Origin of the sequence: Samsonia erythrinae, from assembly GCF_004342665.1 — a bacterium.
Taxonomy (GTDB): Bacteria; Pseudomonadota; Gammaproteobacteria; order Enterobacterales; family Enterobacteriaceae; genus Samsonia; species Samsonia erythrinae.
In genome coordinates this window covers 1-53,784 of record NZ_SMBY01000011.1, presented here as the reverse complement: position 1 = coordinate 53,784, position 53,784 = coordinate 1, and the positions used below count along the sequence as shown (strand labels likewise).

The 53,784-nt window shown below is 47.1% G+C and carries 69 protein-coding genes and 2 pseudogenes (1 of these 71 only partly in view); 48 read left to right on the top strand and 23 right to left on the bottom strand.

All coding sequences use genetic code 11. The features are described from left to right. The 6 genes from hisS to EDC54_RS14815 all read left to right on the top strand — a co-directional run. Positions 1-2, top strand: a 2-nt sliver of a protein-coding gene (gene hisS, locus EDC54_RS14840) for a histidine--tRNA ligase (protein ID WP_132457940.1). Its footprint begins 1,273 nt before the window's first position; only 2 of the gene's 1,275 nt are visible here; its start codon lies off the left edge, out of view; its stop codon straddles the left edge of the window (only 2 of its three bases are visible, at positions 1-2). A 13-nt stretch (positions 3-15) separates the two neighbouring features. Next, the gene (locus EDC54_RS14835; protein ID WP_132458087.1) at positions 16-636 is read left to right on the top strand and encodes a YfgM family protein; all 621 of its coding nucleotides are present in this window, start codon (positions 16-18) and stop codon (positions 634-636) included. 10 nt (positions 637-646) lie between these two features. Next, positions 647-1,828, top strand: a complete 1,182-nt coding sequence (bamB, locus tag EDC54_RS14830; RefSeq protein ID WP_132457937.1) for an outer membrane protein assembly factor BamB — start codon at positions 647-649, stop codon at positions 1,826-1,828. A gap of 144 nt (positions 1,829-1,972) precedes the next feature. After that, positions 1,973-3,460, top strand: a complete 1,488-nt coding sequence (gene der, locus EDC54_RS14825; protein WP_132457934.1) for a ribosome biogenesis GTPase Der — start codon at positions 1,973-1,975, stop codon at positions 3,458-3,460. A gap of 72 nt (positions 3,461-3,532) precedes the next feature. Continuing rightward, positions 3,533-4,492 carry an AEC family transporter gene (locus EDC54_RS14820; RefSeq protein WP_132457931.1) on the top strand — a complete coding sequence of 320 codons (960 nt, stop codon included), beginning with the start codon at positions 3,533-3,535 and terminating at the stop codon, positions 4,490-4,492. A gap of 48 nt (positions 4,493-4,540) precedes the next feature. Further along, positions 4,541-4,765, top strand: a complete 225-nt coding sequence (locus EDC54_RS14815) for a zinc ribbon domain-containing protein (protein ID WP_132458084.1) — start codon at positions 4,541-4,543, stop codon at positions 4,763-4,765. Positions 4,766-4,773: 8 nt separating this feature from the next. On the opposite strand, the gene EDC54_RS14810 is transcribed toward EDC54_RS14815, so the two are convergent. The 3 genes from EDC54_RS14810 to xseA all read right to left on the bottom strand — a co-directional run bounded on the left by EDC54_RS14810 (position 4,774) and on the right by xseA (position 7,764). After that, positions 4,774-5,118 carry a protealysin inhibitor emfourin gene (locus tag EDC54_RS14810; protein WP_132457928.1) on the bottom strand — a complete coding sequence of 115 codons (345 nt, stop codon included), beginning with the start codon at positions 5,116-5,118 and terminating at the stop codon, positions 4,774-4,776. Further along, positions 5,115-6,158, bottom strand: coding sequence for a M4 family metallopeptidase (locus EDC54_RS14805; RefSeq protein ID WP_132457925.1), 1,044 nt, complete (start codon positions 6,156-6,158; stop codon positions 5,115-5,117). Before EDC54_RS14805 ends, EDC54_RS14810 begins: the two co-directional genes overlap by 4 nt. Positions 6,159-6,375: 217 nt before the next feature. Next, on the bottom strand, positions 6,376-7,764 hold the full coding sequence (gene xseA, locus EDC54_RS14800) for an exodeoxyribonuclease VII large subunit (protein WP_132457922.1): 1,389 nt from the start codon (positions 7,762-7,764) through the stop codon (positions 6,376-6,378). Between the two features lie 172 nt (positions 7,765-7,936). On the opposite strand from xseA, the gene guaB reads away from it, so the two are divergent. The 3 genes from guaB (at position 7,937) to EDC54_RS14785 (ending at position 12,522) form a co-directional block, all read left to right on the top strand. Continuing rightward, positions 7,937-9,403, top strand: a complete 1,467-nt coding sequence (gene guaB, locus EDC54_RS14795; RefSeq protein ID WP_165904327.1) for an IMP dehydrogenase — start codon at positions 7,937-7,939, stop codon at positions 9,401-9,403. A gap of 120 nt (positions 9,404-9,523) precedes the next feature. Then, positions 9,524-11,101 (top strand): glutamine-hydrolyzing GMP synthase, encoded by a 1,578-nt coding sequence (gene guaA, locus EDC54_RS14790; protein WP_132457919.1) that lies wholly within the window; start codon positions 9,524-9,526, stop codon positions 11,099-11,101. Positions 11,102-11,328: 227 nt separating this feature from the next. Then, a complete protein-coding gene (locus tag EDC54_RS14785; RefSeq protein ID WP_132458081.1) occupies positions 11,329-12,522 on the top strand; it encodes a tyrosine-type recombinase/integrase in 1,194 nt (397 codons plus the stop codon). A gap of 5 nt (positions 12,523-12,527) precedes the next feature. On the opposite strand, the gene EDC54_RS14780 is transcribed toward EDC54_RS14785, so the two are convergent. The 6 genes from EDC54_RS14780 to EDC54_RS14755 form a co-directional block, all read right to left on the bottom strand. Beyond that, complete coding sequence (locus EDC54_RS14780) at positions 12,528-12,779, bottom strand: helix-turn-helix transcriptional regulator (RefSeq protein ID WP_132457916.1); 252 nt, start codon at positions 12,777-12,779, stop codon at positions 12,528-12,530. Positions 12,780-12,947: 168 nt separating this feature from the next. Next, positions 12,948-13,937 (bottom strand): recombination protein RecT, encoded by a 990-nt coding sequence (recT, locus tag EDC54_RS14775; protein ID WP_132457913.1) that lies wholly within the window; start codon positions 13,935-13,937, stop codon positions 12,948-12,950. A 14-nt stretch (positions 13,938-13,951) separates the two neighbouring features. Further along, the gene (locus tag EDC54_RS14770; RefSeq protein ID WP_132457910.1) at positions 13,952-14,851 is read right to left on the bottom strand and encodes a YqaJ viral recombinase family nuclease; all 900 of its coding nucleotides are present in this window, start codon (positions 14,849-14,851) and stop codon (positions 13,952-13,954) included. Further along, positions 14,848-15,225 (bottom strand): hypothetical protein, encoded by a 378-nt coding sequence (locus EDC54_RS14765; protein WP_132457907.1) that lies wholly within the window; start codon positions 15,223-15,225, stop codon positions 14,848-14,850. The genes EDC54_RS14770 and EDC54_RS14765 overlap by 4 nt, the downstream gene beginning before the upstream one ends. 2 nt (positions 15,226-15,227) lie before the next feature. Further along, complete coding sequence (locus EDC54_RS14760) at positions 15,228-15,476, bottom strand: hypothetical protein (protein WP_132457904.1); 249 nt, start codon at positions 15,474-15,476, stop codon at positions 15,228-15,230. 458 nt (positions 15,477-15,934) lie between these two features. Next, entirely contained in the window at positions 15,935-16,519 is a 585-nt protein-coding gene (locus tag EDC54_RS14755; RefSeq protein ID WP_132457901.1) for a transcriptional regulator, read from the bottom strand. A 724-nt stretch (positions 16,520-17,243) separates the two neighbouring features. On the opposite strand from EDC54_RS14755, the gene EDC54_RS18095 reads away from it, so the two are divergent. The 14 genes and pseudogenes from EDC54_RS18095 (at position 17,244) to EDC54_RS14690 (ending at position 24,030) form a co-directional block, all read left to right on the top strand. Next, the gene (locus tag EDC54_RS18095; RefSeq protein ID WP_230514533.1) at positions 17,244-18,146 is read left to right on the top strand and encodes a DNA replication domain protein; all 903 of its coding nucleotides are present in this window, start codon (positions 17,244-17,246) and stop codon (positions 18,144-18,146) included. Further along, positions 18,043-18,573, top strand: a complete 531-nt coding sequence (locus EDC54_RS14740; RefSeq protein WP_230514536.1) for a replication protein P — start codon at positions 18,043-18,045, stop codon at positions 18,571-18,573. The genes EDC54_RS18095 and EDC54_RS14740 overlap by 104 nt, the downstream gene beginning before the upstream one ends. A 19-nt stretch (positions 18,574-18,592) precedes the next feature. Next, positions 18,593-18,754 (top strand): hypothetical protein, encoded by a 162-nt coding sequence (locus EDC54_RS17915; protein ID WP_165904326.1) that lies wholly within the window; start codon positions 18,593-18,595, stop codon positions 18,752-18,754. Between the two features lie 243 nt (positions 18,755-18,997). After that, a complete protein-coding gene (locus tag EDC54_RS14735; protein ID WP_132457895.1) occupies positions 18,998-19,348 on the top strand; it encodes a DUF1064 domain-containing protein in 351 nt (116 codons plus the stop codon). A gap of 9 nt (positions 19,349-19,357) precedes the next feature. Further along, complete coding sequence (locus tag EDC54_RS14730; RefSeq protein ID WP_132457892.1) at positions 19,358-19,756, top strand: hypothetical protein; 399 nt, start codon at positions 19,358-19,360, stop codon at positions 19,754-19,756. After that, the gene (locus EDC54_RS14725; RefSeq protein WP_132457889.1) at positions 19,753-20,079 is read left to right on the top strand and encodes a hypothetical protein; all 327 of its coding nucleotides are present in this window, start codon (positions 19,753-19,755) and stop codon (positions 20,077-20,079) included. The genes EDC54_RS14730 and EDC54_RS14725 overlap by 4 nt, the downstream gene beginning before the upstream one ends. After that, positions 20,076-20,600, top strand: a complete 525-nt coding sequence (locus tag EDC54_RS18090; protein WP_230514532.1) for a hypothetical protein — start codon at positions 20,076-20,078, stop codon at positions 20,598-20,600. The genes EDC54_RS14725 and EDC54_RS18090 overlap by 4 nt, the downstream gene beginning before the upstream one ends. Next, positions 20,600-20,833 (top strand): hypothetical protein, encoded by a 234-nt coding sequence (locus tag EDC54_RS14715; RefSeq protein ID WP_132457886.1) that lies wholly within the window; start codon positions 20,600-20,602, stop codon positions 20,831-20,833. The genes EDC54_RS18090 and EDC54_RS14715 overlap by 1 nt, the downstream gene beginning before the upstream one ends. Beyond that, a complete protein-coding gene (locus tag EDC54_RS14710; protein WP_132457883.1) occupies positions 20,826-21,161 on the top strand; it encodes a hypothetical protein in 336 nt (111 codons plus the stop codon). The genes EDC54_RS14715 and EDC54_RS14710 overlap by 8 nt, the downstream gene beginning before the upstream one ends. Positions 21,162-21,231: 70 nt before the next feature. Then, a complete protein-coding gene (locus EDC54_RS14705; protein WP_132457880.1) occupies positions 21,232-21,768 on the top strand; it encodes a terminase small subunit in 537 nt (178 codons plus the stop codon). After that, positions 21,765-22,817: pseudogene (locus EDC54_RS18085) on the top strand (LAGLIDADG family homing endonuclease); the annotation flags it as partial. The gene EDC54_RS14705 and the pseudogene EDC54_RS18085, both read left to right, overlap by 4 nt. Positions 22,818-23,012: 195 nt before the next feature. Next, a pseudogene (locus EDC54_RS18080) lies at positions 23,013-23,360 on the top strand (terminase); the annotation flags it as partial. A gap of 38 nt (positions 23,361-23,398) precedes the next feature. Further along, on the top strand, positions 23,399-23,644 hold the full coding sequence (locus EDC54_RS14695) for a hypothetical protein (RefSeq protein ID WP_230514531.1): 246 nt from the start codon (positions 23,399-23,401) through the stop codon (positions 23,642-23,644). A gap of 2 nt (positions 23,645-23,646) precedes the next feature. After that, complete coding sequence (locus tag EDC54_RS14690) at positions 23,647-24,030, top strand: Rap1a/Tai family immunity protein (protein ID WP_132457876.1); 384 nt, start codon at positions 23,647-23,649, stop codon at positions 24,028-24,030. A gap of 34 nt (positions 24,031-24,064) precedes the next feature. Here the strand turns inward: EDC54_RS14690 and EDC54_RS14685 are convergent, their stop codons facing one another. From EDC54_RS14685 to EDC54_RS14670, 4 genes are all read right to left on the bottom strand, one after another. Continuing rightward, complete coding sequence (locus EDC54_RS14685) at positions 24,065-24,262, bottom strand: type II toxin-antitoxin system HicA family toxin (RefSeq protein WP_132457874.1); 198 nt, start codon at positions 24,260-24,262, stop codon at positions 24,065-24,067. A gap of 3 nt (positions 24,263-24,265) precedes the next feature. Next, positions 24,266-24,511 carry a DUF1902 domain-containing protein gene (locus EDC54_RS14680; RefSeq protein WP_132457872.1) on the bottom strand — a complete coding sequence of 82 codons (246 nt, stop codon included), beginning with the start codon at positions 24,509-24,511 and terminating at the stop codon, positions 24,266-24,268. 134 nt (positions 24,512-24,645) lie between these two features. Then, entirely contained in the window at positions 24,646-25,473 is an 828-nt protein-coding gene (locus EDC54_RS14675) for a BRO-N domain-containing protein (RefSeq protein ID WP_132457870.1), read from the bottom strand. Between the two features lie 361 nt (positions 25,474-25,834). Beyond that, positions 25,835-26,098, bottom strand: coding sequence for a hypothetical protein (locus EDC54_RS14670; protein WP_132457868.1), 264 nt, complete (start codon positions 26,096-26,098; stop codon positions 25,835-25,837). Positions 26,099-26,257: 159 nt separating this feature from the next. Here EDC54_RS14670 and EDC54_RS14665 point away from each other — a divergent pair, with 159 nt between their 5' ends. Further along, positions 26,258-28,468, top strand: a complete 2,211-nt coding sequence (locus EDC54_RS14665) for a right-handed parallel beta-helix repeat-containing protein (protein ID WP_132457866.1) — start codon at positions 26,258-26,260, stop codon at positions 28,466-28,468. 26 nt (positions 28,469-28,494) lie between these two features. Beyond that, on the top strand, positions 28,495-28,716 hold the full coding sequence (locus EDC54_RS14660) for a hypothetical protein (RefSeq protein WP_132457863.1): 222 nt from the start codon (positions 28,495-28,497) through the stop codon (positions 28,714-28,716). A gap of 32 nt (positions 28,717-28,748) precedes the next feature. Here EDC54_RS14660 and EDC54_RS14655 read toward each other — a convergent pair whose 3' ends face one another. Then, positions 28,749-29,021, bottom strand: coding sequence for a hypothetical protein (locus tag EDC54_RS14655; RefSeq protein WP_132457861.1), 273 nt, complete (start codon positions 29,019-29,021; stop codon positions 28,749-28,751). A gap of 129 nt (positions 29,022-29,150) precedes the next feature. Here EDC54_RS14655 and EDC54_RS14650 point away from each other — a divergent pair, with 129 nt between their 5' ends. From EDC54_RS14650 to EDC54_RS14635, 4 genes are read left to right on the top strand one after another with little or no spacing between them, the layout of a single operon-like run. Next, complete coding sequence (locus tag EDC54_RS14650; protein ID WP_380895412.1) at positions 29,151-29,561, top strand: putative holin; 411 nt, start codon at positions 29,151-29,153, stop codon at positions 29,559-29,561. Next, on the top strand, positions 29,548-29,829 hold the full coding sequence (locus EDC54_RS14645; RefSeq protein WP_132458072.1) for a phage holin family protein: 282 nt from the start codon (positions 29,548-29,550) through the stop codon (positions 29,827-29,829). The genes EDC54_RS14650 and EDC54_RS14645 overlap by 14 nt, the downstream gene beginning before the upstream one ends. Further along, positions 29,826-30,437: a glycoside hydrolase family 19 protein gene (locus EDC54_RS14640; protein ID WP_132457859.1), complete on the top strand. Its 612-nt coding sequence runs from the start codon at positions 29,826-29,828 to the stop codon at positions 30,435-30,437. The genes EDC54_RS14645 and EDC54_RS14640 overlap by 4 nt, the downstream gene beginning before the upstream one ends. Beyond that, positions 30,434-31,006: a DUF2514 family protein gene (locus EDC54_RS14635; RefSeq protein ID WP_230514530.1), complete on the top strand. Its 573-nt coding sequence runs from the start codon at positions 30,434-30,436 to the stop codon at positions 31,004-31,006. Before EDC54_RS14640 ends, EDC54_RS14635 begins: the two co-directional genes overlap by 4 nt. A 319-nt stretch (positions 31,007-31,325) precedes the next feature. Here the strand turns inward: EDC54_RS14635 and EDC54_RS14630 are convergent, their stop codons facing one another. Genes EDC54_RS14630 through EDC54_RS14620 form a run of 3 tightly spaced genes read right to left on the bottom strand, consistent with a single transcriptional unit; the run spans position 31,326 to position 34,383 of the window. Next, positions 31,326-33,311, bottom strand: coding sequence for a DUF2075 domain-containing protein (locus EDC54_RS14630; RefSeq protein ID WP_165904325.1), 1,986 nt, complete (start codon positions 33,309-33,311; stop codon positions 31,326-31,328). 32 nt (positions 33,312-33,343) lie between these two features. Further along, on the bottom strand, positions 33,344-33,919 hold the full coding sequence (locus tag EDC54_RS14625; protein WP_132457857.1) for a PIN domain-containing protein: 576 nt from the start codon (positions 33,917-33,919) through the stop codon (positions 33,344-33,346). Further along, positions 33,916-34,383, bottom strand: a complete 468-nt coding sequence (locus EDC54_RS14620) for a helix-turn-helix domain-containing protein (RefSeq protein ID WP_132457855.1) — start codon at positions 34,381-34,383, stop codon at positions 33,916-33,918. The genes EDC54_RS14625 and EDC54_RS14620 overlap by 4 nt, the downstream gene beginning before the upstream one ends. Before the next feature lie 542 nt (positions 34,384-34,925). On the opposite strand from EDC54_RS14620, the gene EDC54_RS14615 reads away from it, so the two are divergent. Together EDC54_RS14615 and EDC54_RS14605 are read left to right on the top strand one after the other, a co-directional pair. Next, on the top strand, positions 34,926-35,885 hold the full coding sequence (locus EDC54_RS14615; protein WP_132457853.1) for a hypothetical protein: 960 nt from the start codon (positions 34,926-34,928) through the stop codon (positions 35,883-35,885). 631 nt (positions 35,886-36,516) lie between these two features. Next, positions 36,517-37,290 (top strand): DUF3750 domain-containing protein, encoded by a 774-nt coding sequence (locus tag EDC54_RS14605; RefSeq protein WP_132457850.1) that lies wholly within the window; start codon positions 36,517-36,519, stop codon positions 37,288-37,290. A 38-nt stretch (positions 37,291-37,328) separates the two neighbouring features. Here EDC54_RS14605 and EDC54_RS14600 read toward each other — a convergent pair whose 3' ends face one another. After that, positions 37,329-38,174, bottom strand: a complete 846-nt coding sequence (locus EDC54_RS14600; RefSeq protein WP_132457847.1) for a DUF3298 and DUF4163 domain-containing protein — start codon at positions 38,172-38,174, stop codon at positions 37,329-37,331. A gap of 231 nt (positions 38,175-38,405) precedes the next feature. Further along, positions 38,406-39,425 carry an NADPH-dependent aldehyde reductase Ahr gene (gene ahr / locus EDC54_RS14595; protein ID WP_132457844.1) on the bottom strand — a complete coding sequence of 340 codons (1,020 nt, stop codon included), beginning with the start codon at positions 39,423-39,425 and terminating at the stop codon, positions 38,406-38,408. Positions 39,426-39,931: 506 nt separating this feature from the next. On the opposite strand from ahr, the gene EDC54_RS14590 reads away from it, so the two are divergent. From EDC54_RS14590 to EDC54_RS14545, 10 genes are all read left to right on the top strand, one after another. Beyond that, complete coding sequence (locus EDC54_RS14590) at positions 39,932-40,810, top strand: DUF6387 family protein (RefSeq protein WP_132457841.1); 879 nt, start codon at positions 39,932-39,934, stop codon at positions 40,808-40,810. A gap of 193 nt (positions 40,811-41,003) precedes the next feature. Beyond that, on the top strand, positions 41,004-41,225 hold the full coding sequence (locus EDC54_RS14585) for a helix-turn-helix transcriptional regulator (protein WP_165904324.1): 222 nt from the start codon (positions 41,004-41,006) through the stop codon (positions 41,223-41,225). A 62-nt stretch (positions 41,226-41,287) separates the two neighbouring features. Further along, positions 41,288-41,602, top strand: a complete 315-nt coding sequence (locus EDC54_RS14580; protein ID WP_132457838.1) for a hypothetical protein — start codon at positions 41,288-41,290, stop codon at positions 41,600-41,602. Positions 41,603-41,680: 78 nt separating this feature from the next. Beyond that, positions 41,681-41,980 (top strand): hypothetical protein, encoded by a 300-nt coding sequence (locus tag EDC54_RS14575; RefSeq protein ID WP_132457835.1) that lies wholly within the window; start codon positions 41,681-41,683, stop codon positions 41,978-41,980. A 50-nt stretch (positions 41,981-42,030) separates the two neighbouring features. Continuing rightward, on the top strand, positions 42,031-42,336 hold the full coding sequence (locus EDC54_RS14570) for a hypothetical protein (RefSeq protein WP_380895409.1): 306 nt from the start codon (positions 42,031-42,033) through the stop codon (positions 42,334-42,336). A gap of 39 nt (positions 42,337-42,375) precedes the next feature. Next, a complete protein-coding gene (locus EDC54_RS14565; protein ID WP_132457832.1) occupies positions 42,376-42,726 on the top strand; it encodes a hypothetical protein in 351 nt (116 codons plus the stop codon). 68 nt (positions 42,727-42,794) lie between these two features. Continuing rightward, positions 42,795-43,037, top strand: coding sequence for an H-NS family histone-like protein (locus EDC54_RS14560; RefSeq protein ID WP_132457829.1), 243 nt, complete (start codon positions 42,795-42,797; stop codon positions 43,035-43,037). 118 nt (positions 43,038-43,155) lie between these two features. Beyond that, positions 43,156-43,479, top strand: a complete 324-nt coding sequence (locus EDC54_RS14555) for an antibiotic biosynthesis monooxygenase family protein (protein ID WP_132457826.1) — start codon at positions 43,156-43,158, stop codon at positions 43,477-43,479. Then, positions 43,472-43,864: an amino acid-binding protein gene (locus EDC54_RS14550; RefSeq protein WP_132457823.1), complete on the top strand. Its 393-nt coding sequence runs from the start codon at positions 43,472-43,474 to the stop codon at positions 43,862-43,864. Before EDC54_RS14555 ends, EDC54_RS14550 begins: the two co-directional genes overlap by 8 nt. A gap of 1 nt (position 43,865) precedes the next feature. Further along, positions 43,866-44,567 carry an ArsR/SmtB family transcription factor gene (locus tag EDC54_RS14545; RefSeq protein ID WP_132457820.1) on the top strand — a complete coding sequence of 234 codons (702 nt, stop codon included), beginning with the start codon at positions 43,866-43,868 and terminating at the stop codon, positions 44,565-44,567. 6 nt (positions 44,568-44,573) lie between these two features. Here the strand turns inward: EDC54_RS14545 and EDC54_RS14540 are convergent, their stop codons facing one another. Beyond that, a complete protein-coding gene (locus tag EDC54_RS14540; protein ID WP_132457817.1) occupies positions 44,574-45,053 on the bottom strand; it encodes a DUF4756 family protein in 480 nt (159 codons plus the stop codon). A 101-nt stretch (positions 45,054-45,154) separates the two neighbouring features. Continuing rightward, positions 45,155-45,859, bottom strand: a complete 705-nt coding sequence (locus EDC54_RS14535) for a hypothetical protein (RefSeq protein ID WP_132457814.1) — start codon at positions 45,857-45,859, stop codon at positions 45,155-45,157. Between the two features lie 1,465 nt (positions 45,860-47,324). Here EDC54_RS14535 and EDC54_RS14525 point away from each other — a divergent pair. The 6 genes from EDC54_RS14525 to EDC54_RS14500 all read left to right on the top strand — a co-directional run bounded on the left by EDC54_RS14525 (position 47,325) and on the right by EDC54_RS14500 (position 51,454). Then, positions 47,325-48,179: a hypothetical protein gene (locus EDC54_RS14525; protein ID WP_230514535.1), complete on the top strand. Its 855-nt coding sequence runs from the start codon at positions 47,325-47,327 to the stop codon at positions 48,177-48,179. Then, the gene (locus tag EDC54_RS14520) at positions 48,179-48,469 is read left to right on the top strand and encodes a hypothetical protein (protein WP_132457811.1); all 291 of its coding nucleotides are present in this window, start codon (positions 48,179-48,181) and stop codon (positions 48,467-48,469) included. Before EDC54_RS14525 ends, EDC54_RS14520 begins: the two co-directional genes overlap by 1 nt. A 294-nt stretch (positions 48,470-48,763) precedes the next feature. Then, complete coding sequence (locus EDC54_RS14515; RefSeq protein ID WP_132457808.1) at positions 48,764-49,306, top strand: hypothetical protein; 543 nt, start codon at positions 48,764-48,766, stop codon at positions 49,304-49,306. A gap of 9 nt (positions 49,307-49,315) precedes the next feature. Further along, positions 49,316-49,732, top strand: coding sequence for a type II toxin-antitoxin system YafO family toxin (locus EDC54_RS14510; RefSeq protein ID WP_132457804.1), 417 nt, complete (start codon positions 49,316-49,318; stop codon positions 49,730-49,732). 487 nt (positions 49,733-50,219) lie between these two features. Beyond that, the gene (locus EDC54_RS14505; protein ID WP_132457801.1) at positions 50,220-50,906 is read left to right on the top strand and encodes a hypothetical protein; all 687 of its coding nucleotides are present in this window, start codon (positions 50,220-50,222) and stop codon (positions 50,904-50,906) included. A gap of 98 nt (positions 50,907-51,004) precedes the next feature. After that, on the top strand, positions 51,005-51,454 hold the full coding sequence (locus tag EDC54_RS14500; RefSeq protein WP_165904323.1) for an NUDIX hydrolase: 450 nt from the start codon (positions 51,005-51,007) through the stop codon (positions 51,452-51,454). A gap of 86 nt (positions 51,455-51,540) precedes the next feature. Here the strand turns inward: EDC54_RS14500 and EDC54_RS14495 are convergent, their stop codons facing one another. Beyond that, positions 51,541-51,918 (bottom strand): hypothetical protein, encoded by a 378-nt coding sequence (locus EDC54_RS14495; protein ID WP_132457795.1) that lies wholly within the window; start codon positions 51,916-51,918, stop codon positions 51,541-51,543. Positions 51,919-51,969: 51 nt separating this feature from the next. Further along, positions 51,970-52,443, bottom strand: a complete 474-nt coding sequence (locus tag EDC54_RS14490; RefSeq protein WP_380895421.1) for a DUF4755 domain-containing protein — start codon at positions 52,441-52,443, stop codon at positions 51,970-51,972. A gap of 457 nt (positions 52,444-52,900) precedes the next feature. On the opposite strand from EDC54_RS14490, the gene EDC54_RS14485 reads away from it, so the two are divergent. Continuing rightward, positions 52,901-53,452, top strand: coding sequence for a membrane lipoprotein lipid attachment site-containing protein (locus tag EDC54_RS14485; RefSeq protein ID WP_132457789.1), 552 nt, complete (start codon positions 52,901-52,903; stop codon positions 53,450-53,452). Positions 53,453-53,784: the final 332 nt, after the last annotated feature.

Below are 53,784 nucleotides of genomic sequence, written 5' to 3'. Positions count from 1 at the left end.
GAGGAGAAAGACACCGTGGAAGTCTATACCACAGAGAATGAGCAGGTTGATGCGCTACGTCGCTTCCTCGCGGAGAACGGAAAGGCGCTGGTTGTCGGCGTTGTGTTAGGCGTCGGCGCACTGGTTGGTTGGCGTTTCTGGCAGAATCATCAGAGTGAGAGCACGCTGGCAGCCTCTGCGTCTTATCAGCAGGTGACTCAGCAACTGGCCGAAGGTAAAGCGGAGGCCGTTGCGGCAACGGAAAAATTTACCGCCGGGAATAACAACACCTACGGTGCGCTGGCTTCTCTGGAACTGGCTCGTCATTACGTTGAGCAGAAGGATTTTGCAAAAGCCGCGCAGCAACTGATTCAGGCACAGTCTCAGACTAAAGATGCCGATCTGCTGGCGGTGGTGAATCTGCGTCTGGCGCGCGTTCAGTTGCAGGAAAACAAAGCGGATGAGGCGCTGAAAACGCTGGATGCCATCAAGTTGGAAGGTTGGGCAGCACAGGCCGCGGAAATTCGTGGCGATGTTTTGGTCAGCAAAGGGGATAATCAGGCTGCACGTGACGCCTACAATAAAGGGTTATCTTCTAATCCATCGCAGGCACAGCAAGCATTACTGCGTATGAAACTGAATAACCTGTCCAGCTAAGAGGAATGCTATGCAATTGCGTAAAACACTGTTGGTAGGTCTGGTTTCTGTTGCCCTGCTGAGCGGATGTTCGCTGTTCAACAGCGAAGAAGATGTTGTCACTATGTCCCCACTGCCGCAGGTGGAAAACCAGTTCACGCCGACCAAGGTGTGGAACAGCTCGGTTGGCAGCGGCATTGGCGAGTTTTATTCCAATCTTCATCCTGCCTGGCAGAATGACCGCGTTTTTGCTGCTGACCGTCATGGCACGGTGAAAGCGATGGATCTCAATGACGGCAAAGAAATTTGGCGTGCCGACCTGTCGGAGAAGACTCACTTTTTCTCCCGAAATAACCCGGCGCTGCTGTCTGGCGGCGTAACGGTTTCCGGCAACCATGTCTATGTCGGCAGCGAAAGAGCGCAGGTTTATGCGCTGAATGCGGAAGATGGCACACCGGCATGGCAAACGACGGTGGCAGGCGAAGCGCTGTCTCGTCCTGTCGTCAGCGATGGCGTGGTGCTGGTTCACACCAGCAACGGCATGTTGCAGGCGCTGAACGAGGCGGACGGTACGATTAAGTGGACCGTCAACCTGGATATGCCGACGTTGTCTCTGCGCGGTGAATCTGCGCCGACAACCGCATTTGGCGCAGCGATTGTCGGCGGCGACAATGGCCGTGTGAATGCCGTGTTGATCGGTCAGGGGCAGCTCATCTGGCAACAGCGTATTTCACAACCGAGCGGCGCGACGGAAATTGACCGTCTGAACGACGTCGACACCACGCCGGTTGTGGCGGGCGAGGTGGTATATGCCTTGGGATACAATGGCAACATGACCGCCCTTGATCTGCGTTCTGGCCAGATTTTGTGGAAGCGTGAGCTGGGTTCCGTGCATGATTTCATTATTGACGGCGACCGTATCTATCTGGTGGATCAGGACGATCGCGTTGTGGCATTGAACACGAATGGCGGCGTGAGCCTGTGGCGCCAAAGCGATTTGCTGCACCGCAACTTAACCGCACCGGTACTGTATAACGGCTATCTGGTGGTGGGTGATGCGGAAGGGTATCTGCACTGGTTGAATACGGCGGATGGTCGCTTTGTGGCACAGCAACAAGTGGATAGCTCAGGCTTCCTGAGCAAGCCTGTGGTTGCCAGCGATAAGCTGTTGATTCAGGCGAAAAACGGCGACGTCTACGCGCTGACTCGCTAAGCAACACCGTATTGATTTGGAGCGCAGCGTTTTTGGCTGCGTTCTCATAACGGCTCCTGAGATTATCAGGGGCCGTTTCGTCTTTTTATCGTCAGCGAGCGTTTCGCTGTAACGTATTGAAATATAAGTAATGAGGTTGTAGCAATGATACCTGTCGTCGCGCTGGTCGGGCGTCCGAATGTGGGAAAGTCCACGCTGTTTAACCGCTTAACGCGTACCCGTGATGCATTAGTGGCGGATTTCCCTGGGCTGACACGTGACCGCAAGTATGGTCGTGCAGAAGTGGAAGGGCATGAGTTTATTATCGTCGATACCGGCGGGATCGACGGTGCGGAAGACGGTGTGGAAACACACATGGCGGGCCAATCGCTGGTGGCGATTGAAGAAGCCGATATCGTGTTGTTCATGGTGGACGCCCGTGCTGGCTTGATGCCGGCGGATGAAGGCATTGCCAAGCATCTACGTAGCCGTGAAAAGACGACGGTTCTGGTCGCCAACAAAACCGATGGCCTTGACCCGGATATGGTTACGGCGGATTTCTATTCGCTGGGCATGGGGGAAGTGTATCCCATCGCCGCTTCTCATGGTCGCGGTGTGACCTCGTTGCTTGAAACGGTTCTGCTGCCGTTTGTACAGGATGACGTCGAGGAGCCGGTTGAACTCACCGAGGAAGAAGAAAACGCGGCTTACTGGGCGGCACAGGAAGCAAAAGAACAGGTTGCTGAAGAAGAGCCGGAAGACGATTTTAACCCTGAGGAATTGCCGATCAAACTGGCGATTGTCGGGCGTCCCAATGTGGGTAAATCCACGCTGACTAACCGCATTTTGGGGGAAGAACGTGTGGTGGTGTACGACATGCCGGGCACGACACGCGACAGCATCTATATCCCTATGGTGCGTGACGAACGTGAATATGTGTTGATCGATACCGCCGGGGTGCGTAAGCGCGGCAAAGTGACGGATACGGTAGAAAAATTTTCCGTCATCAAAACATTACAGGCGATTGAAGATGCCAATGTGGTGCTGCTGGTTATCGATGCACGCGAAGGCATTTCCGATCAGGATCTCTCACTGTTGGGCTTTATCCTCAATAGTGGGCGTTCACTGGTGATTGTGGTGAACAAGTGGGATGGCTTGTCGCAAGACGTGCGTGAACAGGTAAAAGAGACGTTGGATCTGCGCCTCGGTTTTATCGATTTTGCCCGAATTCACTTCATTTCCGCGCTACATGGCAGCGGCGTCGGCAACCTGTTTGAATCCGTCACTGAAGCCTATGCCTGCGCCACGCGGCGCGTCGGTACGGCGATGTTGACGCGCATCATGCAAATGGCGGTTGACGATCATCAGCCGCCGTTGGTGCGCGGCCGTCGAGTGAAGCTGAAATATGCGCACGCCGGCGGTTATAATCCGCCGATTGTGGTGATCCACGGTAATCAGGTGAAAGACCTGCCGGATTCCTACAAACGTTACCTGATGAACTACTATCGCCGTTCGCTGGACGTGATGGGCACGCCAATCCGTATCCAGTTTAAAGAAGGGGAAAACCCTTTTGCGGATAAGCGCAACACGCTGACGCCAAACCAACTGCGTAAACGTAAACGTTTAATGCAGCACCTTAAAAAAAGTAAATAACCCATCATCGGGGCGAATAATATTATTCGCCCCGTTTTGTCTGGATGAGCGGCGTTTGCCATAAGGAAAGTCATGTCCTGGGAAACCTGGAGTTTTGCGTTCAGCGTGACCATGCCGAATTTACTGATGTTGTTGATTGGTATCGCGTTACGCAAACTCAATCTGATTAACGATGCGTTTTGCGATACCGCAATGCGAGTCGTGTTTAATCTTTCTCTTCCTTGCCTGCTATTTTTTAGTATCGCTAATCATCACCAGTCTTTCGCCAACCAGTGGTTACTGGTGGTTTATGGCGTAATTGGTACATTGGCGACATTTCTGTTGCTGGAAATCGCGGCGGTGCGTTTAGTCAAAGATCCAAGGGCGCGTGGCATTTTTGTACAGGGTGGCTTTCGTTCGAATACGGGGGTGATGGGGCTGGCCTTTGCGATGAGCGCGTATGGCGATGAAGGCGTGGCCGTCGGCTCTCTGTATCTGATGGTGACGGTGATTATGTTTAACTCGCTGTCTGTGATTACGCTGACGCGCAGTTTGCAGCGGCAGTCGCCTGAACAGAAGATCCCGGTAAGCCTGTTACTGCGAGGCATTGTGACGAACCCGCTGATTATTGGTTTGTTGCTTGGGGCGGCGTATGGACAAAGCCAACTGCCGATGCCGGGCGTGATCAAGCAAACTGGCGGTTTTATCTCCTCGATGGCGTTGCCGTTAGCGCTGCTGTGCGCGGGCGCCAGTCTGGAGTGGCGCAGTATGTTTCGCTCATCCAATGTCGCGGTATTGTCTTCCGTGGCGAAGATATTCGTCGTGCCGGGACTGCTTACTGCGGGAGGATGGCTCATGGGGTTTCGTGGCGTTGAATTGGGTATCATCTTCCTGTTTTCTTCAACGCCAACCGCAGCAGGCAGTTACGCGATGACGCGTGCGATGGGGGGCGATGCCACGCTGGCGGCGAATATCATTGGATTGACGACGGTGGGGGCTTTTTTCATGATTGCCATTGGTCTTTCTGTGTTGCGTGCCCTCAATATTATTTAATCTCTGATAACCGTTGCGTTCGCGTCGAGAGCTGAAATGGAGGAGAAGATGGAGGCGTGTTGTCCTGATTGCCATCATGTGATGGTGTGGCAGAGCGAGAGCGTGTACCTGTGCACGCTGTGCCAGATACGCTATAAACGAGAAGAGCGTTGTCCTGAGTGTAATCACTTACTTCAGGAACTGAAAGCCTGCGGAGCGGTGGATTACTTCTGTCAGCAGCACGGGATGATTTCCAAACGGCGCGTAGTGTTGCGTTATGCGCCGGCCAACTAAGCCTGCTGTTACTCCTGTACGCCATTGCGCCACAGCTCGCTGAGTTCCGGCGGCGCACTGTCTTCGGGGATGAGCAGGATGATGTCGGCATACTCATTTTTCTGGGGGTGACGGTAGCTGATGTGGATGCGGTAGTAGAATTGGTCGCCACGGCCCGGCCCGTCGGGTTCTCCGGGCTCGCGCGCCAGAGGAAAGGCGTTACGGATGGCGTTGCAAATACGCTCCCGTTCGGATGACGGCATACTGGCGAGAGCAAAACGTCGTGGCCCGGAAAGGGCAGGGATCCAGGCGAACCCGCCTTCGCGAGCCAATTCGACGATGGCATCTTCGTTGAGCTCCGGCAACGTCTTCATAAGAACTCCTGTCTTACCTCTATGCCCACGGTTTCCCACGACTGTTTGATCATATCGGCAACGGTAGGGTTAAAGCGTTTTGCGGCATGCCGGATGGTGTAACGTGCGAAAACTTCAAAATCCGCGTTTTGTGGTAGCGTCTCATCGCACAGGGTGTCGTACCAGATCGGGCCGGCTTTCTCCCAGGAATGGCCGCCCAGCGCGGTGGCCGCCAGATAAAACGCGCGGTTGGGAATGCCAGAGTTTAAATGTACGCCGCCGTTGTCTTCGCGGGTGTTCACATACTCATTCATGTGAGCAGGTTGCGGATCAACGCCGAGCAGCAGGTCGTCATAGGCCGTGCCTGGATTTGACATCGAGCGCAGACCCAGACCGTGAATGCCATCAGCCAGCAGCCCGGCGCCGATAATCCAGTCGGCCTGTTCGGCGGTTTGCCCCAGATGGTACTGCTTAACCATCGAGCCAAAGACGTCCGACAGCGATTCATTGAGCGCCCCTGACTGACGGAAATAAATCAATCCTGCTTCATGTTCGGTAATGCCGTGAGTCAGCTCGTGCGCGATCACATCAAGCGCAATCGTGAAGCGGTTGAAGATTTTACCGTCGCCATCACCGAATACCATCTGCTGTCCATTCCAGAACGCGTTCTGATAGTCCTGACCATAGTGCACCGTACCGGTGAGCATCAGCCCTTTCGCATCCAGTGAATTACGCTGGAAAACCTTCCAGAAGAAATCATAGGTTGCGCCAAGGTAGTCATAGGCTTCATCCACGGCAATATCACCATTGCTGGGCTGTCCTTCAGCCCGTACCTGCTTGCCGGGCAGCTGTTGCTGATGTTCCGCATCGTGAATGCTGCGATGCGCCTGTCCTGCGGGCACGGTCTCATGGGGTTCCGGGCGGGGGCTGTGACTGGCCATTAATGACTGTACGTGCATCAGGGTTTGTTGTGCGCAGTGACGCTGATCGTCTGTGCCATTCGCAATGATTCGGTGCAGAATATAAGGGGGGATCACGCTACAAATCGGTCTGGATTTCATACCTTATCTCCTTGAAGGGCGCTCATCAGGGTAACGCAGACGATCAACAGCACTTACCGTCTTTCTGGTCAATCCCGTTCGTTATGCAGAGACTGGCAAGATGTCAGTTAAAGACGGCGAATATAATTTAGTGACCTGGAAATGAGTATAGTTCAGATGTCGGTGGCGATAGTGGGGGGATCGCTGCCGTTTTAGGAAAAATCCTTTGCGGAACTTTTTATGACGAGGGCGTGACGTTACGCCGCTTTTTGGCGCGATTAGCATGGGGAACCAGCGTTGTCACCTGACTTTCCACCCAGCCCGTCTGCAAGCGGGTTTTCAGCGTGTCGCCGGGTGCAATTTGGCTGATGTCTTTCAGCACTTTTCCGTCCGGGGCGGTGGTCACGTTATAGCCGCGCGCCAGCGTCGCCAGCGGGCTGACGCCTTCCAGATGCGAGCAGGCCATGCCCAGCTTTTGCTTATGCTGATTCAACTGGCGCTCTACTGCGCTCTGCATTTGATAGCGAAGTTGCTGTAACCGCTGCTGCGCACGATGGATCCGCGTCTGTGGCTGCTGTTGCATCAGGCGCTGTTGTAAGCGTTCACTCCGGCGTGAGATCTGCCGAAGCTGCTGCTGCATGGCGTCATCCAGACGTTGGCGCAGTTTGACCAACTGTGCCTGCTGGCGCGCCAACCGTAGTTGCGGGTGCTGCTGTTGCAGTCGATGATGCAGACGGACAAATTCCCGGTTGCGCTGGGCGAGGTAATAATCCATCGCCATTTCCAACCGCTGACGCTGGGACTGTATCTGGCGCAACAGCTCCAGTTGGTTACGGCTCACTAACTCGGCAGCGGCGGACGGTGTGGGCGCGCGCAGGTCGCCGACGAAATCGGCTATGGTGACATCGGTTTCATGGCCGACGGCGCTGACGATGGGAATGTGGCTGGCGAAGATGGCGCGGGCGACCCGTTCATCATTAAAGCTCCACAGATCTTCCAACGAGCCGCCGCCGCGCCCGACGATGAGCGCATCACACTCGTCCCGCTGGTTGGCCAGTTCAATGGCGCGAGCAATCTGTAGCGGCGCTTCTGCGCCTTGCACCGACGTCGGGTACACGATGACCGGCAGCGACGGATCGCGGCGCTGCAATACCTGCAAGATATCGTGCAAGGCGGCGCCGCTGGCTGACGTAATCACGCCGATCTGTCTGGCGGGCGAAGGGAGCGCCTGCTTAAACTGCTGGTCGAACAACCCTTCGGCGGCAAGTTTCTGTTTAAGTTCTTCAAACTGTTGCTGCAACAGGCCGTCGCCGGCGGGCTGCATACTTTCCGCCAGCAGCTGGTAATCACCGCGAGGTTCATACAACGTAATAGCCGCACGGATCAGCACCTGCTGACCGTTTTGCGGGCGGAACGTCACTCTGCGGTTGCTGTTGCGGAACATCGCGCAGCGCACCTGAGCACGTTCATCCTTCAACGTGAAATACCAGTGGCCGGATGAGGGCTGAGAAAAGTTGGAGATCTCGCCGGAGAGCCAGATCTGGCCCATTTCCATTTCCAACAGTTGCCTGACCGTCTGATTCAGACGGCTGACGGTAAAAATTGCAGAAGAGGGGAAGTGAGACATTGTGAGCCAGATCAAATTTTAAAACAGCGACTTAATTAACTGATACTACCCGGCTGGAACAGGTAATCAAGCATTTTAATAAAATAATGCTGGAGGCAACCGATTACGCTCTGTATAATGCCACGGCAATATTTTATCTATTCTCCACATCCACCTTGGTGAGATATTGCCCATGCTACGTATCGCTAAAGAAGCACTAACGTTTGATGACGTCCTCCTGGTTCCCGCACACTCCACTGTTCTGCCGAATACTGCTGACCTGTCCACGCAGTTGACGAAAAACATTCGCCTCAACATTCCTATGCTGTCCGCCGCGATGGACACCGTGACTGAATCTGGTCTGGCTATTGCGCTGGCGCAGGAAGGGGGGCTGGGCTTTATTCACAAAAACATGTCCATTGAGCGTCAGGCTGAAGAAGTCAGCCGCGTGAAAAAACACGAAAGCGGCGTGGTGGTTGATCCGCAAACGGTTACTCCGGAAACCACGCTGCGTGAAGTGAAAGCGCTGACCGAGCGTAATGGCTTCGCAGGTTATCCGGTGGTTGCTAAAGACAACGAGCTGGTGGGGATTATCACCGGTCGCGACGTGCGTTTTGTGACCGATCTGGAAAAACCGGTCAGCGCGTTCATGACGCCGAAAGCGCGTCTGGTCACCGTTAAAGAAGGCGAAGCGCGTGACGTTGTGCTGCAAAAAATGCATGAAAAACGCGTCGAGAAAGCGCTGGTCGTTGACGAGCAATTTCACCTGCTCGGCATGATCACGGTAAAAGATTTCCAGAAAGCCGAGCGTAAACCAAACGCCTGCAAAGACGAACACGGTCGCCTGCGCGTCGGGGCGGCGGTTGGTGCCGGCGCGGGTAACGAAGAGCGCGTTGATGCGCTGGTTGCCGCAGGCGTTGACGTCCTGTTGATTGACTCCTCACATGGCCATTCCGAAGGCGTATTGCAGCGTATTCGTGAAACACGCGCGAAATACCCGAACCTCGAAATTATCGGCGGCAACGTTGCAACGGGCGCAGGCGCGAAGGCGCTCGCCGATGCCGGAGTCAGTGCGGTGAAAGTGGGTATCGGCCCGGGTTCTATCTGCACGACGCGTATCGTGACTGGGGTCGGCGTACCGCAGATTACGGCGATCTCCGATGCGGTCGAAGCGCTGGAAGGCACCGGCATTCCGGTCATTGCGGACGGCGGCATCCGTTTCTCCGGCGACATCGCGAAAGCCATCGCCGCAGGCGCGGCCTGTGTCATGGTCGGTTCGATGCTGGCGGGGACGGAAGAATCCCCGGGAGAAATCGAACTGTATCAGGGGCGTGCATTCAAATCTTACCGCGGTATGGGGTCACTGGGCGCGATGTCCAAAGGCTCATCTGACCGCTACTTCCAGAGCGACAACGCCGCCGACAAACTGGTGCCGGAAGGTATCGAAGGGCGCGTTGCCTATAAAGGCCGCCTGAAAGAGATCGTTCATCAGCAGATGGGCGGTTTGCGCTCTTGTATGGGACTGACAGGTTGCGGCACTATCGACGCGCTGCGCACGCAGGCGGAGTTTGTTCGCATCAGCGGCGCGGGCATTCAGGAAAGCCACGTTCACGACGTCACCATTACGAAAGAGTCACCGAACTACCGTATGGGTTCATAAGGTGATTTAACGCCATAAACCTTGTACTATTTTGCGCCGCTCCGCCTGTGTGTCAGGCCGAGCGGCCAGACGGGTTTACTTTTTCGCTTTTGTCTTTTGTTTTTTGGAACATTGCGCCTCATGACTCAAAACATTCATCAACACCGCATTCTTATTCTGGATTTCGGCTCGCAGTACACGCAGCTGGTTGCACGTCGCGTGCGTGAACTGGGCGTTTACTGTGAACTGTGGGCATGGGATGTCACGGAAGCACAGATTCGCGGGTTTAATCCGAACGGGATCATCCTGTCCGGCGGCCCGGAAAGCACCACCGAGTTTGGCAGTCCGCGTGCGCCAGAATACGTTTTCAACGCTGGCGTACCGGTATTAGGCGTGTGCTACGGCATGCAGACCATGGCGATGCAGTTGGGCGGGCACGTTGAAGGTTCCAGCGAGCGCGAATTTGGTTACGCGCAGGTCGAAGTGAAGACCGATAGCGCGCTGGTGCGAGATATTCAGGATGCGCTGAGCGCCACGGGCGCACCGCTGCTGGACGTCTGGATGAGCCACGGCGACAAAGTGACGGCAATCCCGGAAGGGTTCGAGACCGTTGCCAGCACCGACACCTGCCCGTTCGCCATCATGGCTAACGAAGAGAAACGTTTTTACGGCGTGCAGTTTCACCCGGAAGTGACGCACACCCGTCAGGGCCAGCGTATGCTGGAGCGTTTTGTTCGCGGTATTTGTCAGTGCGAAGCGTTGTGGACGCCAGCCAAGATTATCGACGATGCGGTGAACCGTATTCGTGAGCAGGTGGGCAACGACAAGGTGATTCTGGGCCTGTCCGGCGGCGTGGATTCTTCCGTGACCGCGATGCTGCTGCACCGCGCGATTGGAGATCGCCTGACCTGCGTGTTTGTCGATAACGGCCTGCTGCGCCTGAACGAAGCCGATCAGGTGCTGGAAATGTTCGGCGATCATTTCGGGTTGAACATAGTGCATGTAGCGGCGGAAGATCGCTTCCTGAGCGAACTGGCCGGCGAAAACGATCCGGAAGCCAAGCGTAAAATCATCGGTCGCGTGTTCGTGGAAGTGTTCGATGAAGAAGCGAGCAAACAAGCTGATGTGAAATGGCTGGCGCAAGGCACCATCTACCCGGACGTGATCGAATCCGCAGCGTCTGCGACGGGCAAAGCGCACGTGATCAAATCACACCACAACGTGGGCGGCCTGCCGAAAGAGATGAAGCTGGGTCTGGTTGAACCGCTGAAAGAGCTCTTCAAAGACGAAGTGCGTAAGATCGGCCTGGAACTGGGTTTGCCGTACAACATGCTGTACCGCCATCCGTTCCCGGGCCCGGGTCTGGGCGTGCGCGTGCTAGGTGAAGTGAAGAAAGAATACTGTGACCTGCTGCGTCGTGCGGATGCGATCTTCATCGAAGAGCTGCACAAAGCCGACCTGTATAACAAAGTCAGTCAGGCATTCACCGTCTTCCTGCCGGTTCGTTCCGTGGGCGTGATGGGTGATGGTCGTAAATACGATTGGGTAGTCGCACTGCGCGCGGTAGAAACCATCGACTTTATGACCGCACACTGGGCGCACCTGCCATACGACTTCCTTGGCCGTGTCTCCAACCGCATCATCAACGAAGTCGACGGCATCTCCCGCGTCGTTTATGACGTGTCAGGCAAGCCACCGGCAACGATTGAGTGGGAATGATATACAGACTGTTATTTACCACTATTAACCAATCAATATAAATATTAACCCGCTGAAATTAGCGGGTTTTTTATTATCTACGATTCAATAACCATCAAATAAAGCATGTAATTTTAGACAGTATATCAGACGGTATTGTTGACGGTATCACCTGTCAGGTGATAATTTTCAACGGTATTTCCGTTCACCGCTGGCGGATTTCTGGCGGTATTTTACTGGGTGATTCTATGCTGACGGACACAAAAATAAAAAGCCTCAAACCGAAGGATAAACTCTACAAGGTCACAGACCGCGATGGCCTATATGTTGCCGTGTCTCCCGCAGGGGCCGTATCGTTTAGATACGACTATCGGATCAATGGACGAAGGGAAACCGTAACCCTCGGTCGGTATGGTGGTGACGGTATTACGCTGGCGGAAGCAAGGGACGCACTCATTACCGTCAAAAGGCAGGTAAACGCAGGTATATCACCGGCTGCCACGAAGCGTGACGGTAAAAAATCTATCAGTGGCGCGCCGAAATTCTCCGACTATACCGTCGCCTACATGAAGCACGTCAGGCTGGCCGACAGCACACGGGCAATGAAGCAATCCGTTATTGACCGCGACTTAATACCGACACTTGGCAACCGTCTTATGCATGAGATAACGCCCGCAGCACTGCGTGCGCTCTGTGAAAAAATACTGGATCGCGGCGCAAGAGCGACGGCGCTACAGGTTCGCGAGATCGTCGGTAGCGTTTTTACCTATGCGATTGACCGTGGTCTGAACTTAACTAACCCTGCCGACAACATTAAGGCGTCATCGATCGCTACGTTCGAGCCACGCGAGCGCTCACTATCCCCTTATGAGATAGGGATTTTCTTTCGCACCCTAAACACAATGACATCGCAGGGATCGCTGCGTATGGCGGTAAAGCTAATTCTGCTGACAATGTCGCGAAAGACCGAACTGGCGAAAGCTGAATGGCAGGAGGTTGATTTTGCTAACGCGACATGGACGGTGCCAGCGGAGCGCATGAAAGCGCGGCGCCAGCATGTTGTTTACCTGTCACAGCAGGCTATGGATATTATTACGGGTTTGAAAATGTGTGCTGGTGGAAGCCCTTATTTATTACCAGGCCGTTATGACCTGCAAAAACACATATCAACATCGGCACTAAACAAGGTGGTTACGGAGACAGTGCAGAAAGCGCAGCAGAACGGCGAGAAGATCGAGCACTTTACAGTGCATGACCTACGCCGAACTGCCAGCACGATTTTGCATGAGGCGGGATATAACAGCGATTGGATAGAAAAATGCTTGGCCCATGAACAACGGGGCGTCCGTGCCGTTTATAACAAAGCCGAATACGCGCAGCAGCGGCGCGAAATGCTTCAGGATTGGGCCAATATGATAGATGGGTGGATTAAGGCGGGGTGATGCGGTCACGCTGGTGCATGCTTTGGCGGGCGTCCGCGTTTTTTGGGTGATGGTGGGATGAATGTTTGTAGCGTCTTTGGCCCATTGGCCTGCCGTTCATCCAGCCACGCTTCTACTTCGTCGGCATTCCATGCCGCCCGGCGGTCAGTGATGTAAAATCGCTTAGGGAAATCACCGTTTCGCTCAAGCTGTTCAATGGTGGCGATAGATAACGGTACTACCTCAACCAGTTTTTTCTTTCCGTATGCCTGTTTCATGCGGTTATTCCTAATCTGTCGGATTGCCCTCATCACCAAACACTCTGGCGACGATGTATACATAAATTACGATAGCCATTACTGGCAGCCAAAAAATAGATTTAACGAGTGCGGCTACATTTTCCTGAATTCCGTCCTTCGCCAGAATGCTGAACACATAACCGGCAATCATGGCGTACCGTGAATATCGGTAACCTGCTGCAACACGTCGTAGTGACTGGCGAGTGGCGCGGCGACTGCTGCGTAGACTGCGTCCAGTTCTTCTACGGTCTTAGCGACGTTGGCAGCTTCCACAAAGCCGGATAGTAATTCATCAGGATTTATTTCGTCATTGGCAAGCGACGGAGGTGGCGTATCGTCAACAACCGAATACTCACCAGTCAACGCGGCGCCGTTGTCCTGCGCTATGCCAGCTTCGGCTTTCTCATCCAGTACAACAGCTTGTTGTAGCTCGATAGATACTGGCAGGTACTTAAACAGGCGGCGAATAACCGTCTTTTTCGCCATTTCGTCGAAGTGGTCAACCCATGGGCCATTACTGCCTGCCTTACTCATGGCTCTGACTTTCTCGACATCAGCGCGACTCATTACCTCAAATTGCACACCACCGTCTTTTAGTCGCGCCACGGCATAGACATGGGTTAGATCGCCGCGGTTTCCGGTTTCATTCGGGACATGTTCCAGTGTCTCTTCCAGCCCATACGCATAGCTGAATTTGTCATTCTGGTAGACAGTTCGCGCAGAGATACTAAGGATTTGACCGGATCGGCGTGCAAGGTCAATCATGCCGCGATAACCGATAATCAATTGCGCCTCAGTTGCCACCGTTTCCCAGCGACCATTAACTTTCTGGCGCTTGTCGAACGGAAGTAGATAGGCGTGTCCAAGCGCGCCTCCCGGCTCTAAGCCCAACTGCGCACACTGCATAATCGCGCCGAGAAAACTCACCTGATCACAAGTTGCCAACTTCGGCACCTTGCGGATCTCCGTGGTGGCGATACGGGCAAGCCGGTCAGCCGTCATGTGGCGGGGAAGGGCAAGCGCCATTTGCGCCTTGATTTTTGGGCTGGCAAGCAACTGATCCAGTGTTTTAGGTTTTTCGTTGGTGCGCGTAACCGCGCCGCCGGTTGCCGCAGCTTTTAATGCGTTAGTCGACATAATATCTCCGTAGATTATTTCAGTCGGAAAACTCGACTGGTTGAGGACTTTTTGAACTTATCGTATAGGCCGGGGTGTGCTTCTTTGAATGCTGTCTGGTCGAAGCGGCTACTGCTTTGCGTTTTCCATGTGGCAATCGGCTTGCCGTCAACGGAAAGGATCGCGTTATCCTGCATAAACAGCTTTAACTTTTCTTCGATAACGTCGATCTCTGATTTTGCGTCTTTCTCCTGTTTTTTGAGTGCACGCAGGTCGTTGTAAAGCTGAATAACTTTGCCGTCTGCCTCGATGCTGGTTCCCGCGTCACTTTCGAACATCGAAATGATGTCACTAACCGTGCTGGCAGGCGGTGGATTCAGATTTGTTACCCGATCCCAAAACTCAATTTCGCGCGCCAGTATTGCATCAATCGTTTCCTGATCACGCTCAACACGATAGATGCGGAAGTCATCACCACCAATGAGAACGCCGAACACGCACACATCTTTTCCCGTTACCATCATGCCGTGCATAGCCTGAGCGGTGTAATGAACGGGGATTGCATCGGTCTGCACTTCCCCCCACTCCTTCGCTTTGAATGGGCTTACCGTCTTGATCTCGATGTTTTCCCCGCTGGCCGCCTCTGCGTCAATTTCAGCCGCGATGAATCCGTAATCAGGGTGAATGTAGCGGTTGCCGCGATGTACGATATCCAGACCAGTTTCTTCGGCCAGAAGGTCAATTACGTAAGGCTCCATGCGCTGGCCGCGAGTGAAAACCTTTTGCTTAGCTGGGTCGATAGGTTTTACCCGTGGTTGCACCTTATCCAGATAAACTTCTAAAGGCGTCCTCCACGGACTAATACCGAGGATGGCGGCTACGTCCGAGCCGCCAAGGTACTTACTCCGATCCATGCTTCCTGCATTTTTCATCATGATACCCATTCCCCCGTAGACAACCGCTCATATGTCGGATTCGCCGCCGCTGACAGAGCCAGCGCACGTTCCAGAATGACGCATTGGCGCATCAGGTCGCATTGAACGCCGGACAGGTATTCCTCTACTGCGCTGGAATAGAAATACGCATCCAGCGGGTCGCGACCCTCAACCAGTCCGCGGGCTTCCTGACTGAACGCCTTGCGAGAAACATCGGTTAATGCGCCACGCAGCCCATCAAAATTAATTCCGAGCGCTTTGCTGTTGAGGCGAGTCATTACCTCATTTTCTAGCCACTCCTGTTCGTCGGGATCGGATGATAATAGTGATTCATACGATTCGACGAGATCCTCGATCATTTGCTGGTAGTTCATGGCTAACCCTCCCGCGCTTTCAGCATGGCGTCGGCCATCAAGTAAGCATCGCTTGCAACCCCTTCCCGCCATCCTTCACTAAATCCCTCAACTTCGGCGTGATTTAGATATTGCGCAAAACACAATCCAAGAGCCTCTCTTGCGAAATAATCGCGCAATGTCATGCCGTGATTATCAATTATGTAATTTTCGTTATCTCCTTTGTGAACGCCAGAATATGGAAACGCTGGTCCACCTGTTTGTTTGCTCATGATTACTCACCCATTTCTGACGCGACGTGAGCCGCATGTTTGGTTGTAAATGCCCAATGCAATCCGGCGCGGAAATCGTCGAACTCGCGCATCTGTCCAGTGCCGCAGGCTGTGAATGTGTATTTACCATCGCGATATACGTATTTCATGATTACCCCTAGAGTAAATAGATTACCCCGTGGGTAATCATTTAGGCGTAAAAAAACGCCCTTTCGGTCTTAAATTGTCACATTCCGATCTGGCGTTCCGATTTCAACGGGTTAGCTCAGACATCCCCGGCACAATGGGATTGTGGGTTGTGTGTGCCTGCCTATTGTTAAAGAGCGTGATTACCGCGCAGGTAATCTTTATGCTCAATTATTACCAATAATTACCCGTTGTCAATCGTTAATGCGAATAAAATTACCGCGCAGGTAATCTTTTTGGGAGGGGTTAGGATGTGGGCGCCGGGCGGCGCTCTATTGATTGGCTTCGTTCTTGTTGATCATAAATTCGATGAATTGCTCTACTGCTGCCTTGTCCTCTTTGGACAGCTTCGCGTAACCACGTTTGTCGTAATTAATGATTTCCGGATCGTCGGGGGAGATTAGCAACTCGTAACCGCGGCGCCCGAATGCACTAGCGATGGCATATAGGTTGTTAATGCTGATACTGGTTTCTGCGTCCAGAAATCGACCAACGGTAGAAGCGGCCACGCCGCTGGCGCGTGAGATTCTCGCCTGGTTTCGCATCGGAGGATTATGGTTCATCCATGCGCGTAGGTTTTTCGCTGCGATAATGCCGATCTCGCCTATTTCATCAGCCGGCTTGGATGGCATCAGGTAATCTTTATGATCGATATCCAGCCAATTCCGTGGTTGTCGAGTGGCGTCCTCAATCTTCCGAGCCATTTTGTCGCCGATTTTTTTACCAGAAATCCAGCGACTAATCAGCGTAGGATTTAGACCAATGGCGCGAGCGATCGACACCTGTTTCCCGTCGTAATGTTTTTCCATTATTTCGATCAGGTTTTCCCGTCGAATCGCAAACAAATCCCTCATCATCACCATCCAAAAAATAACAATTTAATATGCAATAAACCTGAAATAATTAGAGCATTGATTACCAGACAGGTAAACTTACCTGAGTGGTAATTAATCTGAAAAAGAGCTACATTCAGGTAATCATTTTTTGGTTAAAGATGTGTTTGGGGGCTTTATGGAACAATTTGACCTGAAACAGACGTGGCTCAGCCTGTCCAAATCTATGCGGCATAAAATCGCGTCCGAGGCTGGCACCACCGCGCATTACATGGTTACCCACGTTATACGTAAGACACGAGAACCATCCATTAATTTCATAAAAAGATTAAGTAAATCAATGAATTCAAACGGTGTTGGTGTTGACAAAAAAGAGCTAACAATGTGGTTCCTGTAAGGGAAGCCACGACGGAGAAGGTCGCCAACTGGCGGCCTTTTTTGTTGCCCAAATCACGGATTGATGATCGGAATTACCAAATTTGCAAATTTGGTTGATCTTTTTCGGTATTGGTGCAAAATTACCGATATCTAAATCTTAGATTTTGGGGGTATGGGTGAAAATAATTACCAGACTTGAGGCTATCAGGTCAGGAAAAAACAGGTACTACACGGGAAAACTGTGCAAATACGGACACGATAGCGAGCGGTACGTAACCAATGGTGGCTGTGTTCAATGCATGGCTGAGGCGTCAGGTCGCCAGAGAAAGGAGATAAGTGATCTGCTTAGATCTGCGCGGGAGGTGATCTGATGGCGAGCAGTTGGATAAAGGTTGAGGTTATTACCCCAGACAAGCCAGAGATTCACAAGATGGCCGAAGAGTTAAGTATCGATCCCGATGCCGTTCTTGGGAAGTTGGTTCGCATATGGGCATGGGCCGACCAACAGACAATAGACGGTAACGCTGGCAGCGTTACAAAGAGCGTACTAGATCGTATCGCTTTTGTTACCGGTTTCGCTGATTCGCTGATTAATGTCGGTTGGCTTGCATATGATGGAAATTTTCTCATTTTCCCAAACTTCGATAGGCATAACGGGGAATCATCTAAAAAACGGGCACTTACAAACAGAAGGGTGGCAGAACATAGAAAAAATGTAACGCAAAAAGTAACGCAACAAGCGTTACAAAAAGCGTTACCAGAGGAAGAGGAAGAGGAAGATATAAATAAAGATCCCCCTCTTACTCCCCCAAAACAAAAAAAGGAATTTCCTTACCCCGATAACTTGAACGTCGAGGCATGGGAGGAATGGAAGCGATACAGGAAGGATCTCAAGTTGAGATCCTATGCTCCAACATCGAGAAGCGAAGGGGCGGCAATCACAAACCTGATAAACCTTTCAGGCGGCGACCTGCAAAGACAGGCGGAGATCATCAAGCAGAGCATGGCCAACTGTTGGCAAGGGCTCTTTGAATTGAAACATAACGGAGGTTCAGATGCAGGAAAACAGCCAGAGCACTGGGCGAGTGGTAAATCTCGCGCAATGCAGAAATTCTTACGGGCAACCGAAGAACGTTACGGAGAGCAATATGCGCGATCTGTGGCAGGCGATGATCGAGCTGTACGCGGATCGGTGGATAGCGAAGAACGGCGCGGAACCATCATCACCATGGATAGCTGCAATAGGGCAACTGACGGAAACGCAGATCGGTAAGGTGGTTCGGGCATGTATCGATCGCTGTGCTGCTGGCAATACATGGCCCCCTGATCTGGCTGAGTTTATCAGTCTAGTTGCCGAATCTGGCGCGAATGTATTTGGTGTCAGCGTTGATGATGTCATGGGCGCTTATTGGGACTGGAGGAACAAAGTTTTTAAGTACGACAGCGCAGAGAAATACCCTTGGTCGCATAGCGTTCTCTATCATATTTGCGTCGATATTCGGCGTCAGGGCTCAGAGCGGAACCTGAACGAAAATGAGTTACGGAATCTGGCGGCTGAGAAGCTGGATTATTGGGTAAAGCGCAGCCAGAGGGGGATCCCTGTTCCTCCTGTACGAAAGGCGATTGCTGCTAAATCAGATATTCCGTCATGGGTCACTCCTGCGGCTCAAATGGCTGCTGGTGTTAGGTACGTTAAATAACCAAATACGGGGGTGTTTCGTGATTATTCCAGAAAACGAAGACTGCTATGGGCTGGAGGTGGAAGATTTGGGCTGGATGCTTTCCATCGGTAGTGACGGTCTGGCAATCGACAGGGAACAGGCGCAGCAACTGATTGTTGTGCTGCAACGATGGATTGATAACGAAGACATTGAGGATTAAACGATGAGCAGGGTCATAGAGTGATCAATGCAGTCGTTACGGTCAAATAGGTGTCAAATCGCAACGTGACAGAGACAACAAGCACCAATACGTACAAACGGTTAACAGGAAATAAAACGGCTCACAATTCGATTGAGAGCGTTTTATAGGCATAGGGCGATTTCGAGAAGAATCGCATTTTTTACTTGCAAAAGATTACCTGTTAGGTAATGTTATTACCAATGGGGGTAATTAGGGAGTGCAATGAAAAGGGTTAATAGTTCGTTTGCGTTGGGGCGTCTCAAAGTCGGGCAGATGAATAAGACCGAAACCGCCTACTCGCAGCATTTGGAGATTTTGAAGCGGGCAGGGGAAGTTCTCTGGTATCGGTTCGAGGGTGTCAAGTTGAGGCTGGCGGATAACACGTTTTACACGCCGGACTTTGCAGTAATGACCGCCAGCGGAACCATTGAAATGCATGAAGTTAAAGGGTACTGGCAGGATGATGCCCGCGTGAAAATCAAAGTCGCGGCTGACATCTATCCATTCCGGTTTATCGCCATAAAGCCACGGGCTGTTAAAGCTGGTGGCGGGTGGGAAGTTGAGGAGTTTTGAGGGGTTAACGTGGATATTTTAAATCAGTTAAAGCTTGTAGGGGCCAATTATGAGGCATCTATCGCTGATCGTCAGGAGTTGAAACGCAGGGTCGCAGAACTCGAACGCCAGCGGGATGAGTTGGTTGCTGAGAATGCGGCGCTGAAATCAGCCGCTGAGTTTTCTACCGCTCCTGATATGTGGGAGGAATTGGGAGGAAATGTCCTCAAATATCAATACGCAGAATGGTACGCAGACATTCTTAAAACAGCCATGAAAACACCGAAAACTGACGCCGCATTGCGTGAAATAGGGGCAAAGGCGGTTGATAAATTAATCTGCTGGGCTACCGCTGGGAATGTACCCGCCGAACTTACGATAGAAGAGTTAGAGGAATTCGCCCAACAATTGCGGGAGGGGAAGGTATGAATACCATTTTTGTAGTTGATAGAAATCCTGTCACAAAAAATTACATTCCTAGCGAGCTAAAAGGCCTCGTCCCTTTAATTACAGAGCGGGAGGTAATTAAGCGAACATATAAGGGATATAGGTTGAAAGTTAATTACTCAAAAAACGGAACGATGTACATGGATGAGCATTATGCGTTCTTTCCTGTCTACGTTACAGCCTTAGATTTTGTTGCAAAAGAGGCCAATAAAGTCGCAGGGGAATTAGAGAGCTTGAAACTGAAAGCCATTGGCCTGATGTGTGAGGCCCATGACGAATTGAAGCGTATTGGCGGTGCAGCATGAACAACAAACCGATTAGTGAAGTGATTGCGGATATTGAAACAAAAATACAGGCACTTAAGGATGTTTCACACACAAGGCGAGCGCTAGTAACAACAGACCACTCTGTAGCGTTAAACGAATATGAGCTGGCGATAGTTCCTGAAAACATTACCCGCCTTCTCGACCACATCGCAGCCCTTGAGCAGCAGAACGCAAGATTACAGTTCATTGTAGAAAGTGCGGATAAAGTTCAGAAAGAATTCGCTGATGAGCTGGGGTGTGCTGGGGATAACGAATCAATTCTAGAAGCAATTGACGCGTTAAAGCAGCAGTTAGCAGCAGAGCGTGAGCGGGTGGTGAATGTTGAATCGGAGCAGACGACAGAGATCGGGCAACAAATTCTCATCGAAGCAATTGGCGCTCATGGTTACATAGTCGGCTGCTTGACTCAGGGCCGACCAGATTTAGCGTTGGCTGAATCCCGCAAATGGGTAGAGGCATTTTCGCAGGCGGGATCAATTATACCGGTTGAGGGGGAGTGATGGCAATTCGACTTTTAACAAAGAAGCGACCGATTGATATCGCTCCAGGTGATGTTATCGAAGTATTTGATGAGTGGTATAGGGTCAGATACATCACCTATCACGGAATGATTAGGTTACATCTACAGCCTGAGAGCGAGCCACTTTCACCGTTCACAGAGAACGATGTCCTGATTATCTCGATTAATGATGATGTCGTGACATGGATTGATGTTGAGGTGAAAGATGCCTAAATCCCCAGCAGAGCGCAAAGCGGCCCAGCGTAAGCGCCAACAAGAGCAGGGTATAACGAAAATGGAATTGTCGCTTGATGCTCAGGAATTGGAAATGCTTGACCGTAACCGGCAGGCGCGGCGACCGGGCAAGGATGCTTACGACCGCGAAGAGTATATTCAAATGCTGATCCGTCAGGATGATGCGCGGGTTAAACTTCGCATTAAGGCGATTAGCAAGCAGCGGTGCGGCAAGTGCGGTGATGTGCTGCCGGTTGACAGTTGCTGCATGCAGGGTGATACGGCGTGCTGGGTTACGAATGGGTGGAAAAAGTTTCTTTTGGCCTAAATAATTACCGCGCCGGTAATGTTTGGTATGATTGGATGTAATGATTACCCAAATGATTACCGGAGGCGGTATGGCACTGAAAGACAAACAGGAGGCTTTCTGCCGTGAATACCTCGTTGATTTAAACCTCACTCAAGCCGCTATACGTGCCGGTTATGCCGAGAAATACGCAAATCGTGAGGCGTCCCGCTTGTGGTCTAAAGTAGACATTAAGAAGCGTATTGCTGAGTTGAAAGCTGAACGCAATGAGCGCACCGACATCACCGCCGACTACGTCCTACAACGCCTTGCCGAGATTGACCAGATGGACGTGCTCGACATCCTCACTGATGAAGGGAAGTTGAAGCCGGTAAGCGAGTGGCCGAAGGTATGGCGCACTACGCTGTCGGGGTTGGATATCTCAACGACCATTCTCAATTACGATGAGACTACCGCCGAGACAATCCTCAAAAAAATCAAGTGGCCGGACAAGGTTAAGAACCTTGAACTGATCGGTAAGCATGTCGATGTTAATGCGTTCAAGGAACGCGTTGACGTCAATGTGAATGTCACTGTTTCCGACCGCATGGCTAAAGCCCGTAAACGTGTTAATGGCGGCGAAAAATGACCGAGCAAGAGCAACTCATCGAGGATATCGCCAGCTTTACTCATGACCCGTACAGCTTCGCTCTGTACGCTTTCCCTTGGGGTGAAGAGGGTACGGAGCTTGAGCGACACACCGGGCCGCGAGAATGGCAGGCGGAGGCATTTAAAGACATTGCTGAACACCTGAAAAACCCTGAAACGCGACACCAGCCGTTAATGGTTGCTCGCGCCAGCGGCCACGGTATCGGGAAAGCACAGCGGATTGATGATTTTATTGATACGCCGCAAGGTCGCAAGGTATGGGGTGATATCTCTGTTGGTGATGAGGTTTTTGGTATAAACGGATCCGCTGTGCGCGTATCTGCGACAAAAAACTACACATCAGCCCCCATGTATCGAGTCACATTTGATGATAGATCGTATCTTGATGTTTCCAGCGGTCACTTGTGGAATGTCAGGGGCAGGAATGAGCGAAGAAATGGCCTTTCATCGTGGAGAACGATGGAAACGATAGAAATATTGCGCCAGGGAGTTAAGAGGAAGAATGGCGTATCAATGGCTAGGCAGTGGGAAATCCCTACTCAGGGTGCTGTCGATTTTCCATTTAAGCCTATTCCTGCCGATGCATACATGCTGGGCGTGTGGATTGGTGACGGCGGGAAAAATAAATCTCTATACACGAAGCCGGATAATGAGATTTTCGAAAAACTATCTGGCTTGGGTGTGAATGTAGAGCGTCGAGATCGTTATGCCGTTGCACTTGTTGGTCAACACTCCGCACTAAAAGCCACCGGGCTGTATGGGCTGGGATCCCATGAACGTTATATTCCAGATTTGTACAAGTACAACAGCATAGAAACGCGCAATAGTTTGCTGTGCGGCATTCTTGATACTGACGGCGAGGTGCATGCATCTGGATCTATAGGTTACAGCACAACAAGTAAGCGATTAGCAGATGACGTTATCTGGTTGGCTCGCTCTCTTGGTTGTAAAGCAATGATGCATCCATCTGTAAAAAAACCATCATACCGCGATAGAGACGGAAACAAGGTTCCTGGTAGGGATTGTTGGCGCGTAACTATTAACGCACCATTCAATCCATTCTGTGTGGCCCATAAAAAAAATGCATATAAGCCATCGGAAGATCGCTATGTAAAGCGTTGGATAGAAGGCATTGAATACATCGGTGATATGCCAGCAATGTGCATATCTATTGATGATTCAACCGGCCTATATCAAGCGCGTGACTTTATTGTTACACACAATAGTGCATTCATTTCTATGCTAATCAATTGGGGCATGGCGACTTGCGAGGATTGCAAAGTTGTCGTGACCGCCAACACCGAGAACCAGTTACGCACAAAAACATGGCCTGAGGTCATCAAGTGGTCGAATCTGGCTATCACAAAGGACTGGTTCACAACTACCGCAACGGCGATGTACAGCAACGATCCTGGGCATGATAAGCGCTGGCGTGCTGATGCTATTCCGTGGTCTGAGCACAACACCGAGGCGTTTGCAGGGCTGCACAACGAGCGCAAGCGCATCATCGTCGTGTTCGATGAAGCGTCCAACATTGCCGATCTGGTAACCGCATGGGCGCGGGGCCGATTACTTCACTTATGGGTCCGGCAGCTTCCAATGCTGACGCGATGATAACATTGTTGCAGCAGACGACGCGCGGCGATGCAGACCTTGGTGACTGGTATCGCACCGCGCTGGACAACACGCCATTCCTGAACATATTCTGGCTGCGCACAGCGATGAATGGGCTGATTCTTAACCGCATACAGGACGGGTTAGATCCCGGTTCTCTGGAACGCTATCAGCGCCGAGTTGAGCGCGAGCAGGGCAATGAATTTTTAATACCTCCATCACAATTTATGTTAGGGAAATGACAATGAATGCCAAATATATTTCTTGCGCTCTTTTTTTCTCATTCTTGTTACCAGCAGAAGCAAAGTTCTACGATGGTCAACAATTATACCAATATGCTCAAGAATATAAAAAAGCCGAGCAAGGGGGTCGTAGTAAACCCGGTAACCAACTTCAGACTGGTGTGTTCATAGGGTATGTGGCGTCAGTCATTGACGCATACGGGGATGAGGGCGCTCAGGTTTTTTGTCAGCCCAATGGAAGGCTACAGACCTATGCCGATGTTGTTTATAAATACCTAAATGACAACCCCAATCAGAGAGTTAACTCAGCTGAGAGTTTGGTCATAGCCGCTATGCAGGAATCATTTCGCTGCAAAGAACCACCAAAATGGATGAGTAATAAATAGCGTGACATGTCACAACAAATAAGGCCCTCGGGCCTTAGAAGTATTTCGGCAAACCTGCTTGTTTCAATATGCCATTGGCGGTGTGCGTGGATACGACAGAGAAGGGGACGCTAAATCTTTTGTTGGTTATCGGGCTATACCATATCTCATGGCTACCTTTGCCTTGCCTTTCAAAATTACAATTTGCTGAAAGTAGCAATTCGGTTAATTTAGGATATAGCCCGTTTCCCATTTTTTAGAGTGCAATCCTTTCGTCGTTGGATTGCTCATGAGTGAACGCCAAGCGAATATTGCCACTTCTGCTTCTGCAAAGCCCGTTAAGCTCGCACAGTTCTGGCGCAATCTCCCACACTCTTTCTGTAAGGGCTTCGTATGTTTCAGCTTCGGTAACCAAACCAAGATCATCACATACGCCTACCCATACGTTTTCATCATGGATGACGTTTACCGTATAGGCGCGCGGAAATTTTACTACGTTCATGGCGGCCTCCTGTGTTACCTGTAAGGTAATTCTCGTTTAAATTCGTCCAAACTTCAACCAGAGTTTTTAAGCGCGCTGAAAACTTCTTGCGAAAACTCGCATTAAAAAAGGCCCGAAAACGGGCCCTTGAATTCTTAAGCTTTATAATGCAACTTTTTAACGCTGCATCCTAACGCATTATTTGCCACTGCCAGTAACTGAGCCTCGGTAAAGCGATTGGCTTCACTATCCATTTTGTTGGCCGCCGAGACCATCCACTTTGATGTGGTGTTCATGAAGCCGCACAACTGGCCGCGTATGCTATTGAATCCTTCCTCTTCTGATTGCGCCGCTTCCGCTGCTTGACCGCCCTCAAGTTCGTACCGATGGAACAGCGAAAACATGATGTGCGTGTAATAGTTGTAACCAACCTCAGCAGGCACCTTATTCTCATTCAGGAATTTGAGGAACAGGTAAGCCATCGACTCACCAACCTCATAGCCACGGAAGTAGCCGCCGATAGATGGCAGCGTCCAATACGGCGTCTCGTCACGATCGAACCGGGCAGACACAAAAGGTAGGCGAGTAATGTTGTCCTTTGCCACCGGCTTGGGTAGGGCGCGGGGTTTGGCTTTTGTTGGGGTAGCTTCATACTTTCCGGTTTTGCGGATAGAAGGAAGGACCTCACCAGTTACCCATTTACGAAAGCGGTAGGGGATGGTACCCGGCGTTACCGCATCACGGCAGCGCAAGATCAGAGTGTATAGGCCGGACTCGGAAATAATGCTTACATCCTGCATCCCGCCAGGGGTATGCATTGAATGCAGACCCTTTTCATCATCATCTAACTTACGTATTGAAGTGTTATCGAGAGCGATAGCTTTGCAGACATCAGCAGCAACGAACCACGGATTACCATCAACGGACAGGACGCGAACTTTTACGGATGAGTCGAAAGAAAACACAGATGTTTTGGTGTTCATAATGATAACTCCACTTAGTGAATTATCACCACCATCGAGACCAATCTTCTGGTGGTGAACTGAACGGAGTTGGTCTACCAGCCTAAGTGGCTACTGGCGCGTCTTGCGACGCCTCCGCCCAGCCCACCATTGATAGATGCAGCGAAGCGAATGCACAAAAAAAACACGCCAGCGCGTGTTGTGCGCCACTTAGTTCTTCAGGAGACCAATCCCGGCACCTGATTTTGCAGGTGCGTAATCACTATGGCGCGTTGTGCATAGGGTGTCAAATTACCACGCGGGTAATCATTGCGCAATTTAACAATGTTAAAATTACCTGATTTGTTTTAATTCCATTAATTACAATATGTTGCTCAGGTAATCATTCACACCGATTAACCAAAAATAATGCATGGTTTTTTACATCAACTCTAAATTTATTGCTGTACTTCACAAAATTCTTGATGGCGGTCAGCTCCGCGCGCGGGCCGCTAACGTCCACTCCCTCATCTTCAAGCTCGGTTAGCAGTCGTTCAATATATGAGTCGGCAACAAGCCGGCCAACCCCCTCATTAGTGTGAATCTCGCTGCTGTAGTTTTCCCTGGCTGGGTAACTGTATTTAGGACGATCTGTTTTATTTTTCATGAAACATTCCCTTACATACTGTTCATTTATACAGTATATTCAGAAGGGGATAAGATCAAGCCTATCTCAAATTTTCACGATTTAATGATTACCCATATTCATGCAAATATGGTTGATTTTTGGTAATGTATCCGTGTAAACAACACCGGAGCACTCACCATGACCGTATCGACCGAAGTTTCTCACGAAGAGTACACAGGCAACGGCGTTACAACCACGTTCCCTTATCGCTTCCGAATTACCAATTCATCCTACATGCTGGTTAAAACCGCTGACCTTGACGGCAATGAAGCCACGCTGGTTTTAAATACCGATTACACGCTGACCGGCGTTAAATCCTATTCCGGCGGTAACGTCATTTTGACCAACGCGCTACCTATCGGCTGGCGCATTCTGCTTGAGCGCAATATGCCGCTGTTACAGGGAACCGACCTGCGCAACCAGGGTAAGTTCTTCGCAGAAGTTCATGAAGATGCATTCGATAAGCTTACGATGCTGATCCAGCAGTGTTTCAGTTTCTTACGCCTAGCGTTACGTAAGCCTTCCTTCATAGCCAATTTCTATGATGCTCTTGGCAATCAAATCAGAAATCTGAAGGATCCTGTAAACCAGCAGGATGCTGCAACAAAAAATTACGTAGATAATTCAGTATCAGATTCAATTGAGCATTCCGAAGACCTCTTTTCCAGGACTCTCAGAGTTCCAGAATCAAGCGTGCCGATGTATGCAAACGCTGATCTCAGATCAAATATGCTTGTAGGCTGCAATAACGTTGGTAGTTTCGTGCCTGTTGCAGCGGAGACAGATACAGCGGATCTTGCAATAAAGCTTGCAGGAACTAATGGGGCTGCATTAATCGGCGGGTTAAGTTTCATTACTCCTGAAATGCATGGTGCTCTTGGAGGAATCAACGACGACAGAGTATATATACAATCAGCAATTGATGAAGCCCACACAAATTACCTGTCAGGTGTCGGCCCTACTAACGTTCTTATTGGTGGGCACTATACTGTTACCTTAAACCCTGGCTCAGTATTAATACCGGGTGAGGTCGCTGCCGGGCGTGGCGCTCTGTGTATGCGCAGTGGCGTAACACTGATGGGCGGTGGCTCAATCACTCTTGATAGCAGTTTTACCGGCTCATCCAGCGGTGCAATCATTACTAACTGGGAAGGCGCTGCCGATAACTGCAAGATACAGGGGATCACGTTTAACGGTAGCCGTAGCAACGCTTCCGGAACGGGAATTACCTGCATTAATATCGTGGACTCGGATAATGTCACCATTGATAACGTTAAGGCGTTTGACAGTACATCGGGCGGCATTTATCTGCGGCGTGCAAATAATGCAGTTTACGGGTGTTCTAACTCCCGGATATTAAACTGCTATGTGCATAATGTAGGGTATATCGGAATTCAGTGTGAGCGTCCCAATGGGATGACCATTACGGGATGTACCGTAACCTCCTGTGGTGATAACGGCATTGATATCTTTGGTAACGTAACCGATGAGACCGGTCAGGGTATTGCTGAAAATGTTGTTATAGCTAATTGCACAGTGGGTGATATTTCCGTTGGAATCTTTATCGAATCCTGCGGAAATGCCACCATTTCTGCCTGTGTTATCTTTGGATTTCCCAATTCGGGAGTTTTCTTTAACCGGATAAATACAGCGGCGTATAACTGTTCAGTTACCGGGTGCACGATTACGGGTAAAGATGTCACGAGCAGCCAGGGCATCCGCTGGAAAAACGCTGTAGGTTATACACGCGTATACAATAATACGTTAAAAAACTGCATTGATTCCTTTGTGACAACCGGAGGTATGATTTACGTTGATATTGGGGTAAATAATCATGAAAACATCGGTCGTTGCTTCCTCTACGTTCCTAAAACCTCAAACGGCTGTGTCTACACCCGAATGGTGCAGCAGGTCTATAACGGGGTTCAGACGGATGGCATACCCTACAATACCACCCCTCGCGGCTGGCCATCAGCGAACAATACCCGGTACTACCGTTGCTCATTTACCGCGCCGTACATGATGTACTCCGCGACGACAGGCGAGGATAACTTCATTCGGTCCACGGGTAATTTGCCTTCAAACAGTGGTTGGGGGCCAGCTTATTCACTTTATAACTCCATCGTAGCGGGTGAAACTGTTATTGCTATGAGTAGTGCGCTTTTGGCTGCGGGGGAGTTCATGCTGATAAACGGAAGTTACTACTCTGTTCACAGCGTAACATCATCTTATGCAGTCGTCAGGAAATGGGATGTTACCAGCCAAGATTATATCGCAGGCGATTACACATCATACCTGAATAGCGCTTACGCCTATTCCATCTTCAGAGCAGCATGGGGAACGATATGATTTATATGAAAGGTGATTACATATCTATGAGCTCTCGCTATGGCGAATCGAAGCCAGGATGTTTTGCCTACATAGATGACACTGTGAAAGATGGCGATCTTTATATCAGTTCTATCGGAATTTATGATGGAGAGGACAAGGGAAATAAAATATTCGATTTTAACGTAGGCACTCTCAGTGGGGATGCTTATGAGGTATTCTCCTTAGCAAAAGAAACATACTTGAGCAACTTCTCGATAATAGATTAAAAGCGCTACCCCGCCGGTATGGCGGGGATTATTTATTTTGTTGTTAACATTGCTTTTACCTGCTCTTCAGCATCATCCAGTGGGTGCCCGTTTCCTGAGTAAACAAACGGATACACTATTACGCCTCCAGAAATACCATCGATAGTTGCAATACACTCCACGGTACCATTGTTATCTCTCCCAAGAGAAACAATATTCAAAACATCAATTAAAACATCTATTGGTTTACTTTGCTCACCTAAGGCGACATTGAATAATGGAAATGATGTTCTTTGCGCTGTGGTGACTTTAATTGTAAATGACATGAATTGTTAGTTTCAAGAAAAATATTCCAAGGTATGCATTTTTTTGTTTGAATAATTACCAAAATACCATATATGGTATATTTTTGTTATTGTTAACACCAATACGGATACATTGATAAGGTGGGCCACATGATTCCTGAACCGGTAACCAGCAGTTCCGGTGTCACTCAAGCACTGGCGGGGACGGCAATTTCGGCGTTCCTTGCCGGCCTGCCAGCAGAGGTGGTGTTAGGGGCATTTTCTGGCGCCGTGATATTCGTCACGTCAGCAACAGAATACCCGATTAAACGACGACTTTTCTTCTCACTAATCAGCCTGATTTCTGGCCTGATCGCCTACAAACCAATGGCTACCGTCCTGATGGGCGTAGCCAATGCCATTCCCGGAATCACGATGGAATCATTCGAGCGTGGCAGTGTAGACGCCGCTGGCGCGTTCGTGGTTGCTATCGTTTCCGTGAAGTTAGGTCAAGTGGTTTACCGGCGCGCAGACAGGCCGGAAAGTCTGTTACCGGGAGGCAGAGATGATGACCATTCATGAAGCTTTGCTTATCGCTAATGCCCTGATGTGTGCCGCTATCGCACTCAGGGTGCTGACATTCCAGCGGAACGGCGCGCGTCACCGCCGCTGGGGTAACTGGCTGGCCTATGCGGTAGTGGTGATTACCGGATGGATCGCTATCAAAACACTCTACGGTGCGCATGTTTCAGTCGAATGGTACGACATCGCATTGCGCGCGTTCCTGCTGGCCGCCGTGATTAGAACTCGCGGCAACGTCGTGCAGATCTTCAAGGCGAGGTCATCATGAATATCGAACAATTCCGTAACGCGTCAGGAATATCAACGGCGTTAGCCACTCGTTGGCACCCGCATATTATGGCTACATTCGACGAGTTCAACATCAAATCATCGACAGATCGTTCGATGTTTATCGCTCAGGTTGGTCACGAGTCTGCCGGTTTCTCTCGCGTTGTTGAGTCCCTGAATTACACTCCAGCCGCATTGGTTTCCACGTTTGGGAGGCGTATCACTCAGTACCTGGCTGATATGTTAGGCAGAACACCGAAGCGGCCGGCTAACCAGGAGGCGATCGCTAATCTGGTTTATGCGGGCAGATTGGGTAATAAAGGCAAAAGCGACGGCTGGCGATATCGCGGGCGCGGTCTGATTCAGATTACCGGATTGGACAACTACCGGGCGTGTGGCGCGGGCCTGAAACTGGATCTCGTCACATCACCTGAGTTACTGGAACAGGACAGTAACGCAATGCGCTCGGCTGGTTGGTTCTGGAAATCCAGACGGTTAGGTCAATACGGCGAAGATATGGAACGCGTTACGCTGGTTATCAACGGCGGCCGCAATGGGATCGAAGATCGGCGCGAGCGCTTCGAACTGGCTCGGCAGGTGTTGACATGAACATCATAGCCGCATTCCTAAAACGCTACTGGAAGCCGCTTGTTGCGTTCCTGCTGGCAGCCATTGCGCTGGCTGTGCTGTATGGCGCTGGTTTTCATGCCGGTTACCAGAAAGCAGATCTGCAATGGAAAGCCGACTGGTCGGCGCGCGATGGACGCGACGCCGTGGCGCTGGCGCTTCGGCAGACCGAGGCGCGGGAAGAAGAGCAACGAAGACAGAGGGCCGCAAATGAAAACCGTAAAGATGCACAGAATAAACTGGCAGCCGCTAAAGATGATGCTGATAATGCCCGCGCTACTGCTGATAGCCTGCACGCCAAAGCCGAAAGACTTGCCAAGCGACTGGCAGAAAGTGAACGCGCCCGCAATGCCGGAGCTACCGGCGGAGGCCAGACAGGATCCGGCGGGGCCGTTGTGCTCGCCGAGTTGTTCCGGCGCGCTGACGAAAGAGCGGGAGAATTGGCGGCAGCGCTTGACCGATCTCGAATCAGGGGATTAACCTGCGAGCGTGCGTATGATTCCCTTGCGCCGATTGTTGCATCCGGTTCGGTGGTCACAATCAGCGAATGACGGCATTATTGACGGTATTGATTTTATTGATAATGTAATCTGCATCATTAAATCAATAGGTTACAATTCCCGTATTTAATTGAGTGGGGACGGTTTTCTAATTTATTGATTTGATGCTGTAAAATTGAATGCCATTGATGATGTTGCTTATATTATCAATGGCATTTTTCATGGCATTTGGATGGGAGTGCCATTGAAAAAATACCGATACCATGACCGAGTGAATAATGCCGACATGGTATCGGAAGAGCTACCGCACATCGGTTACCTTTGGGTGTTGCCCAATGCCAGGCTCCGGAGAGACTTCAGGGGGCTGTAGTTAACTTGCAGCAAGCCTGAACCGCGGCGCGAGATCCGAATTTATACTCTCCAAATCGTCGAACCCACAATCTTTCAGGAAGGCATAGATGGCCTGGTAAATCGTGGGCGTTCGTGTGGCATCCTCGCTAGAGCCTTCGGGCACGAAAACCACCATGCCCTGTCTGCCGCGGGTCAATAGCACGCGATAGGCATTGGCCACATAAGCCCTGCGTGCTTCGTCATTCACAGCTTGCCATCGCGTGCCCTTGAATTGTAGGGCGAGCCATTGATCTCCCTCACGTCGGTAATTGGCGTCCCAGCACAGACAGGTCCAATCCAATTCCAGGCCCTGAATGTCGAACTCTGTGGCGGCATCTTCAAGCGCATCAGACGATCGCACGTCATCGTTCGGAGCCAAGAACCATTTGGTCGGCTCTATCTTGGCTTTCACAAACACGCCATATGGCTTGAGGCGGGAGGCATTGGACGAGGCCAGCAAGCCTGTCCGTTCAGCGCCACGGCATTTGGAACGAAGCCACTGCCTCGCGTGCTCAAGGTCCCGTGTGATGTAGAGAGGAAAATTAGTTAGCGTGTTTTTTACTTCTCGTGCGGCAGTTGCATCGCCATCGATCACATGACCAACAAAATCAGATAAGCTCTCGGCTCGGAAAGATCGTAGCGAAGTGGCCAAATGGAGGGCTGGTGCGGTGACGCCTTCAGTGAGCATGCATGAATGCACGAGACTGTTGGGAGTGTGCGCTTGCCAATGTTTAAAGCTCCGCTCCAGTGCGTATAGCCATTCTTTAATGCCAGCCTCACCGGTGTTGATTTCTTGGCCATTGCCCACCAGGCAGATGATCGCGCACCAGTCTTGGTGCCGATCCATTACCGAAAGCAAGAATTCGGGTTCCGACATAGAAAAGCCAAGTTGGCCCTTTTTCTGCTGCATGAATTTTGACGTCTGTTCCGCATTCCAAGCGCGTTGGGCCTCGTCAAACACAGCGACCTTCTCTACCGGGGCATCTTGAGAGATGAGTGCATCGTCGCGAAAGTGGTGGATGTTTTGGATGAAGGTGGCTGCACGGCGATCCTCTTGCACCTTGGTCGTGCTGGTACCGGTTTCACGTGCCCTTGCCACGGCATCCAAGGCCAGCGCCTCGCGCAGGACATCCACCAAGGGGCCATTGCCCGAAAGAAAAACGGCATGCTCATCGCTATGAGCGCGTTGGCGTGCTGTGACGAGATTGAGGCCTGCTAATGTCTTACCGGAACCTGGGACGCCAGTGATGAAACAGATAATTTTGCGTTTGTTTCGCTTCGCTGCTTCGATCGCATTAGCCACATAATCGGCAGTATTTGTAAGGTTCTCGGCTCCAGCCTCGGAACGAGAAATTTCTTCGACCGCATGTCCCTGATACAGCGCTTGGGCAGCCTCTACGATGGTTGGCGTCGGGCGATACCGCCCAACTTCCCACGCTGCAACATCAATCGGGGAGCTATTCCAGGTGCGACACAGATGGTTGATGGCTTGCAGAAGGCCTGCGGCATTGACACCTATTGGTCGCGCTAGGCCATCATTATCCCATTGCACGTGCAGGTCATCATTACGCGGCGCATGGGTGGCGACCAAAACTGGTACGATCGGCAGGCTATGGCTGGTTTCGTGGAAATGCTTGAGATCAAGGCCATAGCCATAGACTTGGTTCAGGCTAGAGCGATCAAACTGGTTCGCGCCGAGTTTGTACTCGATCACAAACACTATGCCATTGGTCAGCAAGATCAAGTCAGCTCGACGTCCCATACGAGGAATTAGAAACTCCATGAAGGCATGGGCATTGGGTAATTCTCGCGCCAGTTCGCGTAAGTGCTGGATCTGGTAATTCCACGCGGTGCGCTGCCCGGGCTCTAGTGCGAAGGGCAAATGTGAAGCCAGGCGACCGAAGAGTTCGGCATCACTGAGAGTGGCTACATCGTGGGCATGCAAGGAGAGGTAAGCACGGTTCATCGACTGTTCCTGACGGCGTGAGGATTTTCAAGTTAGAGAATGGCACGATAAGTCGCCAAAGCTTTGGTTGTCTGAACTAATCCCTGCCGAAACAAGATTTCCAGATAATGATCGACGTCAATAGGCGGGTTCTTGAGTTGTGACCGCTGGCGCTGCGCCGCGGCAACTACCGATGCGGCATCAAGGTCGAAGAGATTCTCCACAAACTCGTCGGGATGCTGAGGCTCTATCCCATAGGAGGCAAGTATGTCTGCGGGAAAGTCCCGCTGGTTGAAGGTCACGATCACGCTAGCACCGCAGCGGATGGCCGCAGCCAGAACATGACAGTCGTCGGGATCGGGTAGCGTCAGTCCCGCAACGAGCGCTTCGTACTTATCCACCAACCCATCGGGGATCGCGCGATCCATCAAGTCTGAAGTGCGATCCACCTGCGCACGTGTGAGATCGGGCCTGTTGAGCAGTAGATTGCGTTTCCATTCTTCATGAATATCTCGACTCCAGCGGGCACGGAACTGTCCCGATAGTCCTAGCCACATCAGAAAGTCGCGCAGCGGTGCGGGATAGAGAACGCAGGCATCGAATATGGCGGTGAAGGGGGAATGCCTCATTCGTACCCCATGCCTGATTCCTGTGCCTGACGTGTGAGTTCTGCCATAGCTTCTTCGCTAGCACGGTCGCGTGCATCTTTGTATTGCATCAGGTCTGCGAACCGTACTCGCCGGTGTTTTCCCGTTCGGTGGAACGGCAGCACACCATCCTCCAGTAGCTTGACCAGGTGAGGGCGGGAGACGTTGAGCAGGTCTGCGGCTTCCTGGGTTGTCAGCTCCGCATGGACGGGGACGACTTTTACAGCATTGCCGTCGGCTAACTCAGCCAGGATATCTACGAGCAAACGCAGCGCGGAGGTGGGCAACTCCACCTGGTGAGCTTGGTTTCGGTCATCGAGAATCTGTATGTGTTGCGTTTCGAAGCGCGTTGCCAGGTAGGCCGCCAAGGCGCGTTGACCCTGCTCGGCTGCCTGAACTTCCCGTTCGGCGGGCAGCGTCATCTTGGTCTGTGTGATGGTGGTCATGGCTAATTCCTAGACTATGTAGCGATCTTAGAGGTTAGTATATTCGAAATAAACGAAAATCGCAATAAACGAAGAGAAGCCGAGAGATGACTGAGTCAGATAGTTATGGTCTGGCTGAATGGAGCAAGCTTTTTCGACTAAATGGACGTCTGCAGAGGGCAGTCGCTGCCGCTGCCCGCCTGAGTCACTGGTGATCAGGCCGATTGGCTCGCCATGGCATTTTTCATGGTATCGGCGGATGTGGCTGTTTCAATTATTTGACTTAAAACAGCTTTTTCTTCTTATTGATGACTGAGTGGGAATAAGCGTCAGCAGTGTTGAATTGCTGAGCGTTACTTTAAAAACACTAGCCTCTTGTGAGGCTGGTGTTTTTTTATGGGTTTTTGTTATATTAATACTCGTTTTCATGTAAAAATAGGGAGCTCCGTGTGGCTAAAGTTTTGGTGTTTATTTCTTGGAATCTTATAAGGTTAGTCTTTTAATATTTAATGCTGTGTCGTTTTTTTTTATTTTATCTATTGTTTTTTATTTGAGGTTTTTAGATGAATATTAAAAATAGTTTAACTGAATTACAGAGGAAACAATTATCTATACTTGAACCTCAATTACGTTCATGTGTTAAAAGTGCGAACTTAGATAAAGCTAAAGATATAACTATTAAATTACAAACCCTTCTTAGACCGACTGGCCATGAAACACGATTACTTCAGGCTAAGAACTGGTTATATGAAACAGCCCTTGAGGCTGGAGCTCTTGAGTTTGCAAAGTCAGGTTTTAAGGGAAATATTGCAAAAAGTTCTAACAGGACTCGCATAAATTTAGAAGCTAGCGCTTTGCTGGCAATATGTTTTTTACGTGAAAAAAACATATCAGAAGCAAGAGTTTTAATCTTCAATGTTGTTGATAATATTAATAACATAGTGTCAGAGTCAAGAAGGAAACAATTCCATGAGCGATTATTGCAAAGGCTAGAGGAAGAAAGTATTTTATCTGGATTAATCGGGTATTCGGGGGAAGTGTTAGATTTAGATGAAGTTAATAACGAAACTGTTAGTTTGGTTATGAAAAAAAGTGAAAATGAGATTTTGGAGAATATAGGGTGTTCAGTCCCTCCGTTATCAATTGATTTATTAGAACAGGTTCAGGATGCTTATATGTTAAGATTGCCAGCTCCAGATAGAATACTATTACCAAAACCATTATCAAAAGATAAAAAAATTGATTTAGGTAAAAGAACCAGCTCTGCTTTAAAAAGAGTAGCATGGCGAGCGTTGTGTAGTCCTGATAGCGAAATATATAAGGCATGGAGTCAAGGGTTGTCTGTTGTGTATGATAAAAAATATATTGCAGGAGCTATAGTCTCAGCATTTAATTATTTTAGTATATCGATAACAATGCTGGCAGCTAGCATTGCTGCTTTGGCTATTAAATTTGGCTCGGAAGTTTTTTGTGAGATTTTTGCTCCTAAATCTTTAATGATAGACAAAAAAGATAAGAATTAAATTTTTTGTCTATCATTTTTGAAGCGTGTGATGAAATGACAGAGAAACACGGTGGTTAGCACGCACGAAACTTTTGTCGCTATCCACACATGCGGTTATATCTATATGGATATAATTTAGCATAAGAAATGAACGTAGCCTAGCTGCGGTAACGTTGAAATGAGGGCTGGGAGTGGGGAGCATTAACGGGAAAGCGCCAACGTTTACTGGCGCTTTAAAATTATCCCGGAATAAACCTGATATCGAGAGAATATATTCCCAATTTACAGCCTGGCGAATTTAAACGGCGTAGCCGGTTTGAAATGCTCTGACACCTGTCCGGAATAAATTGTGCTTTGGTTTGGCACTAGATCTAATTTCGCCGCTTGTCCATTACGTGGGGCGAAGTCGATCTTTTTCAAATCAACCCAAAAGATATTAGGTGAAATGGCAGATTTAAAGAAGTATTGCATCGATTGATGGTCAACGACGGTGCGCCAGCGTGTTGAGGCAATATTTCGCCTCCTGTCTTAACCTTACCGTCAACTGGCAGTAAACTGACTGAATGATGTTTTGACCGATTTTCACTGTAGGCGCTCGCCCGCAGGTGTATCGATTCTGTTCCATCTCTTTTCCGTGAGCTATCTGGCCTATGACGTACCTCAAATGTCTGGGGATTGGATTTATTTGTGTGCTGTTGCTGTCTTTTTGGCAAAGTTGGGCGCAATCGACGCGCAACGGCGAAACGTTAAGTGGGAAAGGTTGGTGGTCTGCCAAACAGGATTCTTCCGGGTTAGCGCCGGACCCTGTGCAATTCCGGCAGACTGCCATCGTACAGGTTTATGCGGCGCCGACTTACGGCTGGCGCGGGCTGGTGGCGGTACACCCGTGGATCATTTTCAAAAAAGCGGGAGAAACGCAGTATCGCCGCTATGAGGTCGTAAGCTGGGGAAGCGATAATGTCGTTCGTCTGAACCGTTCGGCGGCCGATGCCTATTGGTATGGCGCGATGCCGACGTTATTGGTGGAGCACCGCGGCGACAAGGCGCAAGCCATGATCCCGCAGATTGAGGCCGCGATAAAAAGTTACCCGTGGCCGAATACTTATCACGCCTGGCCGGGGCCGAATAGCAATACCTTTCTGGCGCACATTGGCCGCGAAGTGCCTGCGCTCAAGCTGGATATGCCGGCCAATGCCATTGGTAAGGATTACCGACCGATAACGCATCCGGCTGGGCTGTCGCCATCGGGGCGCGGCGTGCAGATTTCTCTGTTGGGAGTATTGGGGATAACGATGGGGCTTGAAGAGGGTATTGAAGCCAATATTCTGGGGCTGAATATGGGGGTGGATATAAACCCGCCTGCGCTACGCTTACCTTTTGTCGGGCGCTTTGGCCCGACAAAAACTGGCAATGATGAAGGGTAAAGCCGCGTCACGCTGGCTTTTTTGCCACCGTTTAGCCGTTATTCTTTAAATTTTCCCATATTTATCATCATGCTATTGATGAAGTGTTCACCTGCGGTCCAGGCGCCTGCCTGCGGTTTTAATTGGCCAAGTGGACCGTCGTTTCGGATATAATCGATGAGCTCATCATAGCTGATTTTTACCGTTACGCCGCCGCAAACGCCTGGGGTAATTTCGTATTCACTGAAAATGAAGTTAATAGTGTCTGGCGTCATAAAAAAACGCGGGATAAAACCGGGTTTCTCCAGTTTGTCTGCAAAAATACCGTATTCGCAGACTTCACCTATTTTATCTGTAATCAATGCTTTTATTTCATTCAACGCATCCCGGCGAGCGTCGAAAATATCGAAAAAATCGATGATTCTGTCATCGCCGGGTTGGAGGTTGATGGCAAATTGTGAATTATCGCCATTTAAAGCGCCTTTATAATAATAGTATTGATTAATTCGTAAACTCACCATATTTTCCGACAATAAACCGATTTCATGATCAACATGATATTCCAGAAGATATTCGTTAATATAACTCATCACATTATTTTCTATTTCCTGATTAATCCCGGCAAGAAATTTATTTGGTAAGAGGTAGGTGAGCTGCGGATAATTAACCTGAATATTGGCTTCATCATGGTTGAAGGTTATTCCACTCTCTTTTTCAATATCGGCCAGTGAACGTGTCACGCTCGTGACATCAACGCGTTTATCCAGCCAGTGGCCGAGACTGACCAGAACATAAGACATCGCGCTGAAAGCCAGGGGAATTACCGTAAGATAAAGCCCGACCGCCGTCATTTTGCTGGGTAAACTCCATTTTTTCCATTGGGCCTTATTGGGCAGCAACTGCATAACGACACGTCCTTTTTATTCCGTTTATCATTGGATGGCGAAGGATTATGTCACTGCGAAGGGGGAAGCGGAATAGTTAGGCTGAATGTTTGGCACGCGTTCGCGGGCGTCAACACGGGATATCCGTATCCCGTCCGTTTGCGGCAAACAGGAATGTTTCCGGTTTGTCGGCGGTTACGCCAGCGCAGGGAATACGGCTGGCGGTAAATGTCCGATGAATTTATGACGCGGCTAAAAGTCGGCTTTAAGTACGACACGATAGCGGGCTTTGCCGTCGCGCAAATGCTGAATGGCATCGTTGATATGTGACATCGGGAACAGTTCAGTTTGCGGTTTTACCTTGGTGCGCGCGGCAAGCTGCATCAGAGAACGCAGTTCATGCGGTGAACCGGTCGACGAACCGGAAACGCTGCGGTCACCGACGATAAGGGTAAAGGCCGGCACGCTAAACGGCTTCATAACCGCGCCGACGGTATGGAACTTCCCGTTATAGGCCAGCGCCTCAAAGTAGGGCTGCCATTCCAGATCGACGCTCACGGTGTTGATGATCAGATCGAACTGGCCGGCCAGCGCGGTCAACGCCTGCGCATCGCGGCTGTTAACGACCTTGTCGGCCCCCATCGCCAACACTTCCTGCTCTTTCGACGGGTTGGAGCTGAACGCAGTGACTTCACAGCCCATGGCGCGCAAGAGTTTGATCGCAATATGTCCCAGTCCGCCGATACCGATGACGCCGACGCGGCTGGTCGCGGTAATGTGGTGCATCAGTAGCGGTTTGAAAACGGTGATGCCGCCGCACAGCAGCGGGCCCGCAGATTCAATATCAATGGCATCCGGCAGCGGGATCACCCATTGCCAGTTTGCGCGGATCTTATCGGCAAAACCGCCTTTGTTCAGGATAGTCGGCACGCAGCCTTGCTGACAGTTACTTTGGCTGCCGCTGATACAGGCATCGCAGTGCCCGCAGCTGTGCGCCGTCCAGCCAATGCCGACGCGCTGACCTATCTTCAAGCCTTTGTTTTTCGCCGCGCTGCCCAACGCATGCACGCGGCCAATCACTTCATGTCCGGCCACCAGCGGATAATTTGAGATGCCCCATTCGTTATCGATCATGGAGAGATCGGAATGACATACGCCACAGTACTCTACGGCAACTTCTACGTCTTCATCATGCAGTTCACCCGCGTCAAACTCATACAGCTCCAGCGCTGCGCCCGCTTCCGGTGCGGCATAACTTTTTATTGTCGTCATCACAGTTTCCTCGGTGTGGGGTTGATAGATCAGTTTAATGGGTTAATGCATTTTTCTCTATGGCATCAGGTCTCCGCATGTTTTATTCCATCGCCATTGTGTGACCAGCGGCGACCGCTTGCTTTATAGCCACCATTTACTTATGCTGCGAAGCGTAATACATGACTCGGGGTGCCCTTCTTTGTGAAGGCTGAGAAATACCCGTACCACCTGATCTGGATAATATAATTATTTTATTTATCATGGTGTTATGACTTATTTTCCCTATCCACTTCCCTATCCACTTCCCTATCCACTTCCCTAACCATTCCCAATCTTAGGGAAGTGAGGTGGTACCTATCTCGGTCAATCCCCTGAAATACTCTGCAACAAAACACCAGAAATCTGTGCTCTTCGTTTCCTGTCTTCCATCTGTGAGATAGCGTTGTTGCTATTGCTTGGCATAAGATAACACTCAGATAAATCGGGCATAAAAAATCGTTCGGTATCAGAACAGGATAATAAGAATGAAGTCAGGTGAGGTTATCAAAGCTGCGAAGCAATGGTTCAGGCTGAGCAACTATGATGTTTTACAGGAAATCACGTTAAAAGACCTAAGTGATGAGTTGAGTCGCCGGGCAGTTTTGTTCCGTTATGATTCCACCAATGAACAAAGTCAACGCTATCAACGCTATCTGGAAGAAGAAGCCAAGATACTGGCTGGCACTCCGCTATTAATCAGCTCAACCAAAATTACCCCTCCATCATCCAAAAAGAAAAACCCTCTGGCTGATGCCACATTACATGTTCAGCATATCACCGTTGGGGATATTAGCCGCTATGAGGCAGACTTAAGGAAACTCAATTTACTCCAACGTAGCGATGCTTCGCCTGATGCACCATCAGTACCAGTGTCGAGAGAACAGGGTAAACAGCGATTAACGGACATCGAGCGTTTGAATGATGATCACCCACTATACCTATGGCTAAACATCAAACGTCTGACCGATGATGAAGTTATCGAACATATCAAAATCATGCTCCCACAATGGCGTAAGGAGTATGGCATCACGGAACTAGAGATCGGTTTATTTCGCTTTGGTTTGAGCACGATTAAGAAAGTGATCTCCCTGAGAACTATCCCTATGTTGGACCTGATGTTATGGGCTAATCACCGTGGCGTAAAAATCTCTAATGAGCAAATGTCACGTTTACTCTATCCGAATGATTCAGAGGTGATTAGAGGAGGGGCGCAAATTAAGGATACCGATAAGCCTTTTGCGGAGAAGGCACGGACTCGTGAGTTTGCGCGTTTGTTTAATCTCTATCTGAGCAAAGACAGCTACATGATGGATATCAGAGTGGCTGATGCCATGAAGATGAACGAAAAAGAAGAAGAAAACTAACCTTTTCCACTATCTCCGGGAACCTGCCATCAAGACAGGTTCCCTTATGCAAAACCAGCGACATTCGCACATTTTCATTTTCCCCAAAATCATATCCCTTCATTTTCTCGAAAGATGTTGTTTGCCAACGTCTGCATCTTGTCATTGCCATTTTTTCTAGAATTACTCCTGTCGAAACAAACAGGAGAAGACAATGAAAAATAATAATACAAATCAAAAAAGAACAGGATCCTATGAGCAACACGAAGTCACACCAAGAAGGCTTATCCGCCTCCCTGAAGTGCTCAAAAGGGTAGGGTTAAGCAGGGCAAGAATGTATGGGCTGATCAATACAGGTCGTTTTCCGAAACAGGTCAGGATTGGATTGAGATCGGTTGCCTTTATCGAAAGTGAGATAGAAGCCGTGGATGGATAGCGTTATTGCTGCCCGTAATGAATCTCACTAATAATATTTTAATAACAGCAAGAGGAAATAAAATGAATAATCAAGAAATGGGAAGTATCAAAGAGTTATCCACAAAAACATTTTATGCTATGACAAAGTATCTTTATGTGGCTGGAATGCTGATATATAAAGAGCAAGGAGATCATGAGTTAGTCGCATCTATTATGTTAGATAATAATAGAACGGAATCGTATCTTTCACATGTTAAAGATTATCTGGCTAAGCGTTTTGATGGACATATGGAAAAAGCTGGTAAAAGAGAAAGACTGATTTATGTTGATATGGATAAAGTTATATTGGAAATGAAAAGTGTCCATATAAAGGCATTACTTTTTGGCATGAGCTAACAGCAGAGTATTCGGCCCCGAAAGGGGCTAATAAAAAAACAATAAATTAAATAAGCATTTAACTATGAGGATATAAATATGTCTAAAGATACGATGGGTATTAATAAATCAACCGAACTGTTCTATGACCTTGCTTGTAGATCGTTTGCCGCAAGCTGGAATATGTTCATGGAAGTTAATGGTGATGGTGACGCCAATGATTATTTAGATGACCCGGATTTTATGAGTCCATTTATTATCCATGTGATTAATCATATTCAGAACAACTTTGAAAGATTCACTGCCCAAGAAGGTAATAGTGGTGATATTAATCAGGTTAACTTTGAACTGGTCGCTGCCATGTTAGTAGGATATTCAGAAAACTTTAGAAAGTACTAACTAATCTTGCCCCGTAAGGGGCTAACAAAAGATATAAGAGGAAAATAAAAATGGTAAACAACATAAAGAAAAACGAAATGCCTACGATATTACGTAAAAAAGACAATGAACAAAGTTCTATGACAAATAAAATATCTATAGTTGTAAGCGTGTTGTGTGATGGAACTCCAGAAGTAATGAATGCTATTCAAGAGCGTTTTGAAATATTTGTTGCTATTACTGGATATTCAGTAGAAGAAATCATGGATGATGAGAATATACTTGATGAGTTAAATCGATTTATTAATAACGAGCTAGTAGATGATTTGGGGTTGGAGTATGACTGTGTCGTCATCAATATCGGTTATAACAACTAATTTTTTACTGACTATTAACTGAAAAGTAAGGGTGAGAAAATGAAAGAGATTGTATTGAACAGCTATAATAAAACAAAAAATGCTCTTATTGCTAACATCTTACAAGGATTCTGTGATGAGATATATAATATTTATGAAAATGATCCTGAAACAGCAATCTATATTATGAGTTGGGGTAAATTTTCAGAAGTTATTTATGATGTAGTGATAACTCGTGAGATAATGAAATACTCTATTAAAAATGATGTATCTGGTATCAATAAAAATGATTTGAAGGATGAAATCTTACATTGGCATCTTGAGCATATCATTGAACTTGTGTTTAAAAATATAAATCAGGATGAAAATCAATACCCTGCTTATTGGAAGTTAAAAATGACAGTTGTTTGATATTAAACATTATGATTGTTCCCTCAAAAGAGGGAAATAAAATAAATGATAACACTATGAGGTTTAATATGATTGATGAATTCCATGTAATGTATATGTACAGAAAAATCCAAGCTGAAGCGGCTACAACTGATCTAAAAACGCTGGAACAGCTTTTGAAGAAGTTCCGTCAAGTCGTTGCGGAGCATCGGGAAGAATATTATCAGGAGATTGGTGAGAAAAAGGCTCAGAAATTGAGGGCTAAGAGATTACAACGGTTGCTCGAGAAAATGGGGCGTGATCGTGTATCACCTGAAGACCTTTATCACTGACACCTGACACTGCCACAGATGCTATTGATGATGACATTCATATTTCGTCCGCCATCGAAGTGTTCAGCACTGAAAACGGTACAGTAATACCCGTGTCTAATACATAGAGGGTAGGAATGTGATCGCAGTGCTTTTTGAAGCAGATGTTATTCCCATACAACAAGAGCGTTATCTCCAGCTTGCTGCTGAATTGAAACCGCTATTAGCCGATATTGATGGTTTTATCTCTATCGAGCGTTTCCAGAGTCTGACAACAGCGGGAAAGATACTGTCATTGTCTTGGTGGCGGGATGAAGAGGCCGTATTACTATGGAAACAAAACGTTTTGCATAAAGCAGCTCAGGCAGAAGGACGTCAATCTATCTTCTCTTTTTATCGCATCCGTATTGCCCCTGTGCTCAGAGACTATTCATCAGAAACCAGAGGTCAGGCCGATGTATGACATCCATGTTGTTTTAAATAATGCGCCGGGAGAACTGGCGGCACTGGGGACAGTATTAGGTCAAAACGGTATTGGCCTTGAAGGTGGTGGCGTATTTACTGTTGCAGACAAAGCACATGCGCATTTTCTTGTTGAGAAGGGGGATGCTGCCAAAGCCGTGCTGGAAAACGCAGGATTTCAGGTTGAAAGCGTATGCAGGCCACTGATCCGAAAACTGAAGCAAGAGCGCCCCGGCGAGTTAGGAGAAATTGCGGCAACACTGGCTGAGAAGGGAATTAATATTCTGTGCCAATATAGCGACCATGCAAACCAGCTGATCCTTGTGACCGATAATGATAGGGTTGCCAGCAAAGCAACGGAGAAATGGACTGTCGTGCCTGACTAATATGTTAAAACACGCTAATTCAACAGATAGCGGTGATGCTTTGGAACATTCAATGGCGGCCTTAGCTGCTGCCATGTCTGAGCCGTCCCGCATAAAAATGCTCTGTGCCTTGATGGATGGACGTGCATGGACAGCGACAGAGTTAAGTGTGGTCGCTGATATCGCGGCGTCAACTGCCAGTGCGCATCTGTCCCGGTTGGTTGGCGAGGGGCTGATTACCTGCCTTTCGCAGGGACGTCATCGTTATTACCGTCTGGCCGGAACAGATATTGCCGGGCTGATTGAAAATCTGATGGGCGTATCATGGCGTTCGGCATCATCAGCTAAAATAAGCACACCTTCCTCATTACGGGTTGCCCGGACGTGTTATGACCATTTAGCCGGTGAGATCGCGGTTCATATCTATGATTTTATGGTTGCTGAGGGCTGGGTTACGTCAGATGGCGCGTCAATGACGCCATCAGGACAAGAACAGTTCCGAGAGTTAGGTATTATGTCCAAGCCAAAGACACGACGTAAAACGTGCTGTGGTTGCCTTGACTGGAGTGAACGGCGATTTCATCTTGGTGGTGAGGCTGGTGCTGCCTTTTTTGCGCATTGTGAGCAAAAAGGGTGGTTAACCAGAATACCGGGGTTCAGAGAAGTAACTATTACCACCAGTGGTAAGCTGGCATTTAAAAAATTATTCGGGCTGTATACGTAGTAAAATTTAAAAAGACATTTTTCGGTATTTTTTATCTGACGTTATAAAATCTGATGAAATACTGGAAAGCTGTTCAAGACTCAACTCAACAGAACGTTGAAACTCAAGTGCTGCTTCTGTACGCTGTTTTATTACCAGAGCAACAATTTCTTCATCGCTTTTTTCTTGAATTGCTTTCCTATAAAGACTACGTTCATAAAACTTATCAAGATCCCCTGATGATTTTGCAGATGTGTTAGCTGTTGAAAAACTTATAGGATTTAGTTCACCGATGAAACTACCCATAAGTGATTGTCTCTTCTTATCCAGTCTGCGCAGTTCACTATGAGCAGATCTGTATTTATCTACTTCAGTGCCAAAAGGACTAGCCTCACGAACTTTACGATAGCCTTCTAAATATTCATCCATTGATGGCTGTTGTTTTAGTTTTTCTACAGTTTCAAAATAAGTTAATAAATCGCTGTTATCTAGTTTTATTTTTCTCATAAGATCTCCTTTAATTATATACGTTATAATATATGTTAATGGATAGAGAGAAAGTGTCAAATATAGAGGAATGACATTAGTACAATATACGGATGAAAAGATTATATTGTTTCATCGTCATTGATGTATTCATGATAATCATCAAATATATTATTTCCTGAAACTGAGTCCCAATCGATATCATCATCAGGTACAGAAAGTAATGGCGTTTCATCTCCCTTTGTTGTTTCTTCTTTATCCTTGTTATTTACAAATATGGTCTCTTTATATACGGTAGAAAAAACGTTCTCTACGCCTTCACTGGCAGTTCTGAGCGATTTTTTTACATATTCCTTGCGTGTTCCATTAAGCGTCCTGTATTGGCCTTTCAGAAAGAGATTGGCATTTATTAATGTGTGTTTACCATCTAAGATAAGGATGCCTTTATTGATAAGTTTTTTCCAGCATTTGCATACATTTGATTTACTCATGTTCAGTTCTTCTGCGAGTGCTGATTGAGATATACTGGCTATAAGATTGCCATGTTGCATAAGTTTACATAATCGGATCATTATTGTGTATTCTGCGCCAGACATATTCTTTCCGAGCTTTTCCAGATTATCTAAAAAAGCGTGAGCATAGGCTATTCCCGGTTGTATATCAGAACTATGCTCTTTCCTTACATTAACAGTTATTTTGTCTTTTTTATTTCTGTTATAAAAACTGTAAATCTCTAGCTTTTGTTTATCTGTGAAGTGATTTCTGTTGATATAGTTTTCTACTTCTTCACTGCTTGAGTTCATTATTGTGTTGTAATCAATGCTCATAAGTATTCCTTTTATCATTATAATGTTTGTTATATATTATGCAGAGTATAATATTGTCAAAAATAAATGTGAAAAAAGGAAAAATAATACACTTTTGCGAAATTGCGTTCACGTTTCTGGATATGTTAGATTAGTGAAAAGTTTCCACAGAAGAAACTTTAGTTGTCGTACAGGAAACTTCGGTTTCCCCAGAGGAAACTTAAATTTCCGTACAGGAAACTTTTATCGTGAAATCTCTTTTAAATATAACAAGTTACGCGTCCTTAATACTGTAATATGTTTAATAACCTTAACGTGAAGTGTGCCAAACAAGTGGCACCTTGTTATTCTGCATGATTTTTCTTTGTATTTTATGTGCAGCGATGTGATTGTTTCATACAATCACAAAGTGCTGCTATTGGTGATATAGTTTTACTATGTGTTTAAGAGTAAATGCTATAGCTTTGATACCTTCCCTGTTGATATATGGATAAAGGGCGAAGCCATGAGCGAAAGCTCATAAGAAAAGATCTGTATTCAATATGAATTTTTCATTAAGTATAGGATAAAACTAGTTTATAAAATATCTTAAAAACTAAATCATACATGAAGTGGTAAGATTAATTATACCCTTATTGTATTAGCGGCTACTGCCGCAATTCTTTATGGATAAATCCATAATTAACAGGGATGAACCCTGTTCCAGCAATGTGATTGTTTCGAGCAATCACTCAGTGCTGCTTCTTTGGATATAGTTTTCCTATATGTTTAAGAGAAAATGCTATATATTATCGCGGTAATGCTATGTTCAAACATAGGATCAAATTTATAATTTGATGATAAAACGATCTAAAACAAATCTTTTTCATCTTTACTATCAAATATTAAAAATACCATTATCAAGATAAAATATATTAATGTCAGAGTTAGGGCGTAGCCGTGCTTATGAAAACAGACTTATCGTTTTCGGTAGCACATGAGCGTTAGCTCATAGAGGGAAGTGATTTTCAAAAAAAAGATGTTAGTGCAATAAAAAGGAAAGCTTCGCAATGGAAATTATACTTTTAACTCAAAAATAGCCAATCATTGCTAAATGTTTAAACCCCATATGGCGATCATAAAAATCGCCCGGTTTCTTTTAATCCTCTTAAGTATTATCTCTTACTTCTTGCAAAATTAAATTATGGAAAAATCGGCCTGTAGCCCTTGCGGTATAAGACTTAGGACAAAAATATACGACTGACTGTACGGTCAGTGTTCCTGACTCTATAGTCAGTATTCCTGACTGCACGGTGAGCTTTCCTGACTTTGCAGTCAGTTTTTATGTCATTTTTTAGCTTAAAAACGACAGTGCTTTAAATTATCGTCACTGGAATATTGGCGATTTTCAAAATATTTTCGCAAAAAAATATGCAAAAAACTTGATATCTATTTTGTGCATGGTATTTAATTGATTATAAATAAAATAACAAGAGGTAATAATATGATGAATGAAATGGATGTTGACTTGGATTTAGGCTTAAATCCTTTTTGTTTTGAGACAGAACTAAAGATTGAAACAAGAAAGAAAAATCTGACTGTTTCAAGGGGAACAGAACTTATTGAAAGAAAAGATACCAGTAAAAGTTACTTCGCCAATATCGTACATACCCAAGAGGTAGATAAAGAAGAGTTTATAAAACTCTATACATCTCAGATAAAAGCGTACTTTGATCTCACGAAAACAGCTTATAAAGTTTTTTTTATCTTTTTACGTATCTATCAGGATGCGATAGGAAAAGATCACTTTTACCTGAGTTGTAAAAAGGCAATGTCGCTTGCGGAAAAGATAGATCACTTTGTCTTGTCTGAATCTATATTTTACCGAGGGATAAAAGAACTCATTGAGAAGAAAATCATTGCTAAAACCAATGAGAAAAACTGGTATTTCATAAATCCGGCTATTGTCTTCAATGGTGATCGTGCTCGCTTTGTTTCAGAGATTATAAAAAAGAAAGAGGCAATGGAAGAACAACCCGAAAGTGTGGTCAGCAATAACGGCGGCAATAGTAAAATTAAATATAAAAACAGGTCAATTGAGGCAGTTATGCAAGAAGTTAATAACCAAGAAGATATAGATTTGTTAATCGCCAGATTGCAGGTTAAAAAATCCCAAGTGTCGATAATGAATAAAAATATGAGTGGATGTGCTGCTACTGAAGAAGCAACTCTTTTACCACCAGAAGAACCGTTAGATTGGGATAATATTCAGGGCGAGGATTTATTTACAAAGATGATGTTCAATAAGGCTATTAATAATATGTATGATAAAAGTCATATTAGTGAGCAGGAGAACGCATAATGGAAAACAACAACGAACGTAGTCCTGTGGAAAAGAAGAAAAGAAAGATCCCCAAATATACGCTTGACCAGCTTCTGACCCAATGTGATCAGAACGGGACATCCGTTGGAGATCTATGGGAAGGACTGAAATCTGTAGACAGGGAGATAAGAAATGCTGACTACATTACGCATATGGTGGAAGAATCTCGCCAGATGGGATCTGTTCCAATACAAGGTGAAACCATCGAAGAACTCCGTGCCAATTTGTTACGTGACATTTGGGGGATTGTCGAAGTCGTAATGCTGTAGGACAGGGTAAAGAAATGTGTAGAGAACAGCGTAGCGAGCAAGCTGTTACCTCTTTTGCAGATTATCATAACAGTGGAAAACATCTGACAGGTAAAGAGGTTATCGATTTTCTGCGTAATGAAAAGACAGGGGAACTTCCAGAGTGTCATAGATGATCGAGCACTTGCATGGTCTAAGCCCGATGTTAAGGTTACAGAACAGCAGGGTGATTTGTTTGCATGAATGCTACTGTAAGGGTAAAATTCGATTACTGATGCGAAAGTGTCGAGATGGTTGGTTATGTAGGGGGGATGTATGCGCATCGAAAGTTATGTTGAAGATATGCAGATCGTTGGCAATGTTCTTGCTGGCGTGTCCTCCAGTGCATCGCAGTTTTCGAACACTCAGCCTAGCAAGCGAGACGTTTTAGCCTGCAAAAACATGCCTGTGGGCAAGATCAAGTCTACTCCTGTGTCATTGACTCCATTTCTTATGAATGCTGCCGTTGAACGTATTAAGCATTTGACTGCTAAGCATGTACGTCTTGTTCACCAGATCTCAAACTACAGTGCCGAACAGGTTCGGGATTTCTTTGGTGAAAATAGCTATCAAGATGTCAAGAATCTTGATCTTAGTATTCGTGGACTTGAAGGATATATTGCCACGTTAGTTCGTATCACGAGCGATACAAGCGCGAACCGGGCACTTAAGCATCTTGATAACGTTATTACCGAATATAGATTAGCTGTTTCCGATCTGTTGATGATTTTAGATCAGTCTTTCATTGAATCAATAGTCGTTCCATCGCAAACGGAATTCGTTGACGAAAGCCTGTTCGAAAATTTCAGCTTTCATTAAGGACATCTAATGAAAGTGCTGTGGAATAGTGATAGCTACGACAAGTTTTTATTACCTGTTTTTAAAGTAAAGCCATTGTGGGAAACGTCCCTGCTTAATGACTTTATTTCCTATAAAAGTAGTCAGTTTGGTACGATCCCTGCTATTTTCGGTAAAGATGATGTATATACCGAACCTAATTCTATTGTGTCATCCCGACTCTACCACATTCATCTAATGACGGGTGAATCAGATCGAAAGGGAAAAAATAAACAAAACTGGACGAGCAATGCTGCTCTGGTTTATACAAAACATATTAAAGCTAATGACGTATATAGTCTTTTGGCTATATTCCCTACAAATGCGCATTCCTTTGCCAGAAACAACGAGATCATGAAGGAATTGGCTTCATACGCTAATAAATTTCACAAGAATCCAAATCCTTAATTATTTGAATTACTGATCAATCGATTCGCCTCGCTAACAGAAAAGTAGATTTTTACAGGTGTAATGATGGATAGTCGATTTTTTGTTGTTTTTAACGAAATAATTGCTAGCGGTTCTCACAAAGCATTGCTACTGGAAATATAGTTTTCCTATGCGTTTAAGAGTAAATGCTATATGTAATCTCGGTAATGCTATGTTTGAACATAGCATCCTTCTTCATTAATTGAAAAGTATTCGCGGAATATGCCATTTTCTATCCCATAATGCGAAGAGATAACAATAAAAATAATATTTAGTAAGGGCGTAGCCGTGCTCATGAAAACAGGTTCATCGTTTTCGACAGCACATGAGCGTTAGCTCATAAGATAAATATTTTTTCAAAAGAAGGTTAAAACCGTGGGTAAAGCGTTATTACGCAAGAGTTAAATTTGATTTTTCCGTGAAGAATATAGTATTTATTAATAATAAAAAAAAGGAAAATAAAATAATGAATAATATTAAAATCATTACGCTATTTAATGCCAATGAAAAAATCCCATTTATGACCTGTATGGTTAAAGATATTGAAGAAAACGAAATCGGGATAAAACTTACCCTCGAAAATGGCAATAACATCTATGTTAAAGATTACGACTTTTTCTTCCTGTCAGAATCTGCAAATGATTGTGATAGGGAGCGAATGGTAAATGTTTATGGAAGATTGATATCTGAACTCAGCCAAGTAAGCGAAGAAACAATAAGATCGCTGATGTCAGAAACGAAAATCTATAACAGTCAGCATCCCAACACGCCCGTTAGTGTTCTGGATGATTATTATTACTGCGATAGAATAAAAGCCAATGCCCCATATGAATCCAAACTGATGAACGCGCTTGGCCTGCAGGATCTGCATGAAGCCTTACAACAAGATAGCTTTCTGTCGGTGTTGGAAGCCGATGGTGATATCGTTATCCACGACAACATGGGCTATCCAGTGGTTGAGTATTTACATTCTGGTATCAGCATTGGCATAGAGCCTGTAAACTACATACGTCAGCGAGATCTGACAGGCGGCTATGTGGTAATGTTCAGGAACGGTGAGTTCACGAATGAGATTGAGGGCGATCTCTATGAGGCGTTATCTCATGCTGTCGATAGGCTTAAGATCGCTGTTGCGTTGTATGAGAATAGATAAATAGATATTATTATGTTCACTTTTGAAAAGTTGGTTGATATCTTTTAAGAGATATGTGATGGATATTAGAAACTCAGCCCGAGCTTTACTTATTGATAGTGACAATAGGATTCTGTTATTTAAATTCAGATATTAAAAATATAAAAGATAATATTAATTCGAGTATTAATGAGTTCTGGATCACTCCCGGCGGTGGATTGGAAGCTAATGAAAGTTTTGAACAAGCTTTAAAACGTGAGCTAGCAGAGGAAACAGGGTTAATCATTAAAGAAAAACCAATATGGGTTTGGTCAAGAGATGTTATTTTTGAACGTAATGGTAATAAATTTATTAGTCATGAACAGTATTATATCATCTATGCTAACACTTGTGATATAGGTGAGATTAATCTTACTGATAATGAAAAAAATAACATTTTAGATAAACAATGGTGGAGTGTTGAGGAAATGAAATTCTCTAAGGAGTGTTTTCGTCCTATAAATATCCACAAAGAATTTGAAAACATTATTTTAAATGGCATTCCTAATCAACCGATCACCATCGATTAATCTTATGTAAAAGAAAAAACAAAGAGCCTAATGAGTGATTTTTATAATCAAATAAAAACATAACACTGGCTCTTTAAATATAAAAATTAATCCAACAACCCACGCGAAACCTTACTCGCCGTTTGACTGAAATTATATCGGTCAACAACATTCCCTTTGAACCAAATGTCTAAGGATTTCATGTGAGCTGTGCTACTGTTTTTCAGTAGGGCTAGACCGGGAATGTAATTTGAAATCTGAGTTTCGCCTGACATGCTGGAGTAGGACCACATCTCCTGACCATCATTGGTTGCTCGTGTTTGTGGTTCACCGAATGCGTTAATAACATCTTGCTGGGTAGTTTTCCCCTTAACGATTTTGGTTTTTACGGTTTGTTGTGATTCGTCTTTTAGGGATTTGTTGCCGTAGGTGGTGCAAGCGGAAAGAGGAAAGATCATCATTACCGCAATAAATATTTTTTTCATGTTAACTCCAAAGATAATAAACTAACAACAAATAACAATATAAAACTATGTCTATAAAACGTACTTTTTAAAGATAAGAAGCCAACGATCACAAATTTCTTGATTAGAAGATGATGTTTTGTTTTTCAGGGGGAGGTTAATTTTCCATGTGGGATTTTTAATATCATCGGTTAATATGAAGATACCGGAACGTTGATTTGCTAAAAGCTTTTCATTGTTATTGGCGTCAGCGGTTTTTATCATGGATTTTAGATTATTGCCTGTGTTATAGATTTTTCCTGCTTCGGAAACGGTATAGTTGATTTCCCTGATGTTGTCATAAGTATAAGTGGTATTTTTATCTTTATTAAAGATGCGGACCGTATGCTTTTTGGTGTCTAGGATGATACCTGTGTCCTGACATTCATATGACAAAATATCCCCGTCCAACACTTCGGCATAAGTATTTAGGTGTTTTCTCTTTTTAGGATCAAAATAAAAAACGCGACTGATAACAAATATTACAATCACTATCCCTAAGAATATATTGAGCTCTGCCACTCTTCTTGTCTCCGCGCCAATGGTTTAACCACATCTGTTAGTCACAAAACAAAGCTCTGGCTTGGTTGTTTTTTCTTGCCGAAGCATCTGTCCCTGTGTAGCAAGGATACCACTCCGAAAGCCAATCTCAAGCAAAATGATCGATATAATAGATCGATAAATTATTATTAATAGGTAATGACGATTGATAAGGCTTTATTGATCGGCTTTTTAATTGATTTAATCGATCGAATATAAATATATGATAGTTTACATCTATCATTATTTTGTTTTTGATCGTTACAAACGATATGACGACCCTCAAAAATAATTGAATCCTATCAATTGGTTAATCAGGTGGTTTTGCCGTGTTATGTCAGTAAGAACAAGCTCTAGTGACTACAGGTGCACAGCAGACAGCCTATACATAACAGCATTTTTGATTATCAGGATGGATAGGAAGATGAAGAAAATTTTACTCGTTGCTGGCACAGCTCTTGTTCTGGCGGGATGTGGTGAAAAAGGCGACTTTGAGAAAGCTATTAATGAAAAATTCAGCAAACAAAGCATTTGTTATTCTTTCAGCAAAGAAAACAACATTGCGGTGTTTAACGATTTTAGAAATGGTATCCCCGTTAAAGTAAATATCTATAATAATGAAGAAGATCCTATTTTAGCTGGGTTGAAACTTTCTGGGCTGTTGACCATTTCATACGAACAGGAAATGTTCAAGAGAACGGCCATTTTAACGACCACGGATAAAGGACGTAAAACAAGTTTTTGGGATCGTGATAATGGTGCTTGTGTAGGTCATCGGACTGTTGATGAAATAACGGAATGGACAGAGGCCGGTGAAGATGGCATGAAGATTGTTCGCGTGTCTTATACATGGAAACTGGCGGATGTACCGGGCTGGGTTGATAAAGATGCCTTTTCTGACATCAAAGGAATGGCCGAACCAGAAGAGTCAAAAATTGCTTTGGTGAAAACTAATAAAGGCTGGTCGGCACGGTAAGTTTTCCGTCTGTTTTTCGACTGTGAATGGCTCTCCGTGCAGGGCTGTTCACATCGGGGCTTCTGACAAGTTAAACGCGCTGTTTCTGCATTTTTCATCATGAAATACTTTTTCTGCCTCAACGAATCCGCTGTTCCACGCTCTTTGACATAAAAACCTATAACTGATACAACATAATAATCTATCAAGGACGGTAAGTGCCAATTATCTTGGCACTTACCGATTGGCTACTAGCCTTGTAAGTATCCCGCATAATCGTGCCATACACATTTAGAGATCATCCGGCATAATCAATCTGCCAACGAAGGAGATCGCTATGCGTAAAGCCCGTT

What these genes read in the sequence shown, in the direction of transcription:
- bamB (WP_132457937.1), top strand. Translation starts at nt 647, where the DNA reads ATGCAATTGCGTAAAACACTGTTGGTAGGTCTGGTTTCTGTTGCCCTG.
- der (WP_132457934.1), top strand. Translation starts at nt 1,973, where the DNA reads ATGATACCTGTCGTCGCGCTGGTCGGGCGTCCGAATGTGGGAAAGTCC.
- EDC54_RS14820 (WP_132457931.1), top strand. Translation starts at nt 3,533, where the DNA reads ATGTCCTGGGAAACCTGGAGTTTTGCGTTCAGCGTGACCATGCCGAAT.
- EDC54_RS14815 (WP_132458084.1), top strand. Translation starts at nt 4,541, where the DNA reads ATGGAGGCGTGTTGTCCTGATTGCCATCATGTGATGGTGTGGCAGAGC.
- EDC54_RS14810 (WP_132457928.1), bottom strand. Translation starts at nt 5,118, where the DNA reads ATGAAGACGTTGCCGGAGCTCAACGAAGATGCCATCGTCGAATTGGCT.
- EDC54_RS14805 (WP_132457925.1), bottom strand. Translation starts at nt 6,158, where the DNA reads ATGAAATCCAGACCGATTTGTAGCGTGATCCCCCCTTATATTCTGCAC.
- xseA (WP_132457922.1), bottom strand. Translation starts at nt 7,764, where the DNA reads ATGTCTCACTTCCCCTCTTCTGCAATTTTTACCGTCAGCCGTCTGAAT.
- guaB (WP_165904327.1), top strand. Translation starts at nt 7,937, where the DNA reads ATGCTACGTATCGCTAAAGAAGCACTAACGTTTGATGACGTCCTCCTG.
- guaA (WP_132457919.1), top strand. Translation starts at nt 9,524, where the DNA reads ATGACTCAAAACATTCATCAACACCGCATTCTTATTCTGGATTTCGGC.
- EDC54_RS14785 (WP_132458081.1), top strand. Translation starts at nt 11,329, where the DNA reads ATGCTGACGGACACAAAAATAAAAAGCCTCAAACCGAAGGATAAACTC.
- EDC54_RS14780 (WP_132457916.1), bottom strand. Translation starts at nt 12,779, where the DNA reads ATGAAACAGGCATACGGAAAGAAAAAACTGGTTGAGGTAGTACCGTTA.
- recT (WP_132457913.1), bottom strand. Translation starts at nt 13,937, where the DNA reads ATGTCGACTAACGCATTAAAAGCTGCGGCAACCGGCGGCGCGGTTACG.
- EDC54_RS14770 (WP_132457910.1), bottom strand. Translation starts at nt 14,851, where the DNA reads ATGATGAAAAATGCAGGAAGCATGGATCGGAGTAAGTACCTTGGCGGC.
- EDC54_RS14765 (WP_132457907.1), bottom strand. Translation starts at nt 15,225, where the DNA reads ATGAACTACCAGCAAATGATCGAGGATCTCGTCGAATCGTATGAATCA.
- EDC54_RS14760 (WP_132457904.1), bottom strand. Translation starts at nt 15,476, where the DNA reads ATGAGCAAACAAACAGGTGGACCAGCGTTTCCATATTCTGGCGTTCAC.
- EDC54_RS14755 (WP_132457901.1), bottom strand. Translation starts at nt 16,519, where the DNA reads ATGATGAGGGATTTGTTTGCGATTCGACGGGAAAACCTGATCGAAATA.
- EDC54_RS18095 (WP_230514533.1), top strand. Translation starts at nt 17,244, where the DNA reads ATGGCGAGCAGTTGGATAAAGGTTGAGGTTATTACCCCAGACAAGCCA.
- EDC54_RS14740 (WP_230514536.1), top strand. Translation starts at nt 18,043, where the DNA reads ATGATCGAGCTGTACGCGGATCGGTGGATAGCGAAGAACGGCGCGGAA.
- EDC54_RS14735 (WP_132457895.1), top strand. Translation starts at nt 18,998, where the DNA reads ATGAAAAGGGTTAATAGTTCGTTTGCGTTGGGGCGTCTCAAAGTCGGG.
- EDC54_RS14725 (WP_132457889.1), top strand. Translation starts at nt 19,753, where the DNA reads ATGAATACCATTTTTGTAGTTGATAGAAATCCTGTCACAAAAAATTAC.
- EDC54_RS18090 (WP_230514532.1), top strand. Translation starts at nt 20,076, where the DNA reads ATGAACAACAAACCGATTAGTGAAGTGATTGCGGATATTGAAACAAAA.
- EDC54_RS14715 (WP_132457886.1), top strand. Translation starts at nt 20,600, where the DNA reads ATGGCAATTCGACTTTTAACAAAGAAGCGACCGATTGATATCGCTCCA.
- EDC54_RS14710 (WP_132457883.1), top strand. Translation starts at nt 20,826, where the DNA reads ATGCCTAAATCCCCAGCAGAGCGCAAAGCGGCCCAGCGTAAGCGCCAA.
- EDC54_RS14705 (WP_132457880.1), top strand. Translation starts at nt 21,232, where the DNA reads ATGGCACTGAAAGACAAACAGGAGGCTTTCTGCCGTGAATACCTCGTT.
- EDC54_RS14695 (WP_230514531.1), top strand. Translation starts at nt 23,399, where the DNA reads ATGATAACATTGTTGCAGCAGACGACGCGCGGCGATGCAGACCTTGGT.
- EDC54_RS14690 (WP_132457876.1), top strand. Translation starts at nt 23,647, where the DNA reads ATGAATGCCAAATATATTTCTTGCGCTCTTTTTTTCTCATTCTTGTTA.
- EDC54_RS14685 (WP_132457874.1), bottom strand. Translation starts at nt 24,262, where the DNA reads ATGGGAAACGGGCTATATCCTAAATTAACCGAATTGCTACTTTCAGCA.
- EDC54_RS14680 (WP_132457872.1), bottom strand. Translation starts at nt 24,511, where the DNA reads ATGAACGTAGTAAAATTTCCGCGCGCCTATACGGTAAACGTCATCCAT.
- EDC54_RS14675 (WP_132457870.1), bottom strand. Translation starts at nt 25,473, where the DNA reads ATGAACACCAAAACATCTGTGTTTTCTTTCGACTCATCCGTAAAAGTT.
- EDC54_RS14670 (WP_132457868.1), bottom strand. Translation starts at nt 26,098, where the DNA reads ATGAAAAATAAAACAGATCGTCCTAAATACAGTTACCCAGCCAGGGAA.
- EDC54_RS14665 (WP_132457866.1), top strand. Translation starts at nt 26,258, where the DNA reads ATGACCGTATCGACCGAAGTTTCTCACGAAGAGTACACAGGCAACGGC.
- EDC54_RS14660 (WP_132457863.1), top strand. Translation starts at nt 28,495, where the DNA reads ATGAGCTCTCGCTATGGCGAATCGAAGCCAGGATGTTTTGCCTACATA.
- EDC54_RS14655 (WP_132457861.1), bottom strand. Translation starts at nt 29,021, where the DNA reads ATGTCATTTACAATTAAAGTCACCACAGCGCAAAGAACATCATTTCCA.
- EDC54_RS14650 (WP_380895412.1), top strand. Translation starts at nt 29,151, where the DNA reads ATGATTCCTGAACCGGTAACCAGCAGTTCCGGTGTCACTCAAGCACTG.
- EDC54_RS14645 (WP_132458072.1), top strand. Translation starts at nt 29,548, where the DNA reads ATGACCATTCATGAAGCTTTGCTTATCGCTAATGCCCTGATGTGTGCC.
- EDC54_RS14640 (WP_132457859.1), top strand. Translation starts at nt 29,826, where the DNA reads ATGAATATCGAACAATTCCGTAACGCGTCAGGAATATCAACGGCGTTA.
- EDC54_RS14635 (WP_230514530.1), top strand. Translation starts at nt 30,434, where the DNA reads ATGAACATCATAGCCGCATTCCTAAAACGCTACTGGAAGCCGCTTGTT.
- EDC54_RS14630 (WP_165904325.1), bottom strand. Translation starts at nt 33,311, where the DNA reads ATGAACCGTGCTTACCTCTCCTTGCATGCCCACGATGTAGCCACTCTC.
- EDC54_RS14625 (WP_132457857.1), bottom strand. Translation starts at nt 33,919, where the DNA reads ATGAGGCATTCCCCCTTCACCGCCATATTCGATGCCTGCGTTCTCTAT.
- EDC54_RS14620 (WP_132457855.1), bottom strand. Translation starts at nt 34,383, where the DNA reads ATGACCACCATCACACAGACCAAGATGACGCTGCCCGCCGAACGGGAA.
- EDC54_RS14615 (WP_132457853.1), top strand. Translation starts at nt 34,926, where the DNA reads ATGAATATTAAAAATAGTTTAACTGAATTACAGAGGAAACAATTATCT.
- EDC54_RS14605 (WP_132457850.1), top strand. Translation starts at nt 36,517, where the DNA reads ATGACGTACCTCAAATGTCTGGGGATTGGATTTATTTGTGTGCTGTTG.
- EDC54_RS14600 (WP_132457847.1), bottom strand. Translation starts at nt 38,174, where the DNA reads ATGCAGTTGCTGCCCAATAAGGCCCAATGGAAAAAATGGAGTTTACCC.
- ahr (WP_132457844.1), bottom strand. Translation starts at nt 39,425, where the DNA reads ATGACGACAATAAAAAGTTATGCCGCACCGGAAGCGGGCGCAGCGCTG.
- EDC54_RS14590 (WP_132457841.1), top strand. Translation starts at nt 39,932, where the DNA reads ATGAAGTCAGGTGAGGTTATCAAAGCTGCGAAGCAATGGTTCAGGCTG.
- EDC54_RS14585 (WP_165904324.1), top strand. Translation starts at nt 41,004, where the DNA reads ATGAAAAATAATAATACAAATCAAAAAAGAACAGGATCCTATGAGCAA.
- EDC54_RS14580 (WP_132457838.1), top strand. Translation starts at nt 41,288, where the DNA reads ATGAATAATCAAGAAATGGGAAGTATCAAAGAGTTATCCACAAAAACA.
- EDC54_RS14575 (WP_132457835.1), top strand. Translation starts at nt 41,681, where the DNA reads ATGTCTAAAGATACGATGGGTATTAATAAATCAACCGAACTGTTCTAT.
- EDC54_RS14570 (WP_380895409.1), top strand. Translation starts at nt 42,031, where the DNA reads ATGGTAAACAACATAAAGAAAAACGAAATGCCTACGATATTACGTAAA.
- EDC54_RS14565 (WP_132457832.1), top strand. Translation starts at nt 42,376, where the DNA reads ATGAAAGAGATTGTATTGAACAGCTATAATAAAACAAAAAATGCTCTT.
- EDC54_RS14560 (WP_132457829.1), top strand. Translation starts at nt 42,795, where the DNA reads ATGATTGATGAATTCCATGTAATGTATATGTACAGAAAAATCCAAGCT.
- EDC54_RS14550 (WP_132457823.1), top strand. Translation starts at nt 43,472, where the DNA reads ATGTATGACATCCATGTTGTTTTAAATAATGCGCCGGGAGAACTGGCG.
- EDC54_RS14545 (WP_132457820.1), top strand. Translation starts at nt 43,866, where the DNA reads ATGTTAAAACACGCTAATTCAACAGATAGCGGTGATGCTTTGGAACAT.
- EDC54_RS14540 (WP_132457817.1), bottom strand. Translation starts at nt 45,053, where the DNA reads ATGAGAAAAATAAAACTAGATAACAGCGATTTATTAACTTATTTTGAA.
- EDC54_RS14535 (WP_132457814.1), bottom strand. Translation starts at nt 45,859, where the DNA reads ATGAGCATTGATTACAACACAATAATGAACTCAAGCAGTGAAGAAGTA.
- EDC54_RS14525 (WP_230514535.1), top strand. Translation starts at nt 47,325, where the DNA reads ATGAATGAAATGGATGTTGACTTGGATTTAGGCTTAAATCCTTTTTGT.
- EDC54_RS14520 (WP_132457811.1), top strand. Translation starts at nt 48,179, where the DNA reads ATGGAAAACAACAACGAACGTAGTCCTGTGGAAAAGAAGAAAAGAAAG.
- EDC54_RS14515 (WP_132457808.1), top strand. Translation starts at nt 48,764, where the DNA reads ATGCGCATCGAAAGTTATGTTGAAGATATGCAGATCGTTGGCAATGTT.
- EDC54_RS14510 (WP_132457804.1), top strand. Translation starts at nt 49,316, where the DNA reads ATGAAAGTGCTGTGGAATAGTGATAGCTACGACAAGTTTTTATTACCT.
- EDC54_RS14505 (WP_132457801.1), top strand. Translation starts at nt 50,220, where the DNA reads ATGAATAATATTAAAATCATTACGCTATTTAATGCCAATGAAAAAATC.
- EDC54_RS14495 (WP_132457795.1), bottom strand. Translation starts at nt 51,918, where the DNA reads ATGAAAAAAATATTTATTGCGGTAATGATGATCTTTCCTCTTTCCGCT.
- EDC54_RS14485 (WP_132457789.1), top strand. Translation starts at nt 52,901, where the DNA reads ATGAAGAAAATTTTACTCGTTGCTGGCACAGCTCTTGTTCTGGCGGGA.